General features: G+C 68.4%; 43 protein-coding genes and 1 tRNA gene (1 of these 44 cut by a window edge). 29 read left to right on the plus strand and 15 right to left on the minus strand.

Annotated elements, in window-relative coordinates; genetic code table 11:
* The 10 genes from E1287_RS04310 to E1287_RS04355 form a co-directional block, all read left to right on the plus strand.
* Positions 1-834, plus strand: partial view of a CoA transferase gene (locus E1287_RS04310; RefSeq protein WP_131963485.1) — the 3' portion only. 369 nt of this gene lie to the left of the window's left edge; the window shows 834 of its 1,203 coding nt (coding positions 370-1,203); its start codon lies beyond the left edge, outside the window; the stop codon is at positions 832-834.
* A 43-nt stretch (positions 835-877) separates the two neighbouring features.
* Positions 878-1,735, plus strand: a complete 858-nt coding sequence (locus tag E1287_RS04315) for a cyclase family protein (RefSeq protein WP_243718599.1) — start codon at positions 878-880, stop codon at positions 1,733-1,735.
* The gene (locus tag E1287_RS04320) at positions 1,728-3,188 is read left to right on the plus strand and encodes an MmgE/PrpD family protein (protein WP_131963486.1); all 1,461 of its coding nucleotides are present in this window, start codon (positions 1,728-1,730) and stop codon (positions 3,186-3,188) included. Before E1287_RS04315 ends, E1287_RS04320 begins: the two co-directional genes overlap by 8 nt.
* A complete protein-coding gene (locus E1287_RS04325; RefSeq protein WP_131963487.1) occupies positions 3,181-4,644 on the plus strand; it encodes a dihydroorotase family protein in 1,464 nt (487 codons plus the stop codon). Before E1287_RS04320 ends, E1287_RS04325 begins: the two co-directional genes overlap by 8 nt.
* The gene (locus E1287_RS04330; RefSeq protein ID WP_131963488.1) at positions 4,641-5,462 is read left to right on the plus strand and encodes a CoA ester lyase; all 822 of its coding nucleotides are present in this window, start codon (positions 4,641-4,643) and stop codon (positions 5,460-5,462) included. The genes E1287_RS04325 and E1287_RS04330 overlap by 4 nt, the downstream gene beginning before the upstream one ends.
* Positions 5,459-6,271 carry an aspartate/glutamate racemase family protein gene (locus tag E1287_RS04335; RefSeq protein ID WP_131963489.1) on the plus strand — a complete coding sequence of 271 codons (813 nt, stop codon included), beginning with the start codon at positions 5,459-5,461 and terminating at the stop codon, positions 6,269-6,271. The genes E1287_RS04330 and E1287_RS04335 overlap by 4 nt, the downstream gene beginning before the upstream one ends.
* 577 nt (positions 6,272-6,848) lie before the next feature.
* The gene (locus E1287_RS43525) at positions 6,849-7,382 is read left to right on the plus strand and encodes an SHOCT domain-containing protein (RefSeq protein WP_165968876.1); all 534 of its coding nucleotides are present in this window, start codon (positions 6,849-6,851) and stop codon (positions 7,380-7,382) included.
* Between the two features lie 178 nt (positions 7,383-7,560).
* Complete coding sequence (locus E1287_RS04345; protein WP_131963490.1) at positions 7,561-8,139, plus strand: dihydrofolate reductase family protein; 579 nt, start codon at positions 7,561-7,563, stop codon at positions 8,137-8,139.
* A 466-nt stretch (positions 8,140-8,605) separates the two neighbouring features.
* Positions 8,606-9,196, plus strand: coding sequence for a dihydrofolate reductase family protein (locus tag E1287_RS04350; protein ID WP_131963491.1), 591 nt, complete (start codon positions 8,606-8,608; stop codon positions 9,194-9,196).
* Positions 9,197-10,051: 855 nt separating this feature from the next.
* Entirely contained in the window at positions 10,052-10,876 is an 825-nt protein-coding gene (locus E1287_RS04355; RefSeq protein WP_131963492.1) for a hypothetical protein, read from the plus strand.
* Between the two features lie 221 nt (positions 10,877-11,097).
* Here E1287_RS04355 and E1287_RS04360 read toward each other — a convergent pair whose 3' ends face one another.
* From E1287_RS04360 to E1287_RS04370, 3 genes are all read right to left on the minus strand, one after another.
* Positions 11,098-12,354 carry a hypothetical protein gene (locus E1287_RS04360; RefSeq protein ID WP_131963493.1) on the minus strand — a complete coding sequence of 419 codons (1,257 nt, stop codon included), beginning with the start codon at positions 12,352-12,354 and terminating at the stop codon, positions 11,098-11,100.
* Positions 12,355-12,606: 252 nt separating this feature from the next.
* Positions 12,607-13,611, minus strand: coding sequence for an SUMF1/EgtB/PvdO family nonheme iron enzyme (locus E1287_RS04365; protein ID WP_131963494.1), 1,005 nt, complete (start codon positions 13,609-13,611; stop codon positions 12,607-12,609).
* A gap of 29 nt (positions 13,612-13,640) precedes the next feature.
* Positions 13,641-14,420 carry an aminotransferase class IV family protein gene (locus E1287_RS04370; RefSeq protein WP_131963495.1) on the minus strand — a complete coding sequence of 260 codons (780 nt, stop codon included), beginning with the start codon at positions 14,418-14,420 and terminating at the stop codon, positions 13,641-13,643.
* A gap of 194 nt (positions 14,421-14,614) precedes the next feature.
* On the opposite strand from E1287_RS04370, the gene E1287_RS04375 reads away from it, so the two are divergent.
* The 3 genes from E1287_RS04375 (at position 14,615) to E1287_RS04380 (ending at position 16,497) form a co-directional block, all read left to right on the plus strand.
* The gene (locus E1287_RS04375; protein ID WP_207934001.1) at positions 14,615-14,764 is read left to right on the plus strand and encodes a hypothetical protein; all 150 of its coding nucleotides are present in this window, start codon (positions 14,615-14,617) and stop codon (positions 14,762-14,764) included.
* 685 nt (positions 14,765-15,449) lie between these two features.
* Complete coding sequence (locus E1287_RS43530) at positions 15,450-15,623, plus strand: hypothetical protein (RefSeq protein ID WP_165968877.1); 174 nt, start codon at positions 15,450-15,452, stop codon at positions 15,621-15,623.
* Between the two features lie 31 nt (positions 15,624-15,654).
* Positions 15,655-16,497 carry an HEXXH motif-containing putative peptide modification protein gene (locus E1287_RS04380; RefSeq protein ID WP_131963497.1) on the plus strand — a complete coding sequence of 281 codons (843 nt, stop codon included), beginning with the start codon at positions 15,655-15,657 and terminating at the stop codon, positions 16,495-16,497.
* On the opposite strand, the gene E1287_RS04385 is transcribed toward E1287_RS04380, so the two are convergent.
* Both E1287_RS04385 and E1287_RS46235 read right to left on the minus strand, forming a co-directional pair.
* Positions 16,494-17,129, minus strand: coding sequence for a pentapeptide repeat-containing protein (locus tag E1287_RS04385; protein WP_243718601.1), 636 nt, complete (start codon positions 17,127-17,129; stop codon positions 16,494-16,496). The genes E1287_RS04380 and E1287_RS04385 overlap by 4 nt on opposite strands.
* 192 nt (positions 17,130-17,321) lie before the next feature.
* Positions 17,322-17,687 (minus strand): GntR family transcriptional regulator, encoded by a 366-nt coding sequence (locus tag E1287_RS46235; RefSeq protein WP_131963499.1) that lies wholly within the window; start codon positions 17,685-17,687, stop codon positions 17,322-17,324.
* A 23-nt stretch (positions 17,688-17,710) separates the two neighbouring features.
* On the opposite strand from E1287_RS46235, the gene E1287_RS04395 reads away from it, so the two are divergent.
* Positions 17,711-17,980, plus strand: coding sequence for a hypothetical protein (locus E1287_RS04395; RefSeq protein WP_131963500.1), 270 nt, complete (start codon positions 17,711-17,713; stop codon positions 17,978-17,980).
* Positions 17,981-18,063: 83 nt separating this feature from the next.
* On the opposite strand, the gene E1287_RS04400 is transcribed toward E1287_RS04395, so the two are convergent.
* A tRNA-Gly gene (locus E1287_RS04400) sits at positions 18,064-18,134 on the minus strand.
* A gap of 80 nt (positions 18,135-18,214) precedes the next feature.
* Here E1287_RS04400 and dcd point away from each other — a divergent pair.
* The 4 genes from dcd to E1287_RS04420 all read left to right on the plus strand — a co-directional run bounded on the left by dcd (position 18,215) and on the right by E1287_RS04420 (position 22,228).
* Positions 18,215-18,790: a dCTP deaminase gene (gene dcd, locus E1287_RS04405; protein WP_131963501.1), complete on the plus strand. Its 576-nt coding sequence runs from the start codon at positions 18,215-18,217 to the stop codon at positions 18,788-18,790.
* 172 nt (positions 18,791-18,962) lie between these two features.
* Positions 18,963-20,210: a glycine betaine/L-proline ABC transporter ATP-binding protein gene (locus tag E1287_RS04410; RefSeq protein WP_131963502.1), complete on the plus strand. Its 1,248-nt coding sequence runs from the start codon at positions 18,963-18,965 to the stop codon at positions 20,208-20,210.
* Positions 20,203-21,198: an ABC transporter permease subunit gene (locus E1287_RS04415; RefSeq protein WP_243718607.1), complete on the plus strand. Its 996-nt coding sequence runs from the start codon at positions 20,203-20,205 to the stop codon at positions 21,196-21,198. Before E1287_RS04410 ends, E1287_RS04415 begins: the two co-directional genes overlap by 8 nt.
* A gap of 142 nt (positions 21,199-21,340) precedes the next feature.
* Complete coding sequence (locus E1287_RS04420; RefSeq protein ID WP_131963503.1) at positions 21,341-22,228, plus strand: glycine betaine ABC transporter substrate-binding protein; 888 nt, start codon at positions 21,341-21,343, stop codon at positions 22,226-22,228.
* A gap of 86 nt (positions 22,229-22,314) precedes the next feature.
* On the opposite strand, the gene E1287_RS04425 is transcribed toward E1287_RS04420, so the two are convergent.
* Both E1287_RS04425 and E1287_RS04430 read right to left on the minus strand, forming a co-directional pair.
* Positions 22,315-23,079: a ZIP family metal transporter gene (locus E1287_RS04425; protein WP_131963504.1), complete on the minus strand. Its 765-nt coding sequence runs from the start codon at positions 23,077-23,079 to the stop codon at positions 22,315-22,317.
* Between the two features lie 63 nt (positions 23,080-23,142).
* Positions 23,143-23,940, minus strand: coding sequence for a hypothetical protein (locus E1287_RS04430; protein ID WP_131963505.1), 798 nt, complete (start codon positions 23,938-23,940; stop codon positions 23,143-23,145).
* Between the two features lie 86 nt (positions 23,941-24,026).
* Between E1287_RS04430 and E1287_RS04435 the strand changes: the two genes are divergently transcribed.
* Positions 24,027-25,823, plus strand: a complete 1,797-nt coding sequence (locus tag E1287_RS04435) for a BTAD domain-containing putative transcriptional regulator (protein ID WP_165968878.1) — start codon at positions 24,027-24,029, stop codon at positions 25,821-25,823.
* A gap of 14 nt (positions 25,824-25,837) precedes the next feature.
* On the opposite strand, the gene E1287_RS04440 is transcribed toward E1287_RS04435, so the two are convergent.
* Positions 25,838-27,988: a (Fe-S)-binding protein gene (locus E1287_RS04440; RefSeq protein ID WP_165968879.1), complete on the minus strand. Its 2,151-nt coding sequence runs from the start codon at positions 27,986-27,988 to the stop codon at positions 25,838-25,840.
* A gap of 282 nt (positions 27,989-28,270) precedes the next feature.
* On the opposite strand from E1287_RS04440, the gene E1287_RS04445 reads away from it, so the two are divergent.
* Positions 28,271-28,861, plus strand: a complete 591-nt coding sequence (locus E1287_RS04445) for a TIGR03086 family metal-binding protein (protein ID WP_131963507.1) — start codon at positions 28,271-28,273, stop codon at positions 28,859-28,861.
* A gap of 56 nt (positions 28,862-28,917) precedes the next feature.
* Here E1287_RS04445 and E1287_RS04450 read toward each other — a convergent pair whose 3' ends face one another.
* On the minus strand, positions 28,918-30,126 hold the full coding sequence (locus tag E1287_RS04450) for an acetyl-CoA C-acetyltransferase (RefSeq protein ID WP_131963508.1): 1,209 nt from the start codon (positions 30,124-30,126) through the stop codon (positions 28,918-28,920).
* 135 nt (positions 30,127-30,261) lie between these two features.
* Between E1287_RS04450 and E1287_RS04455 the strand changes: the two genes are divergently transcribed.
* Positions 30,262-31,794 (plus strand): 3-hydroxyacyl-CoA dehydrogenase, encoded by a 1,533-nt coding sequence (locus tag E1287_RS04455; protein ID WP_131963509.1) that lies wholly within the window; start codon positions 30,262-30,264, stop codon positions 31,792-31,794.
* Between the two features lie 18 nt (positions 31,795-31,812).
* Here the strand turns inward: E1287_RS04455 and E1287_RS04460 are convergent, their stop codons facing one another.
* The 5 genes from E1287_RS04460 to E1287_RS04480 all read right to left on the minus strand — a co-directional run bounded on the left by E1287_RS04460 (position 31,813) and on the right by E1287_RS04480 (position 34,905).
* Positions 31,813-32,082: a hypothetical protein gene (locus E1287_RS04460; protein WP_131963510.1), complete on the minus strand. Its 270-nt coding sequence runs from the start codon at positions 32,080-32,082 to the stop codon at positions 31,813-31,815.
* Between the two features lie 38 nt (positions 32,083-32,120).
* On the minus strand, positions 32,121-32,708 hold the full coding sequence (locus tag E1287_RS04465; RefSeq protein WP_243718604.1) for a hypothetical protein: 588 nt from the start codon (positions 32,706-32,708) through the stop codon (positions 32,121-32,123).
* Between the two features lie 180 nt (positions 32,709-32,888).
* Entirely contained in the window at positions 32,889-33,536 is a 648-nt protein-coding gene (locus E1287_RS04470; protein WP_131963511.1) for a class F sortase, read from the minus strand.
* A 1-nt stretch (position 33,537) separates the two neighbouring features.
* The gene (locus tag E1287_RS04475; protein WP_131963512.1) at positions 33,538-34,104 is read right to left on the minus strand and encodes a hypothetical protein; all 567 of its coding nucleotides are present in this window, start codon (positions 34,102-34,104) and stop codon (positions 33,538-33,540) included.
* Between the two features lie 351 nt (positions 34,105-34,455).
* Positions 34,456-34,905 (minus strand): DoxX family protein, encoded by a 450-nt coding sequence (locus tag E1287_RS04480; RefSeq protein WP_131963513.1) that lies wholly within the window; start codon positions 34,903-34,905, stop codon positions 34,456-34,458.
* 349 nt (positions 34,906-35,254) lie between these two features.
* Between E1287_RS04480 and E1287_RS04485 the strand changes: the two genes are divergently transcribed.
* The 8 genes from E1287_RS04485 (at position 35,255) to E1287_RS04520 (ending at position 45,945) form a co-directional block, all read left to right on the plus strand.
* Positions 35,255-35,947 (plus strand): hypothetical protein, encoded by a 693-nt coding sequence (locus E1287_RS04485; protein ID WP_131963514.1) that lies wholly within the window; start codon positions 35,255-35,257, stop codon positions 35,945-35,947.
* Between the two features lie 279 nt (positions 35,948-36,226).
* Positions 36,227-38,092, plus strand: coding sequence for a molecular chaperone DnaK (dnaK, locus tag E1287_RS04490; RefSeq protein ID WP_131963515.1), 1,866 nt, complete (start codon positions 36,227-36,229; stop codon positions 38,090-38,092).
* Positions 38,089-38,796 (plus strand): nucleotide exchange factor GrpE, encoded by a 708-nt coding sequence (grpE, locus tag E1287_RS04495; protein WP_131963516.1) that lies wholly within the window; start codon positions 38,089-38,091, stop codon positions 38,794-38,796. The genes dnaK and grpE overlap by 4 nt, the downstream gene beginning before the upstream one ends.
* Positions 38,797-38,928: 132 nt before the next feature.
* Entirely contained in the window at positions 38,929-40,107 is a 1,179-nt protein-coding gene (gene dnaJ, locus E1287_RS04500) for a molecular chaperone DnaJ (RefSeq protein WP_131963517.1), read from the plus strand.
* 4 nt (positions 40,108-40,111) lie between these two features.
* The gene (locus tag E1287_RS04505; protein WP_131963518.1) at positions 40,112-40,558 is read left to right on the plus strand and encodes a helix-turn-helix transcriptional regulator; all 447 of its coding nucleotides are present in this window, start codon (positions 40,112-40,114) and stop codon (positions 40,556-40,558) included.
* A gap of 11 nt (positions 40,559-40,569) precedes the next feature.
* Positions 40,570-43,167, plus strand: coding sequence for an ATP-dependent chaperone ClpB (clpB, locus tag E1287_RS04510; protein WP_131963519.1), 2,598 nt, complete (start codon positions 40,570-40,572; stop codon positions 43,165-43,167).
* Between the two features lie 88 nt (positions 43,168-43,255).
* The gene (locus tag E1287_RS04515) at positions 43,256-44,245 is read left to right on the plus strand and encodes an NAD-dependent epimerase/dehydratase family protein (protein WP_207934003.1); all 990 of its coding nucleotides are present in this window, start codon (positions 43,256-43,258) and stop codon (positions 44,243-44,245) included.
* Positions 44,246-44,313: 68 nt separating this feature from the next.
* Positions 44,314-45,945, plus strand: a complete 1,632-nt coding sequence (locus E1287_RS04520) for an alkaline phosphatase D family protein (protein ID WP_131963520.1) — start codon at positions 44,314-44,316, stop codon at positions 45,943-45,945.
* Positions 45,946-46,215: the final 270 nt, after the last annotated feature.

Genomic DNA, 46,215 nt, shown 5'->3' on the forward strand with positions numbered 1-46,215 from the left:
GTCACCGGCTTCGGGCAGCACGGCCCGTACGCGGGACGGGCCGGGTTCGGCACCCTCGCCGAATCGATGAGCGGGTTCGCGTACATGACCGGCGAGGCGGATGGGCCGCCGACGCTGCCCGCGTTCGGGCTCGCCGACAGCCTCTGCGGGATCGCGGCCTCGTCCGCGACGGCGATGGCGCTGTGGCACCGCGACCGCGACCCGGAGCGGCGCGGCCAGGTCATCGACCTGAGCCTGCTGGAGCCGCTGATGACGGCGGTCGGCCCGGCGCCGACCGTGTACGACCAGCTCGGCGTGGTCGAGGAGCGGCACGGCAACCGGTCGACCAACAACGCGCCGCGCAACACCTACAAGACGGCGGACGGGCACTGGCTCGCGGTGTCGACCAGCGCGCAGCGGATCGCGGAGCGGGTGCTGCGCCTCGTCGGCCACCCCGAGGTGGTCGAGGAGCCGTGGTTCGCGACCGGCCACGGCCGCGCCGCGCACGCGGACCTGCTCGACAAGCTCGTCGGCGGCTGGATCGCCGAACGCACCCGCGCGGACGTCGTCGCGGAGTTCACCGACGCCGGAGCCGCGATCGCCCCCGTCTACAGCGCGGCGGACATCGTCAACGACCCGCACATCCGGGAGACGGAGATGCTGACCAGCGTCCCCGACCCGGACTTCGGGCCGATGCTCATGCACAACGTGATGTGGCGGATGTCGCGCACACCGGGCCGGATCCGCTTCACCGGACGGGCGCTCGGCGCCGACACCGACACGCTGCTCGTCGACGAGCTCGGCCTGGACCCGGCGGAGGTCGCGAGCCTGCGCGAACGCCGCATCGTGACCTGATGCCCGCAACCCCTACCGAAGGAATCCGGAGACAAGGCACCCAGTGACCACTCAACCAGCGACCGGACACCCCGACCCCCTTCTGGCGGCCGTGCTCGCCGGGGTGACCGTCTACGACCTCGCCCGCCCGATGTCCATCGGGATGCCGCAGTCGCCGAACCATCCCGCCTACTGGCACACGCTGCCGCGGCGGCACGGCGACCGGACGCGTCCCGACGGGGGCTCGGCCGCCAACGACATGATCGTCACCGGCACCCACGTCGGGACGCACATCGACGCGCTGGCCCACGTGTCCCAGGACGGGCGGCTGCACGGCGGCGCGGACGCCGTCGCCGCCTGCCAGGGCGGCGGCTACCCCGAGCACGGCGTGCACACCATCGCGCCGATCGTGCGCCGAGGGGTGCTGCTGGACGTCCCGCGCGCGCTGGGCGAGGAGCACTGCGCGCCCGGATACGAGATCACGCCCGACGACCTGGACCGCACCGTCCGGCACCAGGGCACGGACGTCGGCGCCGGCGACGTCGCGCTCGTCCGCAGCGGCTGGGGACGGCTCTTCACCGACCCCGACCGGGACGCCTACATAGGCGCGAAGTCCGGCGTGCCCGGCGTGGGCGAGGCGGGCGCCCGCTGGCTGGCCGGCCGCGGCGTGCACGCAGCCGGCGCGGACACCATCGCCTTCGAGTGTCTGCCGCCGGGCCAGGGCCACAGCGTGCTGCCCGCGCACCGCGTGCTGCTGGTCGAGTCGGGGATCTACATCATCGAGACCCTCGACCTCGAAGAGATCGCGCGCGCGGGCGTCCACGAGTTCACCTTCGTCCTGGCGCCGCTGCCGCTGGTAGGCGCGACGGGATCACCCGCCCGCCCGCTGGCCGTGGTGTCTTTGGAGCGTTCCGATGGCTGACCCGGACCTGGTCGCCGAGCCGGAGCTGGCGCGCCGGTTGGCGGATTTCGCCGCCGCGACGACGTTCGCGAGCCTGCCGGACGACGTCGTCGACAGCGTGCGCAAGCGCGTCCTCGACGTGATCGGGCTGTGCGTGGCGGCGCACCGGCTGGAGACGAGCGCGGCCGTGCTGGAGTACGTCCGGGATCAGGGCGGACGCCCGCAGGCCCACGCGATCGGCGGTGGCGCGGCCGTGCCCGCCCCCCTCGCGGCGCTGGCCAACGGGGTCCTGGCCCACTCCCTCGACTACGACGACACGCACCTGCCGTCCGTGCTGCACCCGAGCGCCTCGGTCGTTCCCGCCGCGCTGGCCGCGGGCGAGCGAGCGGGCGCGTCCGGCCGCGACACGATCCGCGCGATCGCGGTCGGGCTGGAGGTCTGCGTCCGGCTGGGCATGGCCGGATACGACGCGCGGGCCGGCAACTCGACCTTCTTCGAGCACGGCCAGCACGCCACGTCCATCTGCGGCGCGCTCGGCGGCGCCGTCGCCGCGGGCCTCCAGCTCGGCCTGGACGGCGACGGCCTGCTGGACGCCCTCGGCGTCGCCGCGTCGATGGCGTCCGGGCTCATCGAGGCCAACCGGACCGGCGGCACCGTGAAGCGCCTGCACTGCGGATGGGCCGCGCATTCGGCGGTCACCGCGGCCGAACTGGTCAGCCGCGGCTTCACCGGGCCCCCGACCGTCCTGGAGGGACGCTTCGGCTTCTTCCAGGCATTCCTGCGCGGCGAGTACGAACCGAAGGAGATCACCGAGGGACTCGGCACCGACTGGGCCGTCCCGGGCATCTTCTTCAAGCCCTACCCCGCGAACCATTTCACCCACGCCGCCGTCGACGCCGCCATCGCGCTCCGCGAGCAGGGCCTCGCGGCCGACCGCGTCGTGTCGCTGACGCTCGGCGTCCCCGCGCCCGTGATCCGCACGATCGGCCAGCCGATCGAGCTGAAGCGCGCCCCCGAGACCGGCTACCAGGCGCAGTTCTCCGGCCCGTACGCGGTCGTCGCCGGGCTGCTCGGCGGGGGCGGCCTCGGCGTCGGGCTCGGCGACTACACCGACGAGCTGGCCCGCGACCCGTACCGGCGCGAGCTGATGGCCAAGGTGGACGTGGTCGCCGACGACCAGGCGACGGAGATCTTCCCCATGCAGTTCCCCGCCGTCCTCACCGCCCGCGACGTGGACGGACGCGAATGGCGCCACGAGGTGCCCGTCAACCGGGGCGGCCCCGACCGTCCCGTCAGCGACGCGGAGCTGGAGCTGAAGTTCCGCGACAACACCAGCGGCCGGCTGTCCGAGGACGCCGCCGCCGAGACCGCCCGCCGCGTACGCGGGCTCGCCGACCTCGCGGACGTCGGCGACCTGCTCCGCCCCCTCGCGGATTTCCAGGACCGGGACACGAAGGAAGAGATCCATGGCTGAATACGATCTGCTGGTCAAGGACGTCAAGGTCGTCACGCACGAGCAGGACGACCCGTTCGAGGCCGACATCGCCGTGCAAGACGGGCGGATCGCCCGCGTCGCGCCCGGCCTCGAAGCGGCCGACGCCGCCCAGGTCGTCGACGGGCGGGGCCGTCCGGCCTTCCCCGGTGTGGTCGACGCGCATCAGCACTGGGGCATCTACAGCCCGCTCGCCGACGACACGGTCACCGAGAGCCGCGCGTCCGCGCAGGGCGGCGTCACCACCGCGCTGACCTACATGCGGACCGGGCAGTATTACCTGAACAAGGGCGGCCCGTACGCCGACTTCTTCCCCGAGGTCCTGGACGCCGCCGCCGGACGCTCGCACATCGACTACGCGTTCCACCTGGCGCCGATGTCGTCCGGCCACATCACCGAAATCCCAGACCTGATCGAGCGTTTCGGTGTCTCATCCTTCAAGATCTTCATGTTCTACGGCGGGCACGGGCTGCACGGCCGCTCGTCCGACCAGAGCGCGTTCCTGATGACGCCGCCCGGCGAGCGGTACGACTACGCGCACTTCGAGTTCGTGATGCGCGGCGTCCAGGAGGCTCGGGAGCGGTTCCCCGAACTCGCCGACGAGATCTCCCTCTCCCTGCACTGCGAGACGGCGGAGATCATGACCGCCTACACCAAGATGGTCGAGGAAGCGGGCGACCTGACCGGCCTGGCCGCCTACCACGCCTCCCGCCCGCCGCACTCCGAGGGTCTCGCCATCTCCATCGCGTCCTACCTGGCGCACGAGACGGGCCTGCCCAACATCAACCTCCTGCACCTGTCGTCGGCCAAGGCGATGGACGCGGCCGTCCGCATGGCCGGGGCGTTCCCGCACGTCGACTTCCGCCGCGAGGTCACGATCGGCCACCTGCTCGCCGACATCGACACGGCACACGGCATAGGCGGCAAGGTCAACCCGCCCCTGCGCCCGCGCGAGGACGTCGAGGCGCTCTGGCACCACGTCGCCGAAGGCACCGTCGACTGGGTCGTCAGCGACCACGCCTGCTGCCGCGACGAGATCAAGTTCGGCGAGCCGCGCGACGACGTCTTCCTGGCCAAGTCGGGCTTCGGCGGCGCCGAGTACCTGCTCGCCGGGATGGTCACCGAGGGCCGCAAGCGGAACCTCCCGCTCGGCCGGATCGCCGCGCTCACCTCCTGGAACCCCGCCCAGCGGTACGGCCTGCGCACCAAGGGCGCGATCAAGGAGGGCCTGGACGCCGACTTCTGCCTCGTCGACCCGGACAAGACCTGGACCGTCCGGGCCGCGGACTCCGAATCCGCGCAGGAGTACACCCCGTTCGAGGGTTTCGAGCTGACGGCCCAGGTAACCGACACTTTTGTGCGCGGACACCAGGTTCTCGACGCGGGAAAGATCGTCGGCACGCCCGCCGGGCGGTACGTCCACCGACCGGCCCGATGAGATCGGCCCTCTACGTCCCCGGAGACCGCCCGGAAAAGCTGGCCGGTTCGCTGACCCGCGGCGCGGATGCCCTGATCGCCGACCTGGAGGACGCGGTAGCCCCCGACGCCAAGCCCTCAGCCCGGCGCACAGTAGCCGCCTGGCTGACCACCCTCCCGCAGGACGGCCCAGAAATCTGGATCAGAATCAACCCCGGGAAAGCCGGACACGAAGACCTACAGGCCCTCGAACCCGGACTTCACGCGATCACCGGAATATGCGTCGCGAAAACGGAGACACCAGACGACCTCACCGCCCTCGACAACCTCCTGCCTCCACAGACCGCGCTCTGCCCGGTACTGGAAAGCGCCGCAGCCGTCCTCGCCGCAGTGGAGATAGCCCGGGCACCCCGAGTCGTCCGGCTGCAGCTAGGCGAGGCCGACCTGTGCGCGGACATCGGCGTCGACCCCGGCGCCGACGAGCGAGAACTGCTCTGGCCCCGGTCGCAGATCGTCCTGGCCTCGGCCGCCGCCGGCATCGACCCACCGCTGGGCCCGGTGAGCACCGACTTCCGCGACCTGGACCGCCTGGCCGAATCGACCCGCGCACTCCGCCGCCTCGGCTTCCAGGGCCGGGCCTGCATCCACCCGGCGCAGCTTCCGGTCGTCAACGAGGTGTTCACCCCGTCGCCCGACGAACTCGCCAAGGCCCGCGCACTGGTGGCGCGGTTCGAGGCCGCGGGTTCAGGCGTCGTCGTCGACGAGTCGGGCCGCATGGTCGACGAGGCCGTGATCCGCCGAGCCCGCCGAACCCTCGCCCAGGGAAAGGTGACCCGTTGAATCGGATCTGGTTCCAGAAGCACACGGTGGTCGGCCGCAACCCTTGGCTGGACGAGGGCTACGAACAACACGCCCGCGACATCCTCGGCGACCGCGCAGACGTGGAATTCCACGCCCTGCCTCCCGAGGTGTATGAGACGAAAATGCCCGCCGACCACGTGAAATACGGCCAGCTGGAAGTCTTCTTCTCCTGGTACTTCGCCGAGCGCGCGGTCGAGGCCGAACGCCAGGGCTATTCGGCCTACATCATCGGCACCAGCCAGGATCCCGGCCTCGCCGCCGCCCGCTCCCTGGTCTCGATCCCGGTAGTCGGATACGGGCAAGCGACCTTCGATTTCCTCCGCTCCCAGGGCCTCCGATTCGGCATCATCGGTTTCGTCCCGGCCCTAGAGGAGCCCCTACGCCAAAACCAGACCCACTACGGCTGCGCCGACCTATGCGTCGGCTTCCGCTACCTCCCCGAGGGCCGCACACTCATCGAGAAAGGCCTCCCGGACGACGCACTCCCCGTCCTCCTAGAAAAGATCACTTCCGCCGCCGAAGAACTGCGCGAAGCGGGCGCACAAGCGATCGTCTCAGGCGAGGGCATCCCCTGCGAACTCCTCTGGCGCGCCGGAATCCGCAGAATCGCCGGCCTCCCGGTAATCGACTCCAACGGACTAGCCCTGGCCACCGCGAACCTACAGGCAGAGCTGCTAGCCGCAGGCGTCTGGAGCCGCAACACCCCCGGCTACCTGACCGACCGCGCCCCCACCAAAGAGGTAGACCGCCTCCGCACCCTATTCGCCCCCACCATAACCCGCCCCTAAACAGTTACTACGTCACCACCACCTCCCATACCCCTCCGGCAAACCCCACACTCTCGCGCGCCCATCATCGGCGACTCCGATAGTCGGCGTATTCGTCCCCGATGACACCATGATTGACCCAGCGGTCCGGTGCTGCACCGAGCACCCGCCCGGCAAGATCGAGAGCCTCATCCGGATTTGCAGCCGAGCCGACAATCTTTCCCCATACTTCATCGTTTGAGTCGAGTGGCGGGAACTCCGAAACGTCCTTGAAGACGTCGCTACCGAGTCGATGACCTCGCTCAAGTACAGCGTGATGCGGTCCTTGGCCGGGCTGAGTGCTGCCCAGCGGATGATGTGCTCGTCCCCATGGTCGAAACCGCCAAGAAGCTGTTCGATCTGCTTGCCTCGCCGCAGAGCGCCGACAGCGAAAGCTGGGGTGAGATGCCTCATGTATTCCGTCCCGCCGGCTCAGGCAGCCGACCGTCATCAACGTGGTCGAGGACACCGCCAGGGCTCCGGAGCTTGGCCTGACCTGGTCGTTACGTCAACTCGGCAAGTTTGGAACGCGTCCCGCGCCACCGGCGGACGGTTCACGTTGCACTACCGGCTCACCACTCACTACCTGTACTTCGAAACCGGCGGCATATCCGGGACGAGACAGGAGCAGATCCCGCTGATCAACATCCAGGACGTGGACATCTCGCAGACCCTGCTCCAGAAGACGCAGAAGGTCGGCAACGTCCTGGTGCACATCGTCCGGCCAGGCGGCCCGCGGGAGACTGCGGTGCTCGACTCGATCGTGGACCCCGCCCAGGTCAGGGACCTGATCAACCAGACCGTCCACCATGTGCGCGCGGCCGTGCACCAGCGGCAGATCGACGAGCAACGCGACCTCGGCACCCACCGTTTCCAACACACCGGCCCCCAGCCGGTCGACGGCCACTACACCAGCGGGTTCGCACAGCCGCCGGCGCTGCCGAGCAGCCCGCAGGCGACACCCGCGATCCAGGCCACCACACCTGAGGACGTCATGGCCCTGCTCAAGCAACTCGGCGAACTCCGCGACGCGGGCGTGGTCACCAACGAAGAATTCGAAGCCAAGAAGAAGGACCTCCTCGGCCGGCTATAGCCCGTCCACGCCACCACACACGCCGATCGGGCGCGCGACCTTCTTAACCGCCGGCGAAGGCCTGCGACGCACCCGGAAGGGCCGGGCTCCGATCGTCCAAAGGGCGATGAGTCTCGCCGTGGCTGCCAGTCTGTATCCCTAACGCGCGATCAACCGCACCGCACCCGAGGAGAGCGCCATGACCGCCACCTACACATTCGACGTCTTTTCCAGCCTCGACGGCTTCGGCGCCGCCGGCGGCAACTGGACCGGCTACTGGGGAAAGCAAGGCCCCGAACTCCTCGACCACCGCCTCGCCCTGTACAGCGAGGACCAACGGATGGTCTTCGGGGCCAACACCTACCGGGCGTTCGCGCAGATGCTGGCCACCAGCACCGAGGGGTCCGAGGTGCGTGACCCGTGGGTCACACGGATGAGGAACCTGCCGGCAACGGTGGTGTCGACCACGCTGGACGAAACCCTCGACTGGCCGGACGCGAACATCGCAAGCGGCGATGCCGTCGAGGTCGTCGCCCGGCTCAAGGAGGAGTCCGCGGTGCCGCTGCGCTCGCACGGCAGCCTGGCGATGAACCGGGACCTGATGGCCGCCGGTCTGGTCGACCGCGTCCAGGTGACGCTCTTCCCCGTGATCACCGGTCAGAGCGGGCTGGACCCGGTCTTCGAGGATGCGGCCGACTTCGACCTCGAACTGATCGAGAGCCGGACGCTCGACGGTCACATCCAAGAACTCATCTACAAGCCCACCCTGCACGTCTGATTCCGTCCGCGCGCCCCCACCACATCAAGCTGCCGAAACTGACAGGAGTTCCTCCTGCCCAGCTTGCCGACGGGCCTCGCGCCCATCCCGATCACGAGGCTCGCCGACCCCTCCTGATTTCGTCGATTCGTTCGACGAGCCGCCGCAGGGGGGAGCGTCAGAGACAACGCCCGGGTCGACGCCCGTGTCCGCAGTGAACCCCACGACCATGGGACGTCTCCTCCCAGGCCCGCATGAGCGGTCAGGCCAGAGCCCCTCTCCGGTCTCGGTTCGTTCAACTCCCGCATCAATTTCGGTATGAGGCGCATGCCGGCACGCCAGGTCGCGCGGATGCTCGACGAAGATGCCACTAAGAGCGATCCAGTCGGCCCAACTATCCAGCGGACGGTCGCCTAGACACCTATGAATTTTTCGCGCCGGAGATGGTCTCTTCCTGCGGTGATCACGACGAAGGAGGCCGTCCCAGGTGCGAAAGATCGTGTTCCACATGCAGACGACCCTGAACAACCGCATCGCCAATGCCGAGGGATCGTTCTGGGAGCCGTTCCCCTGGGGAGAGGAGGAAACGGCCTATATCGCCGAGCAGTTCTCCCAGGCGGACACCTGGGCAATGGGCAGGGCGACCTACGAGGCGATCGTGCCCTGGTGGGACAAGGTCGCCCGCGGGGAGACTCCCGACGACGCACCCGCCATCACCGATGCGGACCGCAAGTTCGCCAAGGTGCAACAGAACATGACCAAGGTCGTCTTCTCCACGACCCTGCCGTCCACGACAGATCGCCTGGTCATCGGAGGCGATCTGGTCAACGAACTCACCGCGTTGAAGCAGCGGGACGGCAAGGACATCCTGCTGTCCTGCGGCCCCAAGACCCTCGCGCCGATCGCCTCCGTACCCGGTGTGATCGATGAGTACCTGCTTGCCGTGAGCCCCGCCGTCCTCAGCGCCGGACCCCAGGTATTCGACGGCCTGACGATAGATCTCGGCCTCGAACTGACCGACGTCAAAGTATTCAAAGCCGGCGCGATCGTTTCCCGATACCGCACCCTCCACCCCTAGATCCCGACCCGAAACCGGACGCCGCATCCTCCCAGGTCGTGCCAAGCGTGAACTCAAGAAGATCAAGAAGCCTAAGAAGGGGCGGAAGCCCAAGGGATCGGGCACGTAGCGGGCATGGCGGCCGATGAACGCAAAAGGCCCAGCGTCAGCGCTAAGTCGCTGGCCTGGGCCTTCAGTGGTGGAGCGGGTGACGGGAATCGAACCCGCGCTGTCAGCTTGGGAATCAAACCGATCCAGGCCGTCATAGCGGCTGACCTGGCCACCCCTCATACCGCAAGTGACCGTGACTGCCCCCTGATCACCGTGGCTAGTTGCACGCTAATTGCACGCCACCGCACCCGCTGACCTGCGCGTCCTCAGCCTGCCCTGAACGGGGACAGCACCCCGGATCATCCGAGGGTAAGCGGACCCGGAGCGCAGGGCCGGCCACGGCCCGAGCACCGGAAGCCGCGCGGCAGCGATCGCCCCCAGCCCCGCAACCACCTCAGCCACGCTGTGGCGATCGTAGGGCGCAACCATCACCGTCTGATCCGTAGCAAGATCGACGCCGTTCAGACATGTCCACACGTGCCTCCTGACCAGCGCGGCAACCTCGCGCCCGTCCACACTCGTCCGAGGTCATCCGACACCGTTGTTTAGCGGCCGTTAGCACCCACATGCGTCTCGGAAGGTGCACCCCGCGCGCACGAGCGAGCGCGCACGGCGAGACGTCAGCCGAAGCCCTCACTGGCGTACTACACCGGACGAAACTCGTCTGCCCCATCGTCTGATGGGCGACACGTTGCGGTGCCGCGAGCCCGCAGGCTCTACTAAACCCCGTTGGCGAGACAAGATCGACTGGGGAGAATGGACGTTATGAGCGATCCACTCTGGTCCGACCGGTCGACATGGCTACGTGGAGACGATCTTAAAGCTTACCGTGTGACCTCAAGTGGCCTTTGCTGGTGGTGCCAGTCGGCTCCAGCAACTACTCGTGAACACAAGTTCAAACGCACTGACCTTGACCAAATGTGGGGCGACTCTAAATACCTGCTCTGGGGTTCGAGCGGTGATGACCGCACAATATGGGATTCAGAGGGATTCGGGCGGCTCTCGCAGATCCGCGGACCGAAGTCTGACGTTGCAAGGTTCAAGCCAAGCATGTGTCTGACCTGCAACGGAAAAAGAAGCCAGTCATTCGACGAGTCTTATGTCACCTTCTCCAGGCACGTTTGGCAGCACATGGACAGACTGTGGAAAGCTGGTTACTTTGACATGTCGAAGATCTACGGCAATGAATGGCAATCGCGTGTGCTCGAAGTGGCAAGATACTTCGCCAAGCATTGTGCTTGTAGCATGGTTGATGCCGGCTTCGAGGTCCCCCAGTCTGTAATCAAGTTCCTTGATGGCGAAACGAGTCGTCTGGAAGACATGCACTTCGTCATCTTTAAGGACCCTCAGATCAGGCGCTACCGACGGCGGATGAAGGAGATTGGGGTGGCGGCCGGAGGATTGCACATCGAACCGGCCGCTGGTGCAGTCAGCAAGAGTCGGAAGTGTCTAACTGGGTACTCCTGCGCTTACCTACTTGGTTTCATTGGAGTGAAATATTATTGGAGAGAAGGGGCCAGAGCCTCGGACTCGTTCTATCTCCATCAGAAGCCGCGAATCTACCGTCGCGAAGAACTTCCACCTATTTAGCTGATGACTAACTTGAACGCCCTGAGCACCCCGGAGGGTGCGCCCGCGCGAACGGCGAGACGGTGTGATAGACAGTTTGGCGCGGGCGTGTTCTCCGGCCCGCGGGGGGCTGGGGGCCGCGAGGCCTCCGCTTCGTGCACGTTCAACCGACTAGCGTATGCCCGAGCAGGGCCCTACCTGATTGCTTAGCACAAGACTCTGAACGGACACATTAGAGCCGGTCAATCGGTGCTTGAGCTCAGTTTCTCCCACACCCGTTTAACCGGTTCGAGGAAGTTTGGAGTTCCGGATGGATCCTCTACCGCTGGACTGAACGAGATTTCACCAGATTCCTCACGCGTGAATAGGCACAACATATGAGAATGCCGCCCATCCCGTGTAATTCCGGTGACATCAACGGCCTCTTGTCGATTTGGACGTTCACCCGCCGGCTTGGGCCTGCCCGTTCGGAGGTCTTCACCTGGCTCAGCAGCCGCGATCCATGCTTCGCAGATCAGTAGGACCCCATCAGCCCTCTTCCTGGCAACGTGTTCTGCCAGCTTGTACATGGCTAGGCGTTTGCTAGCTTGGTCGTAGAACTGTAGTGCCATCAGGCCAACCATTCGGTCACCGCGCAGTAGCCAAGCAGCGGTGGCCAGCGACTTGTCAACCGTGAGCATGCGCCTTGCCATCTCCAGCACGGTGGGCACCCTCTCGATGGCGTCACCATGTACAGTGAAATCTCCATACCGCTGACGTGCGCGCTCACCCAACTCTTCATCGAGAGATTGAATGTAATCATCTTCGATGATTTCTTCGCCGCTCTCAAGGTTAACCGTAAGGCGTCGACTATTATCCTTCATCAACATACATTCAGGGATAGCTGCGAACCCGCCATCCAGGCACTCGCGATTTCGAGGTGGCAGTGTGCACTTGCCTACCTCTGACTTGTGATGTGCGGTGCGAATAACATCCACGAGTTGCCCATAGGCGTGGGCCGTTGCATCAAGCAACTCGCAATCGGGCAAAAGACGATCCACCCAACGACGCTCAACCGTCAACATTCCGTCGTGCACAGCAAGCGGTTTCCTCGCAAGCATGTGCATCATAATGTCGTGGGTGGTGTAGCGCGGCGGCAAAGTGTAAGTGGCTTCGTACTCTTGAAGCCAATCTAGAGAGAGATGGGCTTTGGCTTGGCTGAAAAGGTCAAGATCCGCCTCTTTAACGATGCGGTTACGCGCTTTTACGATCCACTTCATGATCGAGTCTGCGCTGACGGATTTCTGCCATTCGCCATACCAATTCGCAAAATCAGGCAACACTGAACGTTGCTTTTGGAGCAACCAGGTCACATTGCGGAGATTTTGGATTAGTGCATTGAGATTGAGTCGAAAGAGGTCTGGGTCCATATAGCTATCGGCGGTGGCATGCCAATGCTCGTGGCAGTCCAAGAGGCGCCGATGCGCACTCGGGACGGGGCAGTCCGCAAGGTTCTCCACGGCAAGCCAGCTTACTTCTGCCGAGTCTGTTATGTCAGAACGTTTTGAGTGCGTACACAGGCCTCGTCGCCGCATTGGGGCATGGGATATTAGGGGCCTGGAGCGCTCGTTCCTTAGCGTGGCCGGGCGGCCGGGACGGGTCGGCCCGGAGAGGCCGCACGCCCGGCCCGGACCGACCGGCGGCGGCCGCGGAGCGGGCGCCCTTGAAGACGTAGAGAAAGTTCTCATCCGGTCGCTGGGCGTCGTCCGTCGTCACCTTGTGCGTGGTTGATGGCCCTTCACGTTGAGGAGGGCTCGCATGGTCTCGGCTGGGGTGACGCAGCGGAAGCCGGTGTCGTCGTCAAGCATGTCGGCTGATGCGTCGTTGAACGTGGACGGTGCGCAGCGTAGGAAGGGGCTCGTGAAGGCGCTGCCCTTCAGCTCGTAGCGGCCAGGTGCGGATTCGGTGGAGCACCAGTCCCATGTGTTGCCGCACATGTCGTAGACGCCGTACGGGCTGACGCCGCTCGCGTAGCAGTCGACTGGAGTCGTCTTGCGGTGGCCACCTTCGCGACAGTTGCACTTTGCGGGGGTTCTCTGGCTGCCCCACGGGTAGATGTCGCCTCGCGTTCCTCGGGCTGCCTTCTCCCATTGCTGGCTACTGGGCAAGCCTTTGGCAGACCACTGGGCGTAGGCGTTCGCATCGTGCCATGTCACGAATACGACGGGGTGATTGGCGAGATCGGTCGGCATCTCACCGTTCTCCCAGTGTTCGGGCGGCTTGTAGTCGGTCGCCGAGACGAACCGGGCGTAGTCCATGTTTGTGGTGGGGAACACATCGATGTAGAACGCCGGGACGTAGGCCGGTTCGTTGCTCTCGCCTGAGAAGTAGACCCCGGCCGGGACCAGCGTCATCAACTTGCCGTCGATCGGGTGTCTGACCTGGTCTTCGTCGCCTACGGGGTTGTCAGGCTCGGGCTCGTGGGCTGCTGGCTGCTCTGAGGGCACGCCCGGATCTTGGGCAGGTGCGGGCGGGCTCGTCAAGCCGATCATCTCGGCGAACCGGGTCTGAATCTCGACGCTGGCAGCCGCCAAGACGGTGTCAAGGCCCTGCTGATTGATGGGACGGGGGATTATCTTCTCCCCCTCTTTCTCCCACCTGACGATCATGCGTTCGCTTACGCCGAGTTCTGCGGCGAAGTCGACCTGACTTACTCGCTTCGCCTCTCGAAGCGCTCGCGCTTCGTGGCCGGTCCAACGCTGGACAGTGGGGGGCATCTCGTGCTCTCCGTGGACGTGTGAGGCAGTCAGACGGCTTCGGCTGGGATCTCTTCGTATTCCTTGCGGAGAGTCTCCAAGATCGGATGCGCGTCTGGGAACTCCACATCGTTGATGGCCGTGATCGCGCGTACGCCGACCGCGGTATTGGTCGCGAACGCGGCTTCCATGCGCGGTAGGTCAGAGACGTTGACGGGGCCAAGGGACATCGCGTCGTGCACCTGTTGCAGTAGGCGCATGGTCACGCCCTGGAGGATCTCCGCGTTAGGCCAGATGACTTGGTGGCCGTCGAAGAACCCGATGTTCCATGTTGCGCCCTCTGAAATGAACATGTCCGCGTCGGTGAAGACGCAATCATCGAACCCGTCGAGTTGAGCATTGCGGCGATGCCGGATGGCACCGAACAGGCCGACGTGCTTCTGCTCGGGCAACTCGCGTACGTAGGGCCTGGATTGCACTCGGATGGGCGTCATGGGCCAGGTGCCGGCCGGTCGTGTGGTGACGAGGATCTTCGGCTCGGCCTGGGCTCCGGGATGGCCTAGTTCGAGGTCGGGGTCGTAGATGGTCACCCGGACGACGAACGCGCCCTCCCGTCCAGCGGTTGCCTGCCTGACGTAGTCGCGGACCTGTTGACGGTCCAGCTCGTGACTGAAGAGAACGCGGCAATCTCGGACGAGTCGCTCTAGGTGGTGCGAAAACCCCCTGATGCGGTGGTCTTCCATGCGCATGGACGTGAAGTGACCGTAGTTCATCAGGGCCAGAGCCTTGAGCTCATCGGGAGTGACAGGGACGCCGTTGAGTTCAGCCATGAATTCAGTGTGTCAGCAGATATGGCCTGATCGCAGATCTGGGTGCAGTGGAAGTTCAGTGCTGGGTCGGTGTGAGGACATGGGAAAGGCTGGCTCAGCGCGACACCTTGGTTGGTATGAGCGGTCGTGGGCTTTCGGAAAACACAGTGGTGCGGCTCGGTACGCCGCTTGGTCGTAGCAGGCGCGCAAGGAGAGTGGTCAACCTGACGGAGGACGAGCGTCAGCTCCTCCTGGACGAGCTTGCCGCGGTTACGGCTGAGATGAACGAGCTTCAGGCTCGAACGATGGAGATCGCGGCCCGCGTCATCAACACCACGCGGACTCAGCACGCCCGTCCGGCATAGACCCCCGGCGAGCGCAGATTCTGGCTCCCTTCCCTGGAGAAAGATCATGCCCTTCGTGGACGCGACAGACCCGTTGCCGGGAAGTCCGGGCCGGTCTGGCGAGCTTCGTCAGTGCGGAGAACCGTGAGGCCCTCAAGGCGGCGATGAACCGCGAGGACGAGCGGGCTCGGAGGGTGGCCGAGAGTCGGGCCTCACTACCGGCCTGGTCGCACAGGGCATGACGATGCAGCTCGTCGTCGAACCGATCCTCGGATGGCTGCTGCTCTACGGGGTGGCCTGCGGGCTCGTCGGTGCCGCCTTCACGTGGGTGGTGAAGCCACGGCTACACCGGCGTGGGGCCCACCGACACGGAGCTTCGCCGCTCCACAAGACGCTTCCGGCTGACGGTGACAGGGCCAGTTCGCCCCGCGCGCCTCGCCGTCGGTCGGAGGACCACACCCCCCTTCGCCGGCAGGGGGCTCATCACAAACCACCAGCAGGAGGAGGGTGGTCTATGTAGCCCTTACTCAGGGCGCGTCAAGGCTTGAACCCGAAGTGCAGTGAGCGACTGAATCCCGCGCGCCCTGGAGCGGTTGGACGACCAGGGCCGCCCCTGTCCTCGCTAATTGCAGGGGTGGCCTCTCCCCCAGAGATCAACACTTGCAGCGGCCCGAAACCTACGGGCCAGAGGCTCTATGGAGGAAAAGTGATCACCATCGCCGAATCCGACAAGCCGACCGTGGCCGAGCTGGACGACCTTGCGAGCGTCGCGCTGACCCGCGCCGCGGGCGACGACAACGAGCGGCAGGCCATCACCCGGCGGAACCTGGACGAGTTCCGGGCAATGAACAACGTCTCCATGATGGGCGGCTGGACCTGATTCCAGCGGCGTCTGAACAGGAGGGCACCCCATGCACTTTCTGAACGTCCCGCACTCCGTTGAGTCGGTGGGGCGGCTGGTCCGGGCATCGTGGGGTGCCCCTCCCAGCCTGCCCAGCCTCCACGCGACCTACCGCGGAGTCCTCGCGCAAGACCGGCCCTTCGCGCCTCCTCGGGCTGGTGTCTCGATCAGCTACGAAGACGGCTCGTGGGGCACGTACCTTCAGGAGAACCGGGTCTTCGAGAGCATCTTCGTCGGGCGTCAGAGCACGACGAAGGACGCCCGACGCCTCTGGAAGGAGCAGACCGAGCAGGCCATGACGTACACGCGCGGGACCTACCCCGCGCTTGGCTACCTGGTCGACCTGCTCATCACGGACGTCGTTCTACTCACCTCGGAAGCCACGGGCGGTGGCTCTGCTTCACACCTGCCCGGCCTGGTCGCTATCAGCCCCGGCCCCAAGTGGACGACGATGGACTTCGCGGAAACGCTCGTCCACGAGATGACCCACCTCAATCTGTTCGTACTGGATGCGGTCTACGGGCTGTACGAACTGCCTACGGCTGACCTCGCCGAGCAGGAACACCGCGTCGTCAGTGCGGTCAAGGTGGGCGAACTTCGGCCGTTGGATAAGGCGTTCCACTCCGCCGTGGTCGCCGTCCCGCTGATGTTCATGCAACATCACCGCGGGGAGACAGCGCTCGTGGACGCCTTCGCGGAGTCCCTCGTGGACTGCTGCACGGGCTTGGAAGCCAAGCGCGACCTGTTCACGCCGTACGGTCGGCTCCTGCTGGACGAGCTGGCGGAGTTCGCGCGGACGCTGGACTACAGCTTGGTGGAGATGGCGTTCACTCGCACGGATCTCGCCGCTTAGTCCTCAATGGTGATGCCCATCGCTGACGCCAGGGCGAACAACAGACCTTGCGCGTCGGCGGTGGGCACTATTGCGCCCTGGAAGCTCTGGATGCCGTTGACCCCGTAGAGGTCGCAGTCGGAGAGTCGAGTGCCTTTCATGTTGGCGTTGCTGAACTGTGCACCGGTCAGTTTGCAACGCTCGAACCGGACGCCGCCAAGTTCCGCGCCCTGGAAGTTCGCATCTGTGAGATTGCAGTCGCGGAATACAACGCTCTTGAGGCGGCCGAAGCGGAACGATGACAAGTCGGCGCGGCAATTGGTGAACAGGACATCACGGAGACCGCACTCGGTCATCGATGTCCCGGTCAGGCGGCTGCCATCGACCACGGCGTTGAAGATCCGCGAATCGATGAGCTTCAGGTTCGCCAGGTCGCACGACGTGAACTCGACATCGGCGAAGCCCGCCCGGCGCATCATCGTCCCGGAAAAGCGGGTCTCCTGAAACCGGCAGCGCTCGAACTCCACGTCTTCAACATCTTGCGCGGATAGATCTAGGTTCCCGTACAGCGCGGACAGGTAAACGCCGTCGTCAGCTAGATCGGCATCCGAAGCGCCGGCCTCTGCCAGCGAATTGGGAAGTTTGGGGGCCACTGGTTCTTTAAGGCGCCTGGGACGTGCCCGAACATTGCTAGTTGCCACGCGTCCGACCCTACTCTTCATGGACCCAAGGTGCCGGTGACTCGCTGGAATCGAGGTGTGCAATGGCGGCTGGAAGAAAGAGGCGCACATTGGGGCGCTCACGGCGAGTGGCAGCGATCCCTCCGGCGGACACGGCTCCGCGGTTCACCGGTCCCGTGTCCGCTCGTCGAGTTCGTCAAGCCGGGCGCTCTGTCGTCGTAGGTGTTCCTTGATCTCCTGAAGCTGGCTCCAGAGAAGCGTGAACTCCTCGCTCGGGCCTTCAGCCTCGTCGTCCTCGCGCTCGTCGGACGCCTCGCCTTCCGGCCGCCTCGTCACGATGCTCGGCGTGCCCTGCCTGCTCATGACGAGGTCCTCCTCGCGGAGAACGGCGAGCGCACGTTCTACCGTGGCCCCGGCCGCGCCGAACCGCTCCCCCAGCTTCGCGATCGACGGCAGGGCCTCCCCAACCGGGTACCGCCCTGCGGCGATGTCCTTGCGCAGCGGTCGGATGCTTCTCGGGCCGCCCCAAATCCAAGACGGACAACTGGAAGCACGTGGTCAAGGCGCTCGGCGTGCCGAACCTGCTTTTCCACGATCTCCGGCCCACGGGGAACCAGCTCGCGGCGGACATGGGCGTCTCGACCAAGAACCTGATGGCGCGCATGGGGCACGACAATGAGCGGGCCGCGCTGCGGTATCAGCGCAAGTCGGCCAAGGGCGACCGCGCGATCGCCGATGGCCTCGATGCGCTCGTCCAGGCGGAACGCGGTGAGGATGACGACGAGGACGGCGGCGCGGCAGGGGCGCGGATGCCCATGGCCTAATGGCACGGTGGTCTGTGGCAGCTGGTAACAAGATCAAGGCCCGGGTCGGGATCAACATCCCTGACCTGGGCCTTTGGCGTGGGAGCGGGTGACGGGAATCGAACCCGCGCTGTCAGCTTGGGAAGCTGAAGTTCTACCATTGAACTACACCCGCGTGCGGGCGCTGGTGGGCGCCATGCTGTGGATACTGTACCGGAAGTCGGGTGGGGCGTGGTCTTGGGATAGCGTTTCGGGGTGCTGCTCAGCGATCGTGACATCAGGGCCGAGCTCGAGTCCGGGCGGGTGAAGATCGACCCGTATGAGCCGGGGATGGTTCAGCCGTCCAGCGTGGACGTCAGGCTGGATCGGTACTTCCGGGTGTTCGAGAACCACAAGTATCCGCACATCGATCCGGCCATCGAGCAGCCGGATCTGACACGGATGGTGGTCGTGGACGCCGACGAGGCGTTCGTGCTGCATCCCGGGGAGTTCGTGCTGGCCTCGACGTACGAGGTGTTCGGGCTGCCGGACGATCTCGCCGCGAGGCTGGAGGGGAAGTCGAGTCTGGGCAGGCTGGGGCTGCTGACGCACTCGACGGCGGGGTGGATCGATCCGGGGTTCTCGGGGCATGTGACGCTGGAGCTGTCGAACGTGGCGACGCTGCCGATCAAGCTGTGGCCGGGGATGAAGATCGGGCAGATGTGCCTGTTCAGGACGAGTTCGCCGGCGGAGTACCCGTACGGGTCGGCGCGGTACGGGTCGCGGTACCAGGATCAGCGGGGGCCGACGCCGTCGCGGTCGTATCTGAACTTCCACCGGACGAAGGTGTAGTTCGATCGTGACCTGAACGTGACAGAAAGCACCCAAAGATGAAACATGTTCTCTGAACGGGTAGTTTCGGGCGACGCATGGCATTGGCGTCTGGTTGACAGCCTCTTTGCCTGAGGCCGGCCGGACGAGCGACCCGTTTCCGCGCAGTGACGTGGGAACCCGAAAGGAGATCGTGTCAGTACTCCGCGCGGAAAGCGTCACCAAGCTCTTCGGCCGTAAGGCGGCCGAGGCACAGCGGAAACTCAAGGCGGGCGCCGATCTGGGGGCGGTCCGGGAGCTCGGGGTCACACCGGCGGTGGTGGACGCCACGTTCGAGGTCCGGCAGGGCGAGATCTTCGTGGTCATGGGCCTGTCGGGGTCCGGGAAGTCGACCCTCATCCGGACGTTGAACGGGCTGCTGGGAGTCACGTCCGGAAGCGTCGAGATCGACGGTGAGGACATCGCGAAGCTGTCTCCGAAGGCGCTGCGGGCGCTTCGGCAGAACAAGGTCAGCATGGTCTTCCAGCACTTCGCGCTGTTCCCGCATCGGACGGTTCTCGCGAACGCGGCATACGGGCTCGAGGTGCGCGGCGTCCCTAAGGAAATGCGGGAGAAGACGGCGCGCGAGTTCCTCGGACTGGTCGGCCTGGAAGGCTGGGAGAACATGCTTCCCGGCCAGTTGTCGGGCGGTATGAAGCAGCGGGTCGGGCTCGCGCGGGCGCTCGCGAGCGGCACCGACATCATTCTGATGGACGAGGCTTTCAGCGCCCTGGATCCGCTGATCCGGCGGGAAGTTCAGGATCTGCTGCTGGATCTGCAGGGGCGCTTCGGCAAGACGATCGTCTTCATCACCCATGATCTGAACGAGGCCATGCGCATCGGCGACCGCATCGCGGTGATGCGGGAGGGCCGGATCGTCCAGATCGGGACGGCGGAGGAGATCCTGACCGATCCGGCGAACGACTACGTCGCCCAGTTCGTCGCGGATGTCGACCGTACGAGAGTGCTGACGGCGTCCTCGGTGATGGAGAAGCCGCTGGTCACGGTGCTGGCGACGACGGGGCCGCGGACGGCGCTGCGGACGATGCGGGAGCACCAGACATCGGCCGCGTTCGTGATCGGGCGCGACCGGAAGCTGGTCGGGCGGGTGCGCGCCACGGTGATCGCGGACGCGGTCCAGGAGAACGTGCAGAGCCTGGACGGGCTGATCGACCCGGAGGACCCGGCGCCCGTCGCGCCGGACACGCCGGTCGCCGACCTGTTCGTCCGGTGCGCGGAGAGCGATCTGCCGGTGCCGGTCGCGGACGAGGAGGGGACGCTCCTCGGCGTGATCCCGCGGGTGACGCTGCTGGCGGCGCTCGGCGCGATCAACTCGACGGTGGTCGACGAGGAGCCGCAGCTGGCGCTGACGAAGGAGGGCAGTGGCGTTGACGGTGAGTAACGCGGTGAAGCTGCCCCGGGTGCCGGTCGGCGAATGGTTCGACAGCCTGGTGACCTGGTGCACCGACAACCTCTCGTGGCTGTTCGACGGGATCGGGTCGGCGATCGAGTCGTCCGTCGACGGGCTGACGGACGTGCTGAACCTGCTGCCGCCGCTGGGGCTGACGCTGGTCCTGGCCGTGCTGGCGCTGGTGATCAGCGGCTGGAAGCTCGGCGTGTTCACGATCCTGGGCTTCCTGCTGATCGACAGCATGGAGCTGTGGGAGCCGGCGATGGACTCGCTGGCCCTGGTGATCGTGTCGGCGGTGGTGTCGACGGTGCTGTCGGTCCCGATCGGGATCGCGGCGGCGCGCAGCGACGTGGTGAGCCGGATCGTCCGGCCGGTCCTCGACTTCATGCAGACGATGCCGGCGTTCGTCTACCTGATCCCGGCGATCTTCTTCTTCAGCATCGGCGCGGTGCCCGGCGTGGTCGCGACGGTGATCTTCGCGATGCCGCCGGGGGTGCGGCTGACGGAGCTCGGCATCCGCGGCGTCGACCCGGAGATGGTCGAGGCGGGCGAGGCGTTCGGCACGCCGCCGAACCGGATCCTGACCCGGATCCAGATCCCGCTGGCGATGCCGTCCATCATGGCCGGGATCAACCAGCTGATCATGCTGTCGCTGTCGATGGTCGTCATCGCGGGCATGGTCGGCGCGGGCGGGCTCGGCGGCGAGGTGCTGGAGGGCATCAACCGGGTGGACGTCGCGAAGGGCTTCGAGGGCGGTATCGCGGTGGTCGTCCTGGCCATCTACCTGGACCGTCTCACCGGCGCCTTGAGCGAGGGCCCGAGCGTGCTGCGGGCGCTGTTCTCGCGCGGCAAGGCCGCCACCGGCCGCGGTCAGGTCGCCGGGGGCGGCACGGCCGGACGCGGCGCGCCGGTGATGGCCGGAACCGCCGGTCAGATCGACACGGCGGGATCGGCGGCCGATTCCTCAGCCGGTTCCTAGCTCCCAGGCGGCCACCGCCCCCGGTGCCCCCCGGCCGCGCGCCTCCTGATGCGGGCGGCGTCCGTCCGGCGGGACGTGTGCAGGACGGCCGAGGAGCCCGCTCCCCCTGATCTCCCACTCGGCAAGCAACGAAAGGACGGGAATGCGCTTCAAACTCAAGGGCCTGACGGTCGCGGCGATGACGCTGACACTGGGGTTGAGCGCCGCCGCGTGCGGCGACGACTCCGGCTCCGGCGGCGAGAACGACAAGAACATCACCATCGGCATGGTCTCCGGCTGGGCCGAAGGCGAGGCGGCCACCGCGCTCTGGAAGAAGCTCCTGACCGACAAGGGCTACACCGTCGAGGTCAAGAACCTCGACACGGGGCCGCTCTACGCGGGCATGTCCAAGGGGGACGTCGACCTGTTCGTCGACAGCTGGCTGCCCGGCACCCACGAGGACTACTGGAACCAGTACGGCGACAAGCTGGAGAAGATCAGCGCCTGGTACGACTCGGCGCCGCTGACGATCGCCGTGCCGAACTACTCGCCGCTGCAGTCGCTGGACGACCTCAAGGGCAAGGGCGGCCAGTACGGCGGCAAGATCGTCGGCATCGAGAAGAGCTCCGGTCTGTACCGGGTGTCGCAGGAGGAGATGCTCCCCGCGTACGGGCTGAAGGACGAGTACAAGGTCACGACGTCCTCGACGGCGGCCATGCTCACCGAGCTGAAGAAGGCCATCGACGCGAAGAAGGACATCGTCGTCACGCTGTGGCGGCCCCACTGGGCGTACACGAAGTTCCCCATCCGCGACCTGAAGGACCCGAAGGGCGCCATGGGGAAGCCGGACGGGATCTACACGGTCGCCCGCAAGGACTTCAGCAAGGACCAGCCCGACGTCACCGCCTGGCTGAAGAAGTTCCGGATGGACGACAAGCAGCTCGGCTCCCTCGAAGACCTGATGGAGAACAAGTACAAGGGCAAGCCCGATCAGGCCGTGAACGAATGGCTGCAGAGCAACCCCGCGTTCGCGAAGTCCATGACGGGCTGACGAAGGTCGTTCAGGCAGAGGGCCGTCCGGACTCCCGGTCGGCCCTCTGCCTTTGCGTCCGCCCTCTGCCTTTGCGGGTGCGCGGGTCAGTGGGCGAGGCCGACGGTGAACAGGACGGCCGCCAGGCCGAGTCCGGTGGCGCACAGTGTCAGCACGCGCGGGTGGACGCTGTGCGCCTCCGGCAGGATCTCGGCGGCGGACAGGTAGAGCAGGACGCCCGCGAAGAACCCCAGGTACGGGGCGAGGACGGCGTCCGGCAGGGACACGAGCGTCCCCACGGCCGCCCCCACGATCGGCGCGATCGCGTCGGCCAGCAGCAGCGCCACGGCGGGACGGCGGTCGCCGCGGTTCAGCGACGCGGCGGTGAAGGTGTTGAAGCCGTCCGCGAAGTCGTGCGTGATGACCGCCAGCGCGACGAAGATCCCCACGTCCGTCCCGGACTGGAAGCCGAGGCCGATGCTGAGGCCGTCCACCAGGCTGTGCGCGACCAGCGCGGACGCGGCGAGCAGCCCCGCCGACCCTCCAGAGCCGGCCTTCCCGACATGCGCATGGGCGTGAGCGTGGACGTGGGGCGCGTACTCCTCCTCGTGCGCCCGGTGGATGGCCACCGCCTGCTCCACGACGTGCAGGAGCAGGAACCCGGCCGCGAACCCGATCATGGGCGTGGGGACGCCGAGTGGGCTGTGCCGCGTCATCTCCAGCGACTCGGGGACGAGATCGAAGGCGACGACGCCGAGCATCAGCCCGCCCGCGAGCCCGAGGACGAGATGCCGGTGGTCGCGCACCCGCATCGCCGCGAGTCCCCCGGCGAGCGTCATCAGGAACGCGAGGAGCGACACGAGCACGGCCATTCCTGGGTCTTACCAGGCCCGCCCGCACCGCAATCCCCGTCCCGGCTCGGGGACGGCCCCGGATCATTTCAGCAGGTCGGCGTCCACCACGCTTCCGGCAGGCGGCGGCTGGACGCTCACCGGCTGCTCGTATCCGAAGTATTCGAGGCGGTTCCCCGGCCCGCCATCCAGGAGCAGCACATACGGCTGGCCCTGCGTCGCCACGTGCAGCTTGTCGCCGGTCGAGGCGGTCAGCACCGTCGTGGGGGTCGTGCCGACTTTGCTCGCCTGGCCCTTCTTCCATCCGCCCAGGGATTTCACCGCCTCGGTGAGCAGGCTCGACCGGTCGGCGAAGGCCGCTATTTCCTTGAAGTCGGGGTTCTTGAGGGTCGACTTGACGTGCTTGCCGGAGAACATCTGCGCCGCGCCCTTGCCGCCGACCGACGTCCAGAAGGCGTCGTTTCCTGCGAGGTAGACGGTCTTCCCGATTCTGGTTATCTCGACGCGCTGGCCGCCCTGCGCGAACCATCCGGTCGCCTTCGTCTTCCCCGCGTAGCGGAAGTCGAGCTTGAACTTCTGGCCGCCGTCGTCGATCTCCGCGCGCATCCGGAGGAAGCGCGCCGAGCCCGTCGCCTCGCGGGCGCGGGCGAGGATCTCGGCGGTCTTCAGCTTCTCGACCCCGTTCGGTGCGGCGGTCGCGGAGGGCTTCGCGGGTGCGGAGGAGGACGCCTTCGCCTGCGCCGCGCCGGTCTCGTCGTCGGCCGCCGGTCCACACGCCGTGGTGAACGCGAGCACGAGTGCGAGGCCGGCCCCCGTCGCCAGCGCGGTCCCGCCGAGTCTGCCGGGCCCGCTGGTTCCGCCGGGCCGTCGGTATTGAAGCACCCAAGTCCCCTTTCACTTCTTTATCGGTGGCATCACCCGATGTCTGAGAAAAGGCTGGTGGATACCGGTGCGGAATGACTGTCGCTATGCTGCCGTCACTGCGCCCCGGCTGCGGAATGACGGCGGAGGCGCTGAACGGGGAGCGTTTGGGGGTGATCACCCTGCCGGGCGAGGACGCGTCACCGCGCTTCGAGATCCTGGGCCGTCCGGCCGCGTGGCGGGACGGGCAGCCGCTCGACCTGGGTCCCGGCAAGCAGCAGGCCGTGCTCGCCGTCCTCCTCCTGACACCGAACCGGCCGGTGCCGACGACCGCGATCGTGGACGCGGTGTGGGGCGACGAACCTCCCGACAACGGCGCGAACGTCGTCCAGAAGTACGTGGCCGGATTGCGCCGCGTCCTGGAGCCCGGCCGCTCGCCGCGGTCCCCGGGGCGGCTGCTGACGTTGTCCAGTGCGGGATACGTCTTGCATGTTCCGCGCGGTGGGCTGGACGCCGACGTCTTCCATGACCGCGTGAAAGAGGCCCTGGCCGTGCGGGCCACGGGCGATGCCGCGCGGGCCGCGACCCTGCTGCAGGACGCGCTGGACATGTGGCACGGCCCTGCACTGGCCGGTCTGAACGGCGGCTTCTTCTCCTCGGCGCGGGACCGTCTGGAGGAGGAGCGGGCCGCCGCGCTGGAGGCGTCCGCCGAGATCGGGCTGGACCTGGGGGAGCACGCGCGGCTGGTGCCCGAGCTGATCCGGCTGGTGGCCGAGTTCCCGCTCCGGGAGGGCTTCCGCTACCTGCTGATGCTCGCGCTCTACCGGAGCGGGCGGCAGGCGGAGGCCCTGGCCGCCTACCGGGACGCGCGCGACTTCTTCGCGGAGGAGTTCGGCTTCGAGCCGGGCGAACGGCTCCAGGGCCTGCACCTGGGTATCCTCCGCTCCGACCCGGCACTGGCGGCACCCGCGACGGACGCGGTGGAGGCGGCTGAGGCGGCTGCGGAACCGGCGTCGGACGTCCCGCCCGGGTTCGTTCCGCCCGATCCCCGGCCCGGCACTGCTTCGGCAGCTGATGCTCCTGGAGAGGTGGTCCTGGCTTACCCACCGGCATCTGCCGCTCCGGCCCCCACTGCTCCGGCGGGATACTTCGCGGCGCCCGTGGCGTGGGCGCATCGGGAGGCACCTGCTGGGCGGCGGCTTCCGTGGGCGGTACGGGCCGTTCTGGTGTTGGTTCCGCTGGTCAGCTTCGGAGCCGCGTCGTGGGCGCTGCTCGCCTACTTCGCGGCCCGGCGCAAGAGCCTACGGCTCGCGCTGATCGCGTCCGGCCATCTGGCGCTGACGATCGTCTTCGTCGCGACCGCCACGGCCACCGACGTCGACCAGACGTCCTGGTGGGACGTCCCGATGATGGTCTCGCTGATCGCCACGACGTTCGGCGGCGCCGTCCACCTCGCCGTCCTCACGGCGGAGCCGTGGCCGCCCGGGACGGACGGAGAGCGCGCCGCCAGGACACCGGCAGTCCCGCTGATCGAGCAGAGGGTCCGGCGGGAGCAGGCCCGTTCCCTGGTGGCGCATCACCCGGCGGTCGCGCGCCTTCTCCGGATCGGGCGCCCTGACCTGGCACGCACCTTCGACGACGGGGGCCTGATCGACGTCAACACGGCGCCCGAGCACGTGCTCGCCGCGTTGCCGGGGCTGGAACCGTCCCACGCGAAGCTGATCGTGCTGTCGCGGACGGCGCAGGGCCCGCTCGCCACCGTGGACGACCTCGTCACGCGCCAGATCATGCCGTTCCAGACGGTGCACGCCCTGCGCGAGACGCTGATCGCCGTCCCAGCGGCCGCGCCGGAGGAGATCGGCGCGCCGGGAGGCACCCCGGCGACACCCGCCGCCGGGGCCTAAGCCTGGACGCGGCCTTACTCGGCGGCGACGGGCTCCTTCTCCTCCGGTGGGGTGGCCTCGCCCTTGATGGAGCGGATCAGGAGCTGGGAGACGTCCACCACCTCCAGCGATTCCTTCGCATCACCGGTGTTCTTCTTTTCGTTGATGGCGTCGCCGAGCATGACCAGGCAGAACGGGCAGGCGGTGGAGACGGTGTCGGGGTCGGTCTCCAGCGCCTCGTCCACGCGCTCGGTGTTGATGCGCTTGCCGATGCGTTCTTCCATCCACATCCGCGCGCCGCCGGCGCCGCAGCAAAAGCCGCGGTCCTTGTGCCGGTGCATCTCCTGGGTCTTGACCCCGGGGACGGTGGCCATGATGTCGCGGGGCTGTTTGTAGACCTTGTTGTGGCGGCCGAGGAAGCACGGGTCGTGGTAGGTGATGTTCTCCTCGATCGGCGTCACCGGGGTGAGCTTGCCTTCCTCGACCAGGTGGGCGAGCAGTTGGGTGTGGTGGACGACGTCGTAGTTCCCGCCGAGCTGGGGGTACTCGTTGGCCAGGGTGTTGAAGCAGTGCGGGCACGTCGCGACGATCTTCTTCGCACCCGCGTCGTTGAGGGTCTCGACGTTCTGCTGGGCCAGCATCTGGAACACGAACTCCATGCCCAGCCGCCGCGCCGGGTCGCCCGTGCACGCCTCCATGGGCCCCAGGACGGCGAACTTCACGCCCGCGATGTGCAGTAGTTCGGCGACGGCCTTGGTGGTCTTCCTCGCGCGGTCCTCCAGCGCGCCGGCGCAGCCGACCCAGAACAGGTACTCGACGTCCTCGGAGATCTTGTCGTCGACGACCTCGACCTCGAAGTCCAGTTCGGTGATCCATTCGAGGCGTTTGGTCTCCGACATGCCCCACGGGTTGCCCTTGTTCTCCAGGTTCTTCAGCATGACGCCGGCCTCGGAGGGGAACGAGGATTCGATCATGACCTGGAAGCGGCGCATGTCCAGGATGTGGTCGATGTGCTCGATGTCGACCGGGCACTGCTCCACGCACGCGCCGCAGTTGGTGCACGACCACAGCACGTCGGGGTGGATGACGCCGTCGTCGCCGACCAGCGCCTTGTCCACCTCCATGGCGAGCTTCTGTTCGTCGGTGAACCTCTCCCGCTGCTCCTCGGACGCGGTGAAGTAGGGCGCCTTGGCGAGCGCGTGGTCGCGCAGGTCCAGGACGAGCATCTTGGGCGACAGCGGCTTCTCGGTGTTCCAGGCCGGGCATTGGGACTGGCAGCGGCCGCACTCGGTGCAGGTCGCCATATCGAGGAAGCCCTTCCAGGTGAAGTCCTCGATCTTCCCGCGGCCGAACACGTCCTCGTCGGGGTCGGCCTCCTCGAAATCGAGCGGCTTGCCGCCCGACATCATCGGCTGCGCGGCGCCCAGCCCGTCGGGGCGGCGTTTGAACATCACGTTCAGCGGCGCCAGGAAGATGTGCAAGTGCTTGGAGTTGACCACGAACACCAGGAACACCAACGCGACGCCGATGTGGGCCAGCAGCCCGACCGACTCCAGCACGTGCAGGGCGTCATCGCCCAGGCCGTCGAACAGCCGCCCGGAAAGGTGGGAGAAGTAGGCGGCGTTGCCGTAGCCGAAGTTGCCGCGGGCGACCTCGACGCCGCGGAAGAAGAACATCGTCCAGATCACGTTGAAGATCATGAACAGGGTGATCCACGCGCCGGACAGGTGCGACCCGGAGAACCGCGACGCCCGCCCGATCCGCTTGGGCGAATTCTTGACGCGGATCGCGGTGAACACCATCAGCCCGGCCAGGGCGGCCAGCGCGATGGTGTCCTGGACGAACCCGATCGGTCCCCAGGTCTGCAGCCCCGGGATGTGGGCGTCCAGCCCGAACAGCAGCTGGACCGCCGCCTCCAGGTAGACGGTGGCGAGCAGGAAGAACGCCCACATCACCGCGAAATGCGCCGCGCCCGCCACCGTCCATTTCAGCAGTTTGCGCTGCCCGAACACCTCGGTGACCTGGTCCTGGACGTCGGCTTTCGGTTCCCGCTTGACCCGCAGCACCCGCTCGGGGTCGGGCTGGCCACTTTTGGCGATGGCGTACAGGAACAGCACCCGCCGCCCGGCGAGCGCCAGCGCGACCGCCGTTCCGGCGAGCCCGATGACCAACGTGATCCAGAACACTGTTCCGTCCTCCTGGGTACGGCGATGGCAGTCAGGGTAAGGCTCGCGCCGGACCGCGCATCATCCGGGGCCCGAATACTACTCGGCAGTAGCTTAAGCGTCACATTCGCAGGTCAGTACACGCTCCTCGGGACGCGCGGCGATGTTCCTCTCATTCCCACACCCTAGAGACGCCTGGATTCGATGAATATCGTGCGGTCTCCGAGTCCATATCCCGGGGACGGGGGCCGTCCAGCCGGCGTCCCGTCCAGCGGTATCCGGCCCGTCCAGTGAGGAGCCCAGATGACCTCGATGCCCGACCTCGTGCCCGCCGCCCGCCGGATGGCCGGCCTGGTCGCGGGCGTCCGCGACGCCCAGCTCACCGCGCCGACCCCCGCGGACATGTCGCTCGGCACGCTGCTCGACCATGTGAACGGGCTGGCCCTGGCGTTCACCTGGGCCGCCCGCAAGGAGTTCCCGGACGCCCTGTCGCAACCGCCGTCCTCGGACGCGTCCCGCCTGCCCGACGACTGGCGGACCCGCATCCCCGAGCAGCTCGACGCCCTCGGCGCCGCCTGGCGCTCCCCGGACGCGTGGCAGGGCATGACCCGGGCGGGCGGCCTCGACCTGCCCGGCCAGGACGCCGGGCACGTGGCGATGAACGAGCTGGTCGTGCACGGCTGGGACATCGCCCGCGCCAGCGGCCAGCCCTACGATCCGGGCGCGGACGAGATCGAGACCTGCCTGCTCTTCGTCGCCCCGTCCGTGGAGGAGAGCGGCGGCAAGGGCATCGAGGGCCTGTTCGGCCCCGCCGTCGACGTCCCCGCCGACGCCCCGCCCCTCGACCGCCTCATCGCCATGACCGGCCGCCGGCCGGACTGGACGACGGGCTAGACCCGTCCCAGAACACGCCCCGCCCTAGCCAGAGCCCTTGCCCTCCCAGCGGGGTTCTAGACGCGCTCGAAGATCGCGGCGAGGCCCTGGCCGCCGCCGATGCACATCGTCTCCAGGCCGTAGCGGGCTTCGCGGCGGTGCATCTCGCGGGCCAGGGTGGCGAGGATGCGGGCGCCGGTCGCGCCGACGGGGTGGCCGAGGGAGATGCCGGAGCCGTTGACGTTGACGCGGTCCCAGTCGGCGTCCTTGAGGTCCCATTCGCGGGTGACGGCGAGGACCTGCGCGGCGAACGCCTCGTTCAGCTCGATCAGGTCGATACCGGAAAGCGTCAGGCCCGCCCGCTCCAGGGCCTTGGCGGTGGCCGGGACGGGACCGATGCCCATCGTGCGCGGCGGCACGCCAGCCCGCGCCCACGAGACGAGCCGGACGAGCGGGCGCAGGCCCAGCTCGGCGGCGCGCTCGGGGGTCGTGACGACGCAGGCGGCGGCCGCGTCGTTCTGGCCGCTGGCGTTGCCCGCGGTGACGGTCGCCTGGTCGTCGGCCTTGCCGAGGACGGGACGCAGCTTCGCCAGCGACTCGACCGTCGTGTCGGGACGCGGATGCTCGTCGGTGTCGACGACCGTGTCACCCTTCCGCGACCTGACGGTCACCGGGACGATCTCCTCCGCGAACGCCCCCGACTTCTGCGCGGCGACGGCGCGCTGGTGGGAGCGGACGGCGAGCTCGTCCTGCTCCTCGCGCCCGATGCCGTACTCGCGGCGGAGGTTCTCGGCCGTCTCCAGCATCCCGCCGGGCACCGGATGGTTGGCGCCTCCGGCGGTGACGCGGCCCTGCGCGAGCGCGTCGTGCAGTTCGAGGGACGGCCCGCGGATCCCCCACCGGGCCTGGGTCGTGTAGAACGGCGCGCCGCTCATGCTCTCCACCCCGCCCGCGATGATCACGTCGCTGACGCCGGTCTGGATCTGCATGGCCGCGTTCACGACGGCCTGGAGCCCGGAGCCGCACCGCCGGTCGAGCTGCACGCCGCCGACCTCCACGGGGAGCCCGGCGTCGAGCGCGGCGACGCGTCCGATGGCGGGGGCGTCGGACGTCGGGTAGCAGTGCCCGAGGATCACCTCGTCGATCGCGTCGCCGGGCAGCCCGGTGCGTTCGACGAGCGTCCGGATGACGGTCGCGGCGAGTTCGGCGGGCGGAACGGTCTTCAGTACCCCGCCGAACCGGCCGATCGGGGTACGCAGCGGCTCGCAGATCACCGCGTCGCGCATGGTGGGCTCCTCGGGTCGTTTTCAGGCACTTCGCAGATTACGTCCCCGGATGTGGAGGGCGGCGTCCGGGCTTCCGCCTGGCAAGAGGTTGAATGCGTTCCAGGCGGGGAGCGGACGACGAGCGAGGAGGCGACGGTGAAGCAGTGGGCGCGGCAGGTGACGGCGGTCCGGGTGATCGGGGCCGGGGCGATGGGACGCGGGATCGCGCAGCTCGCCGCGGCGGGCGGGCTGACGGTGGAGCTGGCCGACGTCCGGACGGACGCCGTGGTCGGCGCGGTCGAGCACATCGGCGGCATGTTCGACAAGCTCGTGAGCAAGGGGCGCATGGCGGCGGACGAGGCGGAGCGGGCGAAGGCGCGGCTCCGTCCGGTCGGTGAGCCGCTCACGCCGTTCCAGGACTGCGACCTCGTGATCGAGGCCGTCCGGGAGGACATGGAGACGAAGCGGAACCTGTTCACTGCTCTGGAGAAGGTCTGCCCCGAGCACACCGTCATGGTGACCAACACCAGCTCGCTGCCGGTGACGGCCATCGGCGCGGCGATGCACGATCCGTCCAGGCTGGCGGGGCTGCATTTCTTCAATCCGGTGCCGCTGATGCGGTTGGTCGAGGTGATTCCCGGCGCTCGGACGGCCGAGTGGATTCCTGGCGAATTGGCTGACCTCGTCCGGCGGCTCGGTCACGAACCGGTGCTCGCGCCGGACGCGCCTGGCTTCCTCGTCAACCACGCTGGGCGCGGGCTGGTAACGGAGGCTCTGCAGATCCTGTCGGAAGGTGCCGCCGAGCCCGTGGACATCGACCGCATAGCGCGGGACGTCCTCGGCCTGAAAATGGGCCCCTGCGAACTGCTCGACCTCACTGGGATGGACGTGTCGCACCCAGTGATGGAGTCCATCTGGACGGGGTTCTACACAGAGCCGCGGTTGCGTCCGTCCAGGATCGGACGGGCTCGGCTGGAAGCGGGCCTGTACGGCCGCAAGACGGGCGAGGGTTTCTACACGTACGTGGACGGCGCGAAGCAGGAGCCTCCCGAAGCGACGGCACCATCGGTTGAGGCGCGTCCTGTCTGGATACAGGGCGATGTCCGCGAAGAGTTGGGCGCGCTGCTTTCGACAGCGGGAGTGCACGTCGAGTCAGGGGACGAGCCGTCCGCCCAGGCCGTGGTGTTCGTCGCGCCCTTCGGGCAGAGCACCGTCGCCGCTGCCGAAGGTCTGCCTCTAGAGCGCACCTTGGGCGTTGACCCGTTCGGTGGTTTCTTCACACGTCTCTCCCTGGCCGTCCACCCTGGCGTTGACAAGGAGGCTGGCCGCGCTGGTCTGGCGGCCCTCCTCGCAGCGGGACGACCCGTCACCGTCGTCCGGGACGCGCCCGCGCCCGTCGCCCAACGCCTCCTCGCCTCGATCGTCAACGTGGGCTGCGGCATCGCGGAGCAGCGGTTGGCCCGTCCCGGGGACATCGACACGGCCGTGAAGCTCGGGCTCGGCTATCCGCGCGGGCCGCTGGAGTGGGGCGACGACGTCGGGGCGGCCCGCGTCCTGGAGATCCTGCGCGGCCTGCACGGAGCCACCGGCGACCCGCGCTACCGCCCGAGCGTCTGGCTGGCCGAACGGGCGGCGCTCGGGCTCCCGCTGACGGAGACCGGCACCATCCCGTCCGACCTCACGCCCTAACGGCCTCCGGCACCGGACTCAGAAGGGCAGCCCGGCGGGGGGCTTCGGCTTGGCGTCCGTCCATCCCGCCGAACGGCTGGCCTGGTACTCGATGACGAAGCCCGGCTTCATCTCCGCGTCCGGTCCGAGCCGCTTCGCCGCATACCCGTGGATCTCGGCGAAGTACGCGTCGAAGATCTGCCCGAACCGTTCAGGCTCGCGGAGGGACGACCGCAGGACGGCGCTGTCGTCCCTCCGCCCCCGGCCCTCGTCCAGGGGCGGATCGGCGGTCAGGGGCTCCCCGGTCATGTGCTGCCTTTCCACGGCGCGGACGGCGGTCACACGTATCACCCGGACCCCCGCACCGCTTTCACGCCCGTCCGCCACCCGCGGAGGCGGCCCGGCAAGCCGGGGACAGCCTTGAGCAGCCGCCGCGCGCCAGCGGAGTCGGCGGACTTGGCGATCCACAGTGCGATGGCGACGTAGGCGGCCTGCTGCGGAATCCGGATCCACAGCGGGGTGGCTTCGGCGCCGTTGAGGGGGATGTCGTTGAGGGCGGCGTAGATGTTTGCCGGGAGCAGCAGCGGCAGCAGGACGGCCAGGCCGACGCCGGCGCTCCAGCGGGTGCGGGCCAGGACGAGACCGACTGCGATGAGCAGTTCGAGGACGCCGGTCAGGTACACCATGGCCAGGGGGAAGGGCACGAACGGCGGCACCATGCGGGCGAGTTCTTCGGCGCTGGGCATGGCGGCCATGCTGTCGGGCACGAAGCGCACGATTCCGGTGAGGACGAGCATGGCCGCCATCGCGTGCGCGGCGCAGGCCGGCCAGTCGGTGAAGCGGCGGACGCCCAGCGCCCCGAGCAGGCGCAGTGCAGGCGCGGCGACGACGAGGACGGCGAGCTCCACACCAAGGGCGTTGACGAGGTCTTCCATGGATACGGCCTTCCGACGGCGGGGCCGCCAGGGCCCCGGACACCTAATCCTGTCACTGTCTAGATTGCGACGGGCAGCACCATCTTGTCAATGGAAAGATGAGGTCCGGGGCCGGAACGCAGAACGGCCGTCCCGCCTCCGGGGCCCCGGAGAAGGAACGGCCGTTGCGGTCTTACGCGCTCAGGCGCTCTGCACCAGCTTGGCGTAGACGATGAGGTTGTTCTTGTAGTGCCCGGTCGAGGAGTCGAATGCGCCGCCACAGGTGACCAAGCGCAGGGACGAGTAGTCGAGGGTCTCGGCGAACACCTTCTTGTGCGGGAAGGCGTTCTTGTCCACGTCCTGCTTGGAGGTCACCGCGAACGTCGCGGTGGTCCCGTCCTGGCGGGTGACCTGGATCTGGTCGCCCTCCTTCAGTTCCTTGAGCCGGTAGAAGACGGCCTGCTTCTTGTTGGCGTCCACGTGCCCGAGGATCACCGACGGCCCGTTCTCTCCCGGAGTGGGGCCGAGCTTGTACCAGCCGGTCAGGTTGGGACGGCTGATCGGCGGCTCCTCGATGCGTCCGTCCGGACGCAGCCCCAGCTGGGACACCGGGGCGGAGACGCCGAGCTTGTCGATGCTGATCGTCTTCGGCGGCGACTTGGGCAGCGGCTTCGCGTCCTTCTTTTCGGGGGCGGTGGCGGGTGCGGCCGGCGTGCTCCCACCGCCGCCCGCCGCGGGCGGCGAGCCGTCATCGCCGCCGCACGAGCCCAGCAGGAGTCCGATGAGCAGCGCGCCGGCCGCCGCGCTCACGGCGCGGCGACCGGCGGAGACGGTGGTGCGGTCCGTCAACTCAGGAACGCTCCCGCCCGGCCCGGCGGCGCAGCGCCAGCGCGCCCATGCCGGCGCCGGCCAGCGCGACGGCCGCGCCGCCGGCCAGCAGCGTCGCGCCGGAGCCGCCGCCCTGGGTGCTGCCGTCACCGGTGTTGATCGGCCCGCTGGGGACCGGCACCGGGGTGGTCGGCTTCGGCGCCGGGGTGGTCGGCTTCGGGGAGGGCTTCTTGCCGGGGTTGACGGTGATCGAGCCCTTGACGGTCTGCTCGCCGACCGTGCAGGTCAGGTTGACCGTGTAGGTCTTCCCGGGGACGAGGTTGGACCGCGTGGCCTGACGGGCCGTCCACTTCTCGCCCGGCGTGCCGGTGAACGCCGGGACGGCGGTGAACACGCGCACGGCCTGCGCGGCGTTGATGGTCGGCTTCTTCGTGCACTCGGTGATCGTGATGGTGATGGCCTGGCCCGGCGTGAACACCCGCGGGCTGACGTTGATCTGGGGCTGCTCCTGAGCCTGGACGGCACCCGCCGTGCCCAGCACCAGGCACGTCGCCGCGGCACCGGCGGCCGCAAGTCGGGTCAGGGTCATGTGACTGCTCCTCTTGGAGGGTTGATGGTTCGTCTTGCGGCCGATGGCGCGATGGTGCGATGGCCGCCCTGGTCGGCGCGGCGTTCGCACCTCATCCGCGACGTCCGAGGAGTCGCGGGAAAACGTAACAGGTGTTGACAACGAGGCGTGATCATATCGGTGTTTCTCGTAAAAGGCACCTGATCACGGGCGTTTCCGTCCTTATCAGGCCAGCTGAAAACCTTGACGGCTGTTCGGGCGTCTAATGCGCAGCCGTTCGGAACCGACCACGCGAGAGGGCCCTCGACGCGCACGTCGAGGGCCCTCTCGGGTCAAGATCCGCCCCCACGTAAGGGTTTGGGGGCGGACGGCCTAGGTGGCGTGCTGGGGATCGCGGGACTCCGTGCGGCCGAAGATGAGACCGTCGACGGAGAAGCGGCCCGCGCCGGCGAAAGCGAGCAAGATCACGGCGCCGCCGAGCACGAGGACGAGCTCGTAGCCGTTCTCGGCGACGAAGACGCCGTTGCCCTTGTGGACGAACCAGAAGGCCCCGGCCATGTCGACCGCGAGGAGCAGGCCCGCGATCGGCACGGCGGCGCCGACGATGAGCGCGAGTCCGGCGATGAACTCGACCCAGGTCGAGTAGTACGCGGACAGCGACGCCACCGGCACGTCCATGCCCTCGAACATCTTGGTCACGGCGCCGTGGCCCAAGTCGTTGATCTTCTGCCAGCCGTGCGCGACGAATACGACGCCCACGGCGACGCGTCCGATGAGCAGGCCGATGTCGGAGAGGTAGGGGATCCGGGTCGCGGGGTTCATGCGCCCTCCTGGGATTGTTCAAATCTGAACCAGTCCGCGAGGCTAGCACGCTCCAATGCCCCGGTTCCAGCCCGAGTTCGCAGGTCACGGGTCCGTCGCGAGCGTCCGAGCGCCGGCGCGCGCGTCCTGGACGAGAGCCGGGGCCCTTGGTGAACCAGCCGGGAGCGGGCGGCATCTGATCACGGATGGAGCGACATGATCTGACCGATGCGGAGCAGGGCCTGTGGGACGCCTGCCCGAGCGGCGCAATCGTCACGTACGACGGCGGCGAGGCCGTGCGCGCCGAGGTGATCGCGGCGCTGCTGCTCGGCGCGGTCGACCCCGCACCCGGCCGCTACCCGGCGTCCGGTTGCGGGGAGCCCGGATCACCGGGCGGCTCGACCTGGACGGGACCGAGTTCGACACCCTGCTGGACTGCGACGACTGCGTCTTCGAGGACACGGTCAGCCTGGCCGAGGCTAACCTCCGCACGTTGCGCATCACGGGCAGTCGCCTTCCGGCGTTCAAGGCCGCGCGGCTGCGGGCGACCGGGTTGGTGTCCCTGGAAGGATCGTCGATCGACGGCCGGTTGCGGCTCGACCACGCGCGGCTGGAAAGCGAGGTCCGGTTGGCGGACGTCACCACGGGCCACGTCCAGGCGCACGACATCGAGGTCCGGGGCACACTGGACGCCACCGGCATCACGGTCGACGGCGAGTTCAACGTGCGCGGCGGCCAGATCACCGGCAACCTCGTCCTGACGGGCGGACGTTTCAGCAACCCCGACGAGCGGGCCGCCGTGCACGCCGACGCGGTCAAGGTCGGCGGGCAGCTCCGCGCCGCGGACGTCGAGGTCTACGGGCCCCTCCTGCTGCGGAACGCACAGATCGGCAGCAGCGTGGGGTTCCACCGGGCCCGGTTGAGCGCCCCCGGCCGGGACGCGCTCAACGCGGGCGGCGGGGCCTACCAGTGGCTGTCGTACGCGTTCGTCGCGGCGGGCTGGGTGCTGGCCACCACGATCGCCGCCGGGACCGCCCGGGTCATCGGCGGCCGCGGGGCGTGAGGTCCTCCTGACGAGGTCCTCCTGGCGAGGGACGCCGGGACGGGGCTCCTCCTCCCTGGTACCGATCTCGGGACGGATCGGGAACTGGAATAGGGCACTCAGACGTAGTGTTGGAGAGGTCGTCAGCAAAGTTGAGTCTGGGCGGCTCAAGTGATTTGACACAGGTGAACCGTCCGGGCACCCTTGCCGACAGAAACCAGACCGGCCGCACCCTGGGGCGACCGGGGCGCAAGGACACCGGAAAAGCGATAAGCACCGGATACGACGGAGGACGAGAACATGGCACGTGCGGTCGGCATCGACCTCGGGACGACCAACTCGGTCGTCGCGATCCTGGAGGGCGGGGAGCCCACCGTCATCGCGAACGCGGAGGGGTCGCGGACCACGCCGTCCGTCGTCGCCTTCGCGAAGAACGGCGAAGTCCTGGTCGGCGAGGTCGCCAAGCGCCAGGCCGTGACCAACGTGGACCGGACGATCCGCTCGGTCAAGCGCGAGATGGGCACCGACTGGAAGACCAAGATCGACGACAAGGACTTCACCCCGCAGCAGATCAGCGCGTTCGTGCTGCAGAAGCTGAAGCGGGACGCCGAGTCCTACCTGGGTGAGACGGTCACCGACGCGGTCGTCACCGTGCCCGCCTACTTCTCCGACCACCAGCGGCAGGCCACGAAGGAGGCCGGGCAGATCGCGGGGCTGAACGTCCTGCGGATCATCAACGAGCCGACCTCGGCCGCGCTGGCCTACCACCTGGAAAAGGAGAACGAGGCGACCATCCTGGTGTTCGACCTCGGCGGCGGCACGTTCGACGTGTCCCTGCTGGAGGTCGGCGACGGGGTCGTCGAGGTGAAGGCCACGAGCGGCGACAACCACCTGGGCGGCGACGACTGGGACATGAAGGTCGTCGACTGGCTGGTCGAGCGGTTCAAGAACAACAACGGCGTCGACCTGTCCAAGGACAAGATGGCGCTGCAGCGGCTCCGTGAGGCCGCGGAGAAGGCGAAGATCGAGCTGTCCGGCGCGACCGAGACGCAGATCAACCTGCCCTACATCACCGCGTCCAGCGAGGGCCCGCTGCACCTGGACGAGAAGCTCACCCGCGCCGAGTTCCAGCGGATGACCTCCGACCTGCTCGAGCGGACCAGGGCGCCGTTCCAGCAGGTGCTGAAGGACGCGAACATCTCGGTCGACGGCATCAACCAGGTCGTCCTGGTCGGCGGCTCGACCCGCATGCCCGCGGTGTCAGAGCTGGTCAAGGAGCTGACCGGCGGCAAGGAGCCGAACAAGGGCGTCAACCCGGACGAGGTCGTCGCGATCGGCGCCAGCCTGCAGGCCGGCGTGCTGAAGGGCGAGGTCAAGGACGTCCTGCTGCTGGACGTGACCCCGCTGAGCCTCGGCATCGAGACCAAGGGCGGCATCTTCACCAAGATCATCGAGCGGAACACGACGATCCCGACCAAGCGGTCCGAGACGTTCACCACCGCCGACGACAACCAGCCGTCCGTGGAGATCCAGGTCTACCAGGGCGAGCGCGAGATCGCCGCGCGCAACAAGAAGCTCGGCACGTTCCAGCTCACCGGCCTGCCGCCGGCGCCGCGCGGCGTCCCGCAGATCGAGGTCACCTTCGACATCGACGCCAACGGCATCGTGAACGTCAGCGCGAAGGACCAGGGCACCGGGCGCGAGCAGTCGATGGTCATCACCGGCGGCAGCGCGCTGCCGAAGGACGACATCGAGAAGATGGTCCGCGAGGCCGAGCAGTACGCCGAGGAGGACCGCCAGCGCAAGGAGGAGGCGGAGGTCCGCAACCAGGCCGACACCCTCGCGTACTCGACCGAGAAGTTCCTGCGGGAGAACGACGAGAAGGTCCCCGAGGAGCTGAAGGGCGAGGTCAACGACGCGGTCGCCGAGGTGAAGAAGGCCCTCGAGGGCACCGACGTCGAGGCGATCAAGGGCAGCGCCGAGAAGCTGGCGCAGGTCAGCCAGAAGATGGGCGCGGCCATGTACGCGCAGAACCCCGAGGGCGCGCAGGCGGGCGCCGACGACCAGGGGCCGACGGCCGACGCCCAGGGCGGCGAGCCGCAGGACGACGAGGTCGTCGACGCCGAGATCGTGGACGAGGACAAGCCGAAGGGTGATGCTTCGTGACGACCTCTCCCGACGAGGGCGAGGAGAAGGAGGGCCCGGTGATCCGCGACAAGCGGCGCATCGATCCCGAAACGGGGAAAGTCCGGGAGGGGGCGGCGGACAAGCCGTCCACCCCGGAGGCCCCGGCGGACGGGGGCGCCACGGTCTCGGACGAGGAGGTCGCCTCGCTCAAGACCCAGCTGGCGGAGCGTCTCACCGACCTCCAGCGGCTGAAGGCCGAGTACGACAACTACCGCAAGCGGGTCGAGCGCGACCGGGTCGCGGTCCGGGAGCAGGCGCTCGGGCAGGTGCTGTCCGAGCTGCTCCCGGTGCTGGACGACATCGGCCGCGCCCGCGACCACGACGAGCTCACCGGCGGGTTCAAGTCCGTCGCGGAGAGCCTGGAGGCGGTCACGGGCAAGCTCGGCCTGGAACGTTACGGCGAGAAGGGCGAGCCGTTCGACCCGGTCGTCCACGAGGCGCTCATGCACGCGTACTCGGCGGAGGTGACCGAGACGAGCGTCATGGACGTCCTCCAGCCCGGGTACCGCATCGGCGAGCGGATCCTGCGGCCCGCGCGCGTGGCGGTGGCCGAGCCCGACCCGAACGCCGACCAGGAGGAGCCGGTCGAGCAGGCCGAGGACGCCGCGAAGGCGAACAAGGCCGACAGCACCGGCAAGGCCGACAAGGGTGACGAGGCCGACTCGGGTGACGACGGCGAATGACCCCCTGGCCCTCGCCGGGGGTTCCGGGGGATCGTCTCCCCAGAGGGACCGCGGGCCCGTCCCGTCCGGGGCGGGCCCCGCGGGGTCGCGTGAAGACATGTGGCAAGTGGCGATAGCAGAGAGCGGGGCGCCGTGAGCACCAAGGACTACCTGGAGAAGGACTACTACAAGGTCCTCGGTGTCGCGAAGACGGCCTCGCAGGAGGAGATCAAGAAGTCGTACCGGAAGCTGGCCCGCAAGTACCACCCGGACGCGAACAAGGGCGACACCGAGGCGGAGGACCGCTTCAAGGAGGTCTCCGAGGCCTACGACGTCCTGTCCGACGACAAGCGCCGCAAGGAGTACGACGCGGTCCGGTCGATGCCGGGCGGTTTCCGCGGCCAGCAGGGCGGCGGGTTCCCGTTCGACCTCGGCGACCTGTTCGGGCAGGGCGGCGGCGCCGGTACGCAGACCGGCGGCGCGGGCGAGCGCATCGGCGACCTGTTCGGCGGCCTGTTCGGACGCGGCGGCACCCGCACCACTGGAACGGGGACGGGCACCCGGCGCGCCCGCCGGGGCGCGGACGTCGAGACCGAGGTGACGCTCTCGTTCGGACGCGCGATGAACGGCGTCACCGTCCCGATCAAGCTGACCAGCGAGGCGGCGTGCAACAGCTGCCGCGGCACGGGCGCGAAGGCGGGCACCGTCCCGCGGGTGTGCCCGAACTGCGAGGGCACCGGGCACGAGACCCGCAACCTCGGCAGCTTCGGGTTCCAGGAGCCGTGCAAGGAGTGCCACGGGCGGGGCCTCGTCGTCGACGACCCGTGCCCGACCTGCCACGGCAGCGGCCGCGCGACCGGCACCCGCACGATCCAGGCCCGCATCCCGGCGGGCGTCGCGGACGGCCAGAAGATCCGGCTCAAGGCCAAGGGCGCGCCGGGCGAGAACGGCGGCCCGCACGGCGACCTGTACGTCAACATCAAGGTGCGCCCGCACCCGGTGTTCGGCCGCAGCGGCGACAACCTGACGTTGACCGTCCCGGTGACGTTCCCGGAGGCGGCGCTCGGCGCGGAGATCCGGGTGCCGACGTTCCAGGGGCAGCCGGTCACGCTGAAGCTGCCGGAGGGCACCCCGAACGGCCGCAAGTTCCGCGTGAAGGGCCGCGGCGCGACCCGGCGGGACGGCACGAAGGGCGACCTGCTCGTCACCGTCGACGTCCAGGTGCCGCAGAAGCTCGACGACCAGGCGCGGGAGGCCCTCGTCCGGCTGCGCGAGGCCGGCTCGGGCGACGACCTGCGGGCCGAGCTCGTCCAGCAGGCCAGGCAGGAGTGACGCCATGGACCCCTTCGGCGACGACACCCCGGTCTACGTGATCTCGGTGGCGGCCCAGCTGTCCGGGCTGCATCCGCAGACGCTGCGGACCTATGACCGGATGGGCCTGGTGTGTCCCGGCCGGACGGCGGGCCGGGGCCGCCGCTACTCGATGCGCGACATCGTGATGCTCCGCGAGATCCAGCGGCTCTCCCAGGAGGAGGGCATCAACCTGTCCGGCATCAAGCACATCCTGGAGCTGCAGCGCGACAACGTGCGGCTCCGCGAGGAGCTCGCCAAGGCGCACGCCGCGCTGGACGAGCTCGCCAACGAACTCGAATCGACCCGTGCCGTCGCGGCGCGGCTGGCGCAGCAGCGCCGGCACGGTGAGCCGGAGAGCACTCCCGGCGGCGACCTGGTGCCGATCAGGCACACCAGCGTCGTCGTCTGGCACGAGCGCAACCGGGAATAGTAGGGGGACCGGTGGATTACAAGCTGACGCAGAAGAGCCAGGAGGCGGTGTCGGTCGCGGTCCGGCGGGCCGCGGCCGAGGGACACCCCGAGGTGGAGCCGCAGCACCTGCTGGCCGCGCTGATCGCGCTGACCGACGGCACGGCGGTGCCGCTGCTGGAGGCCGTCGGCGCCGACTGGCGGGCGATCAGGAGCCGGGCGGAGGAGCAGCTCGCCGCGATGCCGAAGGCGCAAGGCTCGACGGTGTCGACGCCGCGCCTGTCGGGGCAGCTCCAGCGGTCGATCAACACGGCGGCCAACCGGGCGAAGCAGCTCGAGGACGACTACGTCTCGACCGAGCACCTCCTCGTCGGCCTGGCGGCGGACGGCGGCCCGGCCGCGGGCCTGCTCAAGGAATTCGGCGCCACACCCCAAGCACTCCTGGACGCGTTCGAGAAGGTCCGCGGCCACGCCCGCGTCACCAGCGAGAACCCGGAGGGCACGTACCAGTCGCTGGAGAAGTACGGCGTCGACCTCACCGCCGCCGCCCGCGACGGGCGCCTCGACCCCGTCATCGGCCGCGACGCGGAGATCCGCCGGGTCGTCCAGGTGCTGTCCCGGCGGACGAAGAACAACCCGGTGCTGATCGGCGAGCCGGGCGTCGGCAAGACCGCGGTCGTGGAGGGCCTGGCGCAGCGGATCGTCGCGGGCGACGTCCCCGAGTCGCTGCGCGGCAAGAAGCTCATCGCGCTGGATCTCAGCGCGATGGTCGCGGGCGCGAAGTACCGCGGCGAGTTCGAGGAGCGGCTGAAGGCCGTCCTCAACGAGATCAGGCAGAGCGAGGGGCAGGTCGTCACGTTCATCGACGAGCTGCACACCGTCGTCGGCGCGGGCGCGGCCGAGGGCGCGATGGACGCGGGCAACATGCTGAAGCCGATGCTGGCCCGCGGCGAGCTCCGCATGATCGGCGCCACGACCCTGGACGAGTACCGCGAGCGCATCGAGAAGGACGCCGCCCTGGAGCGCCGCTTCCAGCAGGTCTTCGTCGGCGAGCCCTCGGTCGAGGACACGATCGCGATCCTGCGCGGCCTCAAGGGACGCTACGAGGCCCACCACAAGGTCCAGATCAACGACTCGGCCCTGGTCTCGGCCGCCGCGCTCTCCGACCGCTACATCACCTCCCGCTACCTCCCCGACAAGGCGATCGACCTGGTGGACGAGGCGGCATCACGCCTCCGCATGGAGATCGACTCCCGCCCGGTGGAGATCGACGAGCTGCAGCGCACCGTCGACCGCCTCAAGATGGAGGAGATGAACCTCTCCAAGGAGACGGACGAGGCGTCCAAGCAGCGCCTCGACCGGCTCCGCGCCGACCTGGCCGACAAGCAGGAGCACCTCACCGGCCTCGTCGCCCGCTGGGACAAGGAGAAGGCGAGCCTGAACCGCGTCGGCGAGGTCAAGGAGCGGATCGACCAGCTGCGCGGCGAGGCCGAGCGCGCCCAGCGCGACGGCGACCTCGAAACGTCCGCCCGCCTCACCTACGGCGAGATCCCCGCGCTGGAGAAGCAGCTCGAAGAGGCGTCCGAGGCGGCCGACAACCGCGACGCGATGGTCAAGGAGGAGGTCGGCCCGGACGACGTCGCCGACGTCGTCGCGTCCTGGACCGGCATCCCCGCCGGACGCCTGCTCGAAGGCGAGACCGCCAAGCTCCTGCGCATGGAGGACGAGCTCGGCCGCCGCCTGATCGGGCAGGAGACCGCCGTCCGCACCGTGTCGGACGCCGTCCGCCGCGCCCGCGCCGGCATCTCCGACCCGGACCGCCCGACCGGCTCGTTCCTTTTCCTGGGCCCGACCGGCGTGGGAAAAACAGAACTCGCCAAGGCGCTCGCCGAATTCCTCTTCGACGACGAGCGCGCGATGACCCGCATCGACATGAGCGAGTACTCCGAGAAGCACAGCGTCGCCCGCCTGGTCGGCGCGCCGCCCGGCTACGTCGGCTACGAGGAGGGCGGGCAGCTCACCGAGGCCGTCCGGCGCCGCCCGTACTCGGCCGTCCTGCTGGACGAGGTGGAGAAGGCGCACCCCGAGGTGTTCGACGTCCTCCTCCAGGTCCTGGACGACGGCCGCCTCACCGACGGGCAGGGCCGCACGGTCGACTTCCGCAACGCGATCCTGATCCTCACGTCCAACATCGGCTCGCAGTTCCTGGTCGACCCCACCCTGGAGAACGGCGCGAAAAAGGAGGCGGTCTGGAATGCCGTCCGCAACTCCTTCAAACCGGAGTTCCTCAACCGCCTGGACGACGTGATCCTGTTCGACGCGCTCTCCACGAACGAGCTGACCCGCATCGTCGACCTCCAGGTCGACAAGCTCGCCGAGCGCCTCGCCGACCGGCAGCTCACCCTCGACGTCACCCCGGCGGCCCGCGAATGGCTGGCCCTCACCGGCTACGACCCCCTCTACGGGGCACGCCCGCTGCGCCGCCTGGTCCAAACGTCGATCGGCGACCAGCTGGCCCGCGAACTCCTCTCCGGCGAGGTCCGCGACGGCGACGAGGTGATCGTGGACCTGGACGAACCCGCCGACCGCCTGAGCGTCCACGCGTCCCGCGGCCTGACCCTCAACAAGTAGCCCGCCGCCGCGCCTGCTGCCCGGTTCCGCGTTCTGCTGTGAGCGGTCAGGTGTTCCGTACAGTACGTACAGAAGGCAGAGTCTTCCCATGAGGATTTTGATGCTCGGTGGGACGGAGTTCGCAGGGCGCGCCATCACCGAGGACGCTCTTGCGCGCGGCTGGGACGTGACCGTCTTCCACAGGGGACGCCATGCGCCGCCCCAGGGAGTCGCCTCGTTGCACGGCGACCGCACCACCGAGGACGGTCTTCACGCACTCGCCACCGACGAGGAGTGGGACGCGGTCGTCGACACCTGGTCTGCCGCCCCGTCCGTCGTGCGCGACACTGCACGCCTTCTAGAGGGACGCGTCGGACGATACGTCTACATCTCCAGCCGCTCCGTCTACGTGTTCCCCGAACCCGACGCACTCGGCGAGGACGCTCCCGTAGTGGACGGCTCCCCAGACGACGGAGACGATGTCGACTACGCAGCCGCCAAGCGCGGTGCAGAACTGGCAGTGCTCGATGTGTTCGGCGATAGGGCGTTGCTGGTGCGCGCAGGGCTCATCCTCGGCCCGTACGAGAACATCGGACGGTTGCCCTGGTGGCTGAACCGGATCGCGAAAGGCGGCAAGGTCCTGGCGCCCGGCCCCCGCGATGCCGGATTGCAGTACATCGACGTCCGAGACCTCGCCGCCTGGACCTTGGACGCCGTCGAGCAGGAACTCGGCGGCCCTTTCGACCTCGTCAGCCCACCAGACCACACAACGATGCGCGAGCTGCTCGAAGCGTGCGTGCAGACGACGGCCTCAGACGCCGAACTCGTCTGGACGCCCCCAGAAAAGATCCTCGAAGCAGGCATCGAACCCTGGATGGACCTCCCGATCTGGCTTCCACCCGGCGAGGACTACGACACCTTGCATCGCGGCAACGTCGCCAAGGCACTTTCCACAGGGCTGCGTTGCAGGACCGTCCAGGAAACGGTGACGGACACGTGGGAATGGCTCCAGTCCATAGGCGGACGCGCCCCCCAACGCCCCGACCGCCCGGTCGTCGGCCTGGACCCCGAAACCGAGGCGAAGGTACTGCGCCGCTGACCCGAGCCTGGCCCAGGCTTGCCGCATAAGTGGACGCGACCGCCCCCGGTCCGCTAGAGAGACGTGGTATGACCGCTTTGCTACTCGGGCCCCATCTCCGGCATGTGAGTCACCACACCGCGACGATCTGGGTGGAGACCGACCGTCCATGCGAGGTCCGGGTCGTCAACCGGGAGCACGGCGTGGACGCGGCCGCCCGCACGTTCACCGCGCACGGCCACCACTACGCGCTCGTCGAGATCGAGGGTCTCGCGCCGGGCGCGCGCGTCCCGTACGAGGTGATCGCCGACGGCGACACCGTCTGGCCCGAGGACGGCGGCGCCGGGCTCCCGCCGTCCCAGATCAGGACGCTCGACCCCGACGGCGGCCTGCGGATCTCGTTCGGGTCCTGCCGGCGGTCGCCCGGCACGGTCGAGCAGTTCGGCCATGACGCGCTCGCCGCGCTCGCCCGCCGGCTCAGCAGCGGCGGCGACGCGGTGACCTGGCCGGACATCCTGCTCATGGTCGGCGACCAGGTCTACGCGGACGAGCTGAGCGACGCGATGCGCGAGTTCATCAAGGGACGCCGCGCACCGGGCGACCCGCCCTCCGACGAGGCCGCCGACTTCGAGGACTACACCCACCTGTACAAGCTGGCCTGGCATGACGACCCGGAGGTGCGGTGGCTGCTGTCCACCGTTCCGACGTTCACCATCTTCGACGACCACGACATCCGCGACGACTGGAACACCTCGTACGCGTGGCGCCAGGAGATGTGGTCGCAGCCCTGGTGGAAGGACCGCATCACCGGCGGGATCGGCTCGTACTGGATCTACCAGCATCTCGGGAACATGTCGCCGGAGGGGCGCGCGTCCGATCCCGTCTACAAGGCGGTGCGGTCGGCGTCCGACAGCACCGGCGACGCGGGCGCCGTCCTGGACGAGTTCGCCGAGAAGGCCGACAAGGAACCGGCCAGTACGCGCTGGAGCTACGCGCACGACTGGGGCGCCACCCGCCTGATCGTCGTGGACAGCCGCTGCTCCCGCCTCCTCACCGCCGAACGGCGGGGCATGCTCGACGACGACGAGTTCCAGTGGCTGGACGAGCAGTGCCAGGGCGGCATGGACCATCTGCTCATCGCGAGCTCCCTGCCCTACCTGCTGCCCATGGCGATCCACCACGCCGAGTCGTGGAACGAGGCGATGGCCGGCGGCGCCTGGGGCAAGGCCGGGGCCGGGCTCGGCGAGAAGATCCGGCAGGCCGCCGACCTGGAGCACTGGGCGGCGTTCGAGCGCTCTTTCCGCGACGTGGCCGCCGACGTCCTCGCGGTCGGACGCGGTGAACGCGGGCCCGCTCCCGCGAGCATCTCGTTCCTGTCCGGCGACATCCACTACTCGTACCTGGCGCGGGTCACCGAGCCCGGCACGCAGTCGAAGATCTCGCAGATCGTCTGCTCGCCGCTGCGGAACCCGCTGATCGGGAAGTTCCGCCTGGCCAACCGCATCGCGTGCTCGCGGGCGGCCGGCGGGCCGTTCCGCGCGCTGGCCAAGCTGTCGAAGGTGCCGGTCCCGCCGATCCGCTGGCGGATGACGGAGGGACCGTGGTTCGACAACGCGATCGCCACCGTCCACCTGTCGGGACGCGACTGCGACGTGCGCTGGGAGACCCCGCGGGACGGCGGCACGCTCAACGAGATGGGCCGCGCCAAGATAACCGGCTAGCGCACAGCAGGCGGGTGGGCGCGCGTTTGCGCGGGGCGCGTTCGTTCCACCCCCTCGCCGGAACGAACGCACCCCGCGTGGGCGACCCGCCCCGGTAACGCCCACGTCCTCTCCGACGCCACAACGTCCCGGCCATGACGCGACTCACGCAAAGAACTGCGACTGTGGCCAAATTGCGCGACAACTCGTGGCCAAGTCGTCACAATGAGCAAGCATGGAGCGACGTGCCAGGCGAGACGACCACGGGGACGACCCCGCCCCGGCCGACCC

Source organism: Actinomadura sp. KC06 (assembly GCF_004348735.1).
GTDB lineage: Bacteria > Actinomycetota > Actinomycetes > Streptosporangiales > Streptosporangiaceae > Spirillospora.

Bases quoted from the DNA above. Each gene is read 5' to 3' on its own strand.
- E1287_RS04320 (WP_131963486.1), top strand. From the start codon at position 1,728: ATGGCTGACCCGGACCTGGTCGCCGAGCCGGAGCTGGCGCGCCGGTTG.
- E1287_RS04325 (WP_131963487.1), top strand. From the start codon at position 3,181: ATGGCTGAATACGATCTGCTGGTCAAGGACGTCAAGGTCGTCACGCAC.
- E1287_RS04330 (WP_131963488.1), top strand. From the start codon at position 4,641: ATGAGATCGGCCCTCTACGTCCCCGGAGACCGCCCGGAAAAGCTGGCC.
- E1287_RS04345 (WP_131963490.1), top strand. From the start codon at position 7,561: ATGACCGCCACCTACACATTCGACGTCTTTTCCAGCCTCGACGGCTTC.
- E1287_RS04355 (WP_131963492.1), top strand. From the start codon at position 10,052: ATGAGCGATCCACTCTGGTCCGACCGGTCGACATGGCTACGTGGAGAC.
- E1287_RS04365 (WP_131963494.1), bottom strand. From the start codon at position 13,611: ATGCCCCCCACTGTCCAGCGTTGGACCGGCCACGAAGCGCGAGCGCTT.
- E1287_RS04370 (WP_131963495.1), bottom strand. From the start codon at position 14,420: ATGGCTGAACTCAACGGCGTCCCTGTCACTCCCGATGAGCTCAAGGCT.
- E1287_RS04380 (WP_131963497.1), top strand. From the start codon at position 15,655: ATGCACTTTCTGAACGTCCCGCACTCCGTTGAGTCGGTGGGGCGGCTG.
- E1287_RS04420 (WP_131963503.1), top strand. From the start codon at position 21,341: ATGCGCTTCAAACTCAAGGGCCTGACGGTCGCGGCGATGACGCTGACA.
- E1287_RS04425 (WP_131963504.1), bottom strand. From the start codon at position 23,079: ATGGCCGTGCTCGTGTCGCTCCTCGCGTTCCTGATGACGCTCGCCGGG.
- E1287_RS04435 (WP_165968878.1), top strand. From the start codon at position 24,027: ATGCTGCCGTCACTGCGCCCCGGCTGCGGAATGACGGCGGAGGCGCTG.
- E1287_RS04445 (WP_131963507.1), top strand. From the start codon at position 28,271: ATGACCTCGATGCCCGACCTCGTGCCCGCCGCCCGCCGGATGGCCGGC.
- E1287_RS04450 (WP_131963508.1), bottom strand. From the start codon at position 30,126: ATGCGCGACGCGGTGATCTGCGAGCCGCTGCGTACCCCGATCGGCCGG.
- E1287_RS04460 (WP_131963510.1), bottom strand. From the start codon at position 32,082: ATGACCGGGGAGCCCCTGACCGCCGATCCGCCCCTGGACGAGGGCCGG.
- E1287_RS04465 (WP_243718604.1), bottom strand. From the start codon at position 32,708: ATGGAAGACCTCGTCAACGCCCTTGGTGTGGAGCTCGCCGTCCTCGTC.
- E1287_RS04475 (WP_131963512.1), bottom strand. From the start codon at position 34,104: ATGACCCTGACCCGACTTGCGGCCGCCGGTGCCGCGGCGACGTGCCTG.
- E1287_RS04480 (WP_131963513.1), bottom strand. From the start codon at position 34,905: ATGAACCCCGCGACCCGGATCCCCTACCTCTCCGACATCGGCCTGCTC.
- dnaK (WP_131963515.1), top strand. From the start codon at position 36,227: ATGGCACGTGCGGTCGGCATCGACCTCGGGACGACCAACTCGGTCGTC.
- E1287_RS04505 (WP_131963518.1), top strand. From the start codon at position 40,112: ATGGACCCCTTCGGCGACGACACCCCGGTCTACGTGATCTCGGTGGCG.
- E1287_RS04515 (WP_207934003.1), top strand. From the start codon at position 43,256: ATGAGGATTTTGATGCTCGGTGGGACGGAGTTCGCAGGGCGCGCCATC.
- E1287_RS04520 (WP_131963520.1), top strand. From the start codon at position 44,314: ATGACCGCTTTGCTACTCGGGCCCCATCTCCGGCATGTGAGTCACCAC.